Annotated in this window: 58 protein-coding genes and 1 riboswitch (2 of these 59 running past the window's edge); of the genes, 28 read left to right on the forward strand and 30 right to left on the reverse strand. The window is 39.5% G+C overall.

What is annotated here, in order from left to right; all coding sequences use genetic code 11:
* A protein-coding gene (locus tag H5161_RS00935) for a BON domain-containing protein (protein ID WP_010553266.1) crosses the window boundary here: on the forward strand, positions 1 to 146 show its end. The gene continues 175 nt to the left of window position 1, outside the view; only the last 146 of its 321 coding nucleotides appear in the window; its start codon lies beyond the left edge, outside the window; it ends in the stop codon at positions 144 to 146.
* Between the two features lie 573 nt (positions 147 to 719).
* Here H5161_RS00935 and H5161_RS00940 read toward each other — a convergent pair.
* Positions 720 to 1,676: a mechanosensitive ion channel family protein gene (locus H5161_RS00940; protein ID WP_024596180.1), complete on the reverse strand. Its 957-nt coding sequence runs from the start codon at positions 1,674 to 1,676 to the stop codon at positions 720 to 722.
* A 120-nt stretch (positions 1,677 to 1,796) separates the two neighbouring features.
* Positions 1,797 to 2,576: a peroxide stress protein YaaA gene (yaaA, locus tag H5161_RS00945; protein WP_002961399.1), complete on the reverse strand. Its 780-nt coding sequence runs from the start codon at positions 2,574 to 2,576 to the stop codon at positions 1,797 to 1,799.
* A 225-nt stretch (positions 2,577 to 2,801) separates the two neighbouring features.
* Between yaaA and tal the strand changes: the two genes are divergently transcribed.
* Together tal and H5161_RS00955 are read left to right on the forward strand one after the other, a co-directional pair.
* A complete protein-coding gene (tal, locus tag H5161_RS00950) occupies positions 2,802 to 3,752 on the forward strand; it encodes a transaldolase (protein WP_002961397.1) in 951 nt (316 codons plus the stop codon).
* Positions 3,753 to 3,965: 213 nt separating this feature from the next.
* Positions 3,966 to 4,154, forward strand: coding sequence for a DUF3545 family protein (locus tag H5161_RS00955; protein ID WP_002961395.1), 189 nt, complete (start codon positions 3,966 to 3,968; stop codon positions 4,152 to 4,154).
* Positions 4,155 to 4,241: 87 nt separating this feature from the next.
* On the opposite strand, the gene ung is transcribed toward H5161_RS00955, so the two are convergent.
* The 8 genes from ung to H5161_RS00995 form a co-directional block, all read right to left on the reverse strand.
* Positions 4,242 to 4,904, reverse strand: coding sequence for a uracil-DNA glycosylase (ung, locus tag H5161_RS00960; RefSeq protein WP_024604200.1), 663 nt, complete (start codon positions 4,902 to 4,904; stop codon positions 4,242 to 4,244).
* Positions 4,901 to 5,761: a cobalamin-binding protein gene (locus H5161_RS00965; protein ID WP_182732938.1), complete on the reverse strand. Its 861-nt coding sequence runs from the start codon at positions 5,759 to 5,761 to the stop codon at positions 4,901 to 4,903. The genes ung and H5161_RS00965 overlap by 4 nt, the downstream gene beginning before the upstream one ends.
* The gene (gene cobO / locus H5161_RS00970) at positions 5,761 to 6,360 is read right to left on the reverse strand and encodes a cob(I)yrinic acid a,c-diamide adenosyltransferase (RefSeq protein ID WP_007376484.1); all 600 of its coding nucleotides are present in this window, start codon (positions 6,358 to 6,360) and stop codon (positions 5,761 to 5,763) included. The genes H5161_RS00965 and cobO overlap by 1 nt, the downstream gene beginning before the upstream one ends.
* A complete protein-coding gene (locus tag H5161_RS00975) occupies positions 6,353 to 7,837 on the reverse strand; it encodes a cobyric acid synthase (RefSeq protein WP_182738336.1) in 1,485 nt (494 codons plus the stop codon). Before H5161_RS00975 ends, cobO begins: the two co-directional genes overlap by 8 nt.
* A 4-nt stretch (positions 7,838 to 7,841) precedes the next feature.
* Complete coding sequence (locus tag H5161_RS00980; RefSeq protein WP_182711809.1) at positions 7,842 to 8,846, reverse strand: iron ABC transporter permease; 1,005 nt, start codon at positions 8,844 to 8,846, stop codon at positions 7,842 to 7,844.
* Position 8,847: 1 nt separating this feature from the next.
* Entirely contained in the window at positions 8,848 to 9,660 is an 813-nt protein-coding gene (locus H5161_RS00985) for an ABC transporter ATP-binding protein (RefSeq protein ID WP_182738334.1), read from the reverse strand.
* A gap of 245 nt (positions 9,661 to 9,905) precedes the next feature.
* Positions 9,906 to 10,040: riboswitch (cobalamin riboswitch) on the reverse strand.
* Positions 10,041 to 10,101: 61 nt separating this feature from the next.
* A complete protein-coding gene (locus H5161_RS00990; RefSeq protein WP_002961381.1) occupies positions 10,102 to 11,034 on the reverse strand; it encodes a porin in 933 nt (310 codons plus the stop codon).
* A 166-nt stretch (positions 11,035 to 11,200) separates the two neighbouring features.
* A complete protein-coding gene (locus tag H5161_RS00995; RefSeq protein ID WP_024596245.1) occupies positions 11,201 to 12,073 on the reverse strand; it encodes a LysR family transcriptional regulator in 873 nt (290 codons plus the stop codon).
* A 91-nt stretch (positions 12,074 to 12,164) separates the two neighbouring features.
* On the opposite strand from H5161_RS00995, the gene H5161_RS01000 reads away from it, so the two are divergent.
* Together H5161_RS01000 and H5161_RS01005 are read left to right on the forward strand one after the other, a co-directional pair.
* Positions 12,165 to 12,539 (forward strand): DUF413 domain-containing protein, encoded by a 375-nt coding sequence (locus H5161_RS01000; RefSeq protein ID WP_182768521.1) that lies wholly within the window; start codon positions 12,165 to 12,167, stop codon positions 12,537 to 12,539.
* An 86-nt stretch (positions 12,540 to 12,625) separates the two neighbouring features.
* Positions 12,626 to 13,861: a response regulator gene (locus H5161_RS01005; protein ID WP_182768522.1), complete on the forward strand. Its 1,236-nt coding sequence runs from the start codon at positions 12,626 to 12,628 to the stop codon at positions 13,859 to 13,861.
* Between the two features lie 16 nt (positions 13,862 to 13,877).
* Here the strand turns inward: H5161_RS01005 and rarD are convergent, their stop codons facing one another.
* Both rarD and H5161_RS01015 read right to left on the reverse strand, forming a co-directional pair.
* The gene (gene rarD, locus H5161_RS01010) at positions 13,878 to 14,795 is read right to left on the reverse strand and encodes an EamA family transporter RarD (protein WP_039488332.1); all 918 of its coding nucleotides are present in this window, start codon (positions 14,793 to 14,795) and stop codon (positions 13,878 to 13,880) included.
* A gap of 51 nt (positions 14,796 to 14,846) precedes the next feature.
* Positions 14,847 to 15,302 (reverse strand): thioesterase family protein, encoded by a 456-nt coding sequence (locus tag H5161_RS01015; RefSeq protein WP_002961375.1) that lies wholly within the window; start codon positions 15,300 to 15,302, stop codon positions 14,847 to 14,849.
* Between the two features lie 133 nt (positions 15,303 to 15,435).
* Here H5161_RS01015 and recQ point away from each other — a divergent pair, with 133 nt between their 5' ends.
* The 4 genes from recQ to H5161_RS01035 all read left to right on the forward strand — a co-directional run bounded on the left by recQ (position 15,436) and on the right by H5161_RS01035 (position 20,067).
* Positions 15,436 to 17,259: a DNA helicase RecQ gene (recQ, locus tag H5161_RS01020; RefSeq protein WP_182768523.1), complete on the forward strand. Its 1,824-nt coding sequence runs from the start codon at positions 15,436 to 15,438 to the stop codon at positions 17,257 to 17,259.
* Positions 17,260 to 17,266: 7 nt separating this feature from the next.
* A complete protein-coding gene (locus H5161_RS01025) occupies positions 17,267 to 17,551 on the forward strand; it encodes a DUF3630 family protein (RefSeq protein WP_002961372.1) in 285 nt (94 codons plus the stop codon).
* A gap of 169 nt (positions 17,552 to 17,720) precedes the next feature.
* Positions 17,721 to 19,430 (forward strand): BamA/TamA family outer membrane protein, encoded by a 1,710-nt coding sequence (locus tag H5161_RS01030; protein WP_182768524.1) that lies wholly within the window; start codon positions 17,721 to 17,723, stop codon positions 19,428 to 19,430.
* Between the two features lie 64 nt (positions 19,431 to 19,494).
* Complete coding sequence (locus H5161_RS01035) at positions 19,495 to 20,067, forward strand: mechanosensitive ion channel domain-containing protein (RefSeq protein ID WP_138489650.1); 573 nt, start codon at positions 19,495 to 19,497, stop codon at positions 20,065 to 20,067.
* A gap of 357 nt (positions 20,068 to 20,424) precedes the next feature.
* Here the strand turns inward: H5161_RS01035 and H5161_RS01040 are convergent, their stop codons facing one another.
* The 3 genes from H5161_RS01040 to H5161_RS01050 are packed head-to-tail and all read right to left on the reverse strand — an operon-like array spanning position 20,425 to position 22,812.
* Positions 20,425 to 21,483: a succinylglutamate desuccinylase/aspartoacylase family protein gene (locus tag H5161_RS01040; protein ID WP_002961978.1), complete on the reverse strand. Its 1,059-nt coding sequence runs from the start codon at positions 21,481 to 21,483 to the stop codon at positions 20,425 to 20,427.
* Positions 21,470 to 22,375 carry a 30S ribosomal protein S6--L-glutamate ligase gene (gene rimK, locus H5161_RS01045; protein WP_002961977.1) on the reverse strand — a complete coding sequence of 302 codons (906 nt, stop codon included), beginning with the start codon at positions 22,373 to 22,375 and terminating at the stop codon, positions 21,470 to 21,472. The genes H5161_RS01040 and rimK overlap by 14 nt, the downstream gene beginning before the upstream one ends.
* Positions 22,376 to 22,377: 2 nt before the next feature.
* Entirely contained in the window at positions 22,378 to 22,812 is a 435-nt protein-coding gene (locus H5161_RS01050; RefSeq protein WP_002961974.1) for an ATP-dependent zinc protease, read from the reverse strand.
* A 287-nt stretch (positions 22,813 to 23,099) separates the two neighbouring features.
* On the opposite strand from H5161_RS01050, the gene H5161_RS01055 reads away from it, so the two are divergent.
* Positions 23,100 to 24,071 (forward strand): zinc transporter ZntB, encoded by a 972-nt coding sequence (locus H5161_RS01055; RefSeq protein WP_024605062.1) that lies wholly within the window; start codon positions 23,100 to 23,102, stop codon positions 24,069 to 24,071.
* Between the two features lie 57 nt (positions 24,072 to 24,128).
* Here the strand turns inward: H5161_RS01055 and H5161_RS01060 are convergent, their stop codons facing one another.
* From H5161_RS01060 to H5161_RS01105, 10 genes are all read right to left on the reverse strand, one after another.
* Positions 24,129 to 25,301 carry a polysaccharide lyase family 7 protein gene (locus tag H5161_RS01060; RefSeq protein ID WP_182768525.1) on the reverse strand — a complete coding sequence of 391 codons (1,173 nt, stop codon included), beginning with the start codon at positions 25,299 to 25,301 and terminating at the stop codon, positions 24,129 to 24,131.
* Between the two features lie 610 nt (positions 25,302 to 25,911).
* On the reverse strand, positions 25,912 to 26,247 hold the full coding sequence (rraB, locus tag H5161_RS01065) for a ribonuclease E inhibitor RraB (RefSeq protein WP_002961968.1): 336 nt from the start codon (positions 26,245 to 26,247) through the stop codon (positions 25,912 to 25,914).
* Positions 26,247 to 26,960, reverse strand: a complete 714-nt coding sequence (locus H5161_RS01070; RefSeq protein WP_182671483.1) for a 1-acylglycerol-3-phosphate O-acyltransferase — start codon at positions 26,958 to 26,960, stop codon at positions 26,247 to 26,249. Before H5161_RS01070 ends, rraB begins: the two co-directional genes overlap by 1 nt.
* A 162-nt stretch (positions 26,961 to 27,122) precedes the next feature.
* Positions 27,123 to 29,417: a DNA topoisomerase IV subunit A gene (gene parC / locus H5161_RS01075; RefSeq protein ID WP_002961963.1), complete on the reverse strand. Its 2,295-nt coding sequence runs from the start codon at positions 29,415 to 29,417 to the stop codon at positions 27,123 to 27,125.
* Between the two features lie 10 nt (positions 29,418 to 29,427).
* Complete coding sequence (locus tag H5161_RS01080; protein WP_024605067.1) at positions 29,428 to 30,522, reverse strand: sorbosone dehydrogenase family protein; 1,095 nt, start codon at positions 30,520 to 30,522, stop codon at positions 29,428 to 29,430.
* A 29-nt stretch (positions 30,523 to 30,551) separates the two neighbouring features.
* The gene (parE, locus tag H5161_RS01085; protein WP_182768526.1) at positions 30,552 to 32,441 is read right to left on the reverse strand and encodes a DNA topoisomerase IV subunit B; all 1,890 of its coding nucleotides are present in this window, start codon (positions 32,439 to 32,441) and stop codon (positions 30,552 to 30,554) included.
* Between the two features lie 107 nt (positions 32,442 to 32,548).
* A complete protein-coding gene (locus tag H5161_RS01090; RefSeq protein ID WP_002961960.1) occupies positions 32,549 to 33,109 on the reverse strand; it encodes a YqiA/YcfP family alpha/beta fold hydrolase in 561 nt (186 codons plus the stop codon).
* Entirely contained in the window at positions 33,094 to 33,879 is a 786-nt protein-coding gene (locus tag H5161_RS01095; protein WP_182768527.1) for a metallophosphoesterase, read from the reverse strand. The genes H5161_RS01090 and H5161_RS01095 overlap by 16 nt, the downstream gene beginning before the upstream one ends.
* Positions 33,866 to 34,324 carry a DUF1249 domain-containing protein gene (locus H5161_RS01100; RefSeq protein WP_002961958.1) on the reverse strand — a complete coding sequence of 153 codons (459 nt, stop codon included), beginning with the start codon at positions 34,322 to 34,324 and terminating at the stop codon, positions 33,866 to 33,868. The genes H5161_RS01095 and H5161_RS01100 overlap by 14 nt, the downstream gene beginning before the upstream one ends.
* A 26-nt stretch (positions 34,325 to 34,350) precedes the next feature.
* The gene (locus H5161_RS01105; RefSeq protein WP_002961957.1) at positions 34,351 to 34,977 is read right to left on the reverse strand and encodes an NUDIX domain-containing protein; all 627 of its coding nucleotides are present in this window, start codon (positions 34,975 to 34,977) and stop codon (positions 34,351 to 34,353) included.
* Between the two features lie 151 nt (positions 34,978 to 35,128).
* Between H5161_RS01105 and tolC the strand changes: the two genes are divergently transcribed.
* The 3 genes from tolC (at position 35,129) to H5161_RS01120 (ending at position 38,139) form a co-directional block, all read left to right on the forward strand.
* Positions 35,129 to 36,484, forward strand: a complete 1,356-nt coding sequence (tolC, locus tag H5161_RS01110) for an outer membrane channel protein TolC (protein WP_002961956.1) — start codon at positions 35,129 to 35,131, stop codon at positions 36,482 to 36,484.
* A 111-nt stretch (positions 36,485 to 36,595) separates the two neighbouring features.
* Entirely contained in the window at positions 36,596 to 37,525 is a 930-nt protein-coding gene (gene lpxL, locus H5161_RS01115) for an LpxL/LpxP family Kdo(2)-lipid IV(A) lauroyl/palmitoleoyl acyltransferase (protein WP_149603220.1), read from the forward strand.
* Between the two features lie 41 nt (positions 37,526 to 37,566).
* Positions 37,567 to 38,139, forward strand: a complete 573-nt coding sequence (locus H5161_RS01120; protein ID WP_165723828.1) for a toxin co-regulated pilus biosynthesis Q family protein — start codon at positions 37,567 to 37,569, stop codon at positions 38,137 to 38,139.
* Between the two features lie 50 nt (positions 38,140 to 38,189).
* Here H5161_RS01120 and glnE read toward each other — a convergent pair whose 3' ends face one another.
* Positions 38,190 to 40,985, reverse strand: coding sequence for a bifunctional [glutamate--ammonia ligase]-adenylyl-L-tyrosine phosphorylase/[glutamate--ammonia-ligase] adenylyltransferase (gene glnE / locus H5161_RS01125; RefSeq protein ID WP_182768528.1), 2,796 nt, complete (start codon positions 40,983 to 40,985; stop codon positions 38,190 to 38,192).
* A 77-nt stretch (positions 40,986 to 41,062) separates the two neighbouring features.
* Here glnE and H5161_RS01130 point away from each other — a divergent pair, with 77 nt between their 5' ends.
* The 6 genes from H5161_RS01130 to ruvX all read left to right on the forward strand — a co-directional run bounded on the left by H5161_RS01130 (position 41,063) and on the right by ruvX (position 45,490).
* Entirely contained in the window at positions 41,063 to 41,956 is an 894-nt protein-coding gene (locus tag H5161_RS01130) for a hypothetical protein (RefSeq protein ID WP_002961952.1), read from the forward strand.
* Between the two features lie 65 nt (positions 41,957 to 42,021).
* Positions 42,022 to 42,522, forward strand: coding sequence for a hypothetical protein (locus H5161_RS01135; RefSeq protein WP_082007357.1), 501 nt, complete (start codon positions 42,022 to 42,024; stop codon positions 42,520 to 42,522).
* 68 nt (positions 42,523 to 42,590) lie between these two features.
* Positions 42,591 to 43,325 (forward strand): 16S rRNA (uracil(1498)-N(3))-methyltransferase, encoded by a 735-nt coding sequence (gene rsmE, locus H5161_RS01140; protein WP_002961950.1) that lies wholly within the window; start codon positions 42,591 to 42,593, stop codon positions 43,323 to 43,325.
* A gap of 54 nt (positions 43,326 to 43,379) precedes the next feature.
* Positions 43,380 to 44,330 carry a glutathione synthase gene (gshB, locus tag H5161_RS01145; protein WP_154903711.1) on the forward strand — a complete coding sequence of 317 codons (951 nt, stop codon included), beginning with the start codon at positions 43,380 to 43,382 and terminating at the stop codon, positions 44,328 to 44,330.
* A gap of 115 nt (positions 44,331 to 44,445) precedes the next feature.
* Positions 44,446 to 45,003, forward strand: a complete 558-nt coding sequence (locus H5161_RS01150) for a YqgE/AlgH family protein (RefSeq protein ID WP_002961948.1) — start codon at positions 44,446 to 44,448, stop codon at positions 45,001 to 45,003.
* A 37-nt stretch (positions 45,004 to 45,040) separates the two neighbouring features.
* On the forward strand, positions 45,041 to 45,490 hold the full coding sequence (gene ruvX / locus H5161_RS01155; protein ID WP_002961947.1) for a Holliday junction resolvase RuvX: 450 nt from the start codon (positions 45,041 to 45,043) through the stop codon (positions 45,488 to 45,490).
* A 74-nt stretch (positions 45,491 to 45,564) separates the two neighbouring features.
* Here ruvX and H5161_RS01160 read toward each other — a convergent pair whose 3' ends face one another.
* Both H5161_RS01160 and H5161_RS01165 read right to left on the reverse strand, forming a co-directional pair.
* Complete coding sequence (locus H5161_RS01160; protein ID WP_002961946.1) at positions 45,565 to 46,701, reverse strand: PilT/PilU family type 4a pilus ATPase; 1,137 nt, start codon at positions 46,699 to 46,701, stop codon at positions 45,565 to 45,567.
* Between the two features lie 9 nt (positions 46,702 to 46,710).
* Positions 46,711 to 47,751, reverse strand: coding sequence for a type IV pilus twitching motility protein PilT (locus H5161_RS01165; protein WP_024596218.1), 1,041 nt, complete (start codon positions 47,749 to 47,751; stop codon positions 46,711 to 46,713).
* Positions 47,752 to 47,753: 2 nt separating this feature from the next.
* On the opposite strand from H5161_RS01165, the gene H5161_RS01170 reads away from it, so the two are divergent.
* The 8 genes from H5161_RS01170 (at position 47,754) to H5161_RS01205 (ending at position 54,781) form a co-directional block, all read left to right on the forward strand.
* Positions 47,754 to 48,467: a YggS family pyridoxal phosphate-dependent enzyme gene (locus H5161_RS01170; RefSeq protein WP_182768529.1), complete on the forward strand. Its 714-nt coding sequence runs from the start codon at positions 47,754 to 47,756 to the stop codon at positions 48,465 to 48,467.
* A 17-nt stretch (positions 48,468 to 48,484) separates the two neighbouring features.
* Positions 48,485 to 49,306: a pyrroline-5-carboxylate reductase gene (proC, locus tag H5161_RS01175; RefSeq protein ID WP_039488316.1), complete on the forward strand. Its 822-nt coding sequence runs from the start codon at positions 48,485 to 48,487 to the stop codon at positions 49,304 to 49,306.
* A gap of 26 nt (positions 49,307 to 49,332) precedes the next feature.
* Positions 49,333 to 49,866: a YggT family protein gene (locus H5161_RS01180; protein ID WP_002962568.1), complete on the forward strand. Its 534-nt coding sequence runs from the start codon at positions 49,333 to 49,335 to the stop codon at positions 49,864 to 49,866.
* 60 nt (positions 49,867 to 49,926) lie between these two features.
* Positions 49,927 to 50,370: a DUF4426 domain-containing protein gene (locus tag H5161_RS01185; protein ID WP_154903714.1), complete on the forward strand. Its 444-nt coding sequence runs from the start codon at positions 49,927 to 49,929 to the stop codon at positions 50,368 to 50,370.
* A gap of 4 nt (positions 50,371 to 50,374) precedes the next feature.
* Positions 50,375 to 50,974: an XTP/dITP diphosphatase gene (locus tag H5161_RS01190; protein WP_002962573.1), complete on the forward strand. Its 600-nt coding sequence runs from the start codon at positions 50,375 to 50,377 to the stop codon at positions 50,972 to 50,974.
* The gene (gene hemW / locus H5161_RS01195) at positions 50,971 to 52,107 is read left to right on the forward strand and encodes a radical SAM family heme chaperone HemW (protein ID WP_002962575.1); all 1,137 of its coding nucleotides are present in this window, start codon (positions 50,971 to 50,973) and stop codon (positions 52,105 to 52,107) included. The genes H5161_RS01190 and hemW overlap by 4 nt, the downstream gene beginning before the upstream one ends.
* A gap of 79 nt (positions 52,108 to 52,186) precedes the next feature.
* On the forward strand, positions 52,187 to 54,022 hold the full coding sequence (locus H5161_RS01200) for a DUF885 family protein (RefSeq protein WP_182724709.1): 1,836 nt from the start codon (positions 52,187 to 52,189) through the stop codon (positions 54,020 to 54,022).
* A gap of 90 nt (positions 54,023 to 54,112) precedes the next feature.
* A complete protein-coding gene (locus tag H5161_RS01205) occupies positions 54,113 to 54,781 on the forward strand; it encodes a hypothetical protein (RefSeq protein ID WP_002962577.1) in 669 nt (222 codons plus the stop codon).
* On the opposite strand, the gene H5161_RS01210 is transcribed toward H5161_RS01205, so the two are convergent.
* Both H5161_RS01210 and H5161_RS01215 read right to left on the reverse strand, forming a co-directional pair.
* Positions 54,764 to 55,207: a hypothetical protein gene (locus H5161_RS01210; protein ID WP_182768530.1), complete on the reverse strand. Its 444-nt coding sequence runs from the start codon at positions 55,205 to 55,207 to the stop codon at positions 54,764 to 54,766. The two genes, H5161_RS01205 and H5161_RS01210, sit on opposite strands and share 18 nt — an antisense overlap.
* A gap of 8 nt (positions 55,208 to 55,215) precedes the next feature.
* Positions 55,216 to 55,932, reverse strand: coding sequence for an SIMPL domain-containing protein (locus tag H5161_RS01215; RefSeq protein WP_182671393.1), 717 nt, complete (start codon positions 55,930 to 55,932; stop codon positions 55,216 to 55,218).
* A gap of 114 nt (positions 55,933 to 56,046) precedes the next feature.
* On the opposite strand from H5161_RS01215, the gene H5161_RS01220 reads away from it, so the two are divergent.
* Positions 56,047 to 57,671, forward strand: partial view of a bifunctional acetate--CoA ligase family protein/GNAT family N-acetyltransferase gene (locus tag H5161_RS01220; RefSeq protein ID WP_039488310.1) — the 5' portion only. It continues 1,045 nt past the right edge of the window; only the first 1,625 of its 2,670 coding nucleotides appear in the window; the start codon lies at positions 56,047 to 56,049; the stop codon falls past the right edge of the window.

Genomic DNA, 57,671 nt, shown 5'->3' on the forward strand with positions numbered 1-57,671 from the left:
TAAGTGATATTCGCGTGCAGGTAAAAAATGGTGAAGTAGATTTATACGGTGAAGCACAAACTGGTTTTCAGCGCGCACTAGCTCAAAAGTTTTTAGAAAATATGGATGGGGTTAAAATCATTCGTAACAAAATTAGCGTTATTTAATACGCACCACAAAAACCTATTTGTATAACTAATTCATAAGCGCGGCTTGTTACTCCAACACAAGCTGCGCTTTTTTATATTCAGTTTAAGGCAAGTTTTGCTGCTGTAAAAAAGATAAAATAAAGCCTAAGCAATACGATTATTCCTCCCCTTAAAACGATAGCTCACACTTATACTTAAGAAGATAGATTTAGAATTGACGCTAGCGTGTTTGTCTTTGCTCTTTTAACCCTTAAGTTAACCCAATTGATACTGAAAAAGCTTACACAGATTCTTAAGCCGACCTAACGGGCTTAAAAAGGATGATTTAGTTATTGAAATAGATGAGGGCGTTATTTCAGAGTGTGCAGCAAAGGCAGTAAAAAAATCGTTGGGTAAACACTACTTTTACTTGTTAATACTCCCATGACCAAACGCAACTAATTAGAATTGATATTCAATAAACACAAAACTAGGTATTTAAACTTTTAGCTAATAATCCGTTTATAAAAAAAGCGCAATTTTACTCTGTAAAAATGCGCTGCTGGTAAGTAACTATTTCCCAATGCTTTTGCCTAATGAGTTTTAACTAAATTACTCACTTTGGCTAGAGTCAGCACCGTCGCTACTGTCTTTATTGGATGACTGCTGGCTTATTTTATCGCTTATCATGGCATCGAGTTTCTCACCGCCTTTAATACCAAAATCTAAAGTACGAATTGGGAAAGGAATACTAATATCAGCTTCGTCTAATGCTTGCTTAACGGCAACAACACCTTTGTGGCGTACCGTCATAAAGTCAGGCTCGCCTGGGTATTTAATCCAAAACCACACCAGTAAGTTAATGCTGCTGTCGCCAAAACCTTCAGCGTATACAGCGGTTTCGTCTTTACGTATTACAAAGTCAAATTCGTTAATTTTATCGACTATAACGTCTTTTGCTTTTTCTATGTCGTCGCCATACGAAATACCTACGGGTACTTCTATACGTCTTATACCTAGCGTGGTGTAATTTTTTAGTACATTTCTAAATAAGACTTTGTTTGGTACAAGTATTAGTTGCCCGTAAAAGCTCTCTATTAGCGTGTTACGTAGGTTTATAGAATGCACCGAACCAAACACATCATCGGTTTCTATTACGTCACCTGTTTTAAATGGCTTACGTACACCCATTGCTATACCTGCAATTAGGTTTTCGGTCATGTCTTGAAACGCAAAACCAATGGCTAAACCCACAATACCCGCACCAGCAAGTAGCGAAGTAACAGTGCCTTTTAAGCCAACAAAATCGAGCGCTATAAATAAACCTATGCACAACACAATAACTTTAAATATTGACGCCATTAAGTCGGCAATTTGCGTTGAATCGAGAGAGCGGCGCAACACGTTTTTCATCAGCTTGCCAGCAAAGCGCGCCAATATTGAAAATACTATGGCAATTACAATTGCCACGATAAAATTAGGGATATGGCTGATAACAACATCAAACCACCCTCCGAGCTTTTCCTCTATTAGTTTTTCGGCTTCGCCAACTGACGGAATACTGATCATTTTGTTTGCACCTATTTAATTAATAATCTCATTAATATTAGATATAGTTGCAAATATAACGCCAGTATCAAAAAAGCCATGCAATGCATGGCTTTTCAATTGTTTATTTAAGCTTATGACCTAATTTTGTTCGTCGCGCATAAATACCGGCTCAAGCTCTTTAACTGTTGCCTCAGGGCTAAAGTAATAACCCGCCACAGTAAACTCTTTAAGCTGACTTAATTGCGTTACTTTATTTTCGATAATGTAGCGCGCCATCATGCCGCGTGCTTTTTTAGCGTAAAAGCTAATTACCTTGTATTGACCGTTTTTACAGTCTTTAAAGTGTGGGGTAATAATTTGTGCATTTAATGCTTTTTTATCTACCGCTTTAAAGTATTCGTTTGAAGCAAGGTTAACGAGGTATTGTGCGTCTTGTGCTTTTAATACGTCGTTTAGTTTGTTCGCTATTACGCTGCCCCAAAACTCGTATAAGTTTTTGCCACGCGAGTTTTCAAGCTTAGTGCCCATTTCAAGACGGTAAGCTTGCATTAAATCAAGTGGTTTTAATAAGCCGTATAAGCCAGAAAGGATACGTAAATGGTTTTGTGCGTAATCAAGCTCGCTAGCTTTAAGCGTGCTTGCATCTAAACCGCCGTATACATCGCCATTAAAGGCAAGCACTGCTTGTTTAGCATTACTTTGTGTAAACGGCTGCGCCCACTCGCTAAAGCGTGCTGCGTTAAGCCCAGATAGCTTATCGCTAATTTTCATTAAACTGCCAATTTGCGCTGGTGTTAGTTCACGGCATACTTTCATGAGCTCTTCGCTGTGCTCTAGTAATTCAGGCTGAGTGAACTTGTCTGTTGCGGGTGGCGTTTCGTAATCAAGATTTTTTGCAGGTGAAATAACAGTGATCATAGTTAGCTATTGACTTGTAATTTATTTAGTGTCAATTTCAACATTAAATGAAACGAAAAGCACGTTTTGTTTAAATAAATCCTCTCTTAATAACCCATGCATTGCCGTTTTTCTATTGATAAGGACATAAGACCTATCAAGCATTGTCACACTGTTGCAGTATGGATTGTATATATTAAGAGTGATTAGATTTTTCTTTTAACTTGCTTGGAATGAGGAAAGCAAATGACTTCAGCTCTACAAAGGCTAAAACAACATTCATCTATCGTAGCCGACACTGGTGATATTGAAGCTATTAAAAAGCATCAACCAGAAGATGCAACTACAAACCCGTCGCTTTTATTAAAAGCGAGCGAGATTGAAGCATATAAGCCTTACCTAGATAAAGCTTGGAGCTATGCAAAAGAAACCGAGCAAGAGCCAGCTAAACAACTTGAACTAGCATGTGATTACTTTGCCGTGTTACTTGGTAAAGAAATTAGTGAGATTGTACCTGGTTATATTTCTACTGAAGTAGATGCACGCCTTTCGTTTAATACGCAAGCGACTATTGATAAAGCACATACTCTACTTAGCCTTTACGAAAAAGAAGGTGTAAGCAAAGATAAAATTTTAATCAAAGTAGCGTCTACGTGGGAAGGCATTAAAGCCGCTGAGCAGCTAGAAAAAGAAGGTACTAAATGTAACCTTACTTTATTATTTAGCGATGCCCAAGCTCGCGCATGTGCCGATGCAAACGTATTTCTAATTTCGCCATTTGTTGGTCGTATTTTAGATTGGCATGTTGCTAACGGTATGGAAAAACCAACCGATCCGCTACAAGATCCAGGTGTTCAGTCTGTACGCAGCATTTTTGAATTTTACAAACGCCATGACTACAAAACAGTTGTGATGGGTGCAAGTTTCCGTAATACAGGCGAAATTATTGCACTTACAGGTTGTGACAAGCTAACTATTAGCCCTAATCTTTTAGAAGATTTAGGTAACCTTGAAGGCGCACAGGAATACTTGCTAGAAACAGATATTCCTAAAGAGCCAAAACCAGAACCACTTACAGAAGCGCAGTTCCGTTGGTTACATAACCAAGATGCTATGGCTACTGAAAAACTGGCTGAAGGTATTCGCTCTTTTGCTGATGCACAAGAACAACTAGAAGCGCGTTTTAAAGCAATGTAATTTGCTATAATCGTGTTTTAGAAAACGTCGCAATAGCGGCGTTTTTTTATGCCTAAAATTGGCTACTTCTCTATTTAACCTTCATATAATCTTCGTATAAACCTTCATCAATTAATCACACTTATGTAACATAACTGTCACTTTTTTATTCTATTTTAACTAGGCCTGTGGTATAGGTATTCTTGAGGTCAATAAAATCAATAGGAGAAGTTCATGGATAGCCTAAACGATATATTAGAGATATTAGAAGGACCAGATACAACAAGAAAAACCTCTCAAAAAAATAAAAAAAGAAAATGGCGTGAAATAGAAGCAATAAAAGACAAACAGCGCCTACGTAAAGAACTACAAGAACTAGACTACTTTACAGACAGTATTGCAATTGATGAGCTCGATTTTTAATTCAATACGCCCCAACTAAACAAAAAGGCTTCCAGAATCTGGAAGCCTTTTTTAATGGTTTAAACAATTTGAGTTCTTTAGAATAAATTAGATTTGCCAGTTAATTAGCTTATCTTTTTGGGCTTGCAATAACTCATTCGTTTGTGAGAAATGCTTACAACCAAAAAAGCCTCTATGCGCCGAAAGCGGCGATGGGTGCGGCCCTTTTAAAACATGATGGCGAGCGCTATCTATGCCTTTACCTTTTTTTTGTGCATGTGCCCCCCATAAAATAAATACCACACCTTCGCAGTGCTTATTAATATGGGCAATTACATTATCGGTAAATTGCTCCCATCCTAAATGCTTATGTGAATGCGCTTGCCCTTGCTCCACGGTCAATACTGTATTGAGTAAAAACACGCCCTGATCTGCCCAGCTTTGCAGGTAACCATGCTCAGGAATAATAAACCCGCTGATATCGACAGCTAACTCTTTGTACATATTTTTAAGCGACGGTGGCAGCTTTTTTACATCAGGCAATACCGAAAAACACAAGCCATGCGCTTGCCCTTCCCCGTGGTATGGGTCTTGTCCTAAAATTACAACGCGGATGTCATTAAGTGCGGTGGCATCAAAAGCACTAAATACTTGAGCTTCAGGCGGGTAAACAGCAACACCTTCATTGCGGCGATTAGCCACATACTCTAACGTTTGCTGCATGTAAGGTTGCTGTAATTCACTTTCTAAAAATGTAGCCCAATTGCTCATTGTGTACTCTTAATCTGTTTACGTGATGCGTCTATTTTAACACACATATCCGCGAGTCCATCTAGCATGCGCGGAGTAAAACGATGTAATAAATCGGCATTTACGCTAATAAATTGATCATTTTTAACTGCTGGTACTTCTGGCCACTTTTGCCAATTAACAACCGGCTGTGGTGTTTTTGATTTTTCATCAGGGATAATAATAACTTGCGGCTTAGTAACAATAACATTTTCGATACTAATTTGCGGATAATCTGTAACGCTATCGGCAAATACATTACTTACATGGCATGTTTCAATCAGCTGATTTATCCATGTGTTTTTACTTACTGTCATCATGGGCTCAGCCCATAACTGATAAAATCCGGTAATATCTTTTTTATCTTGCTGGCTTTTAACAATCGCGTTTAGTTTTTGTGTAAATGCGCTTGCCGCTTGTTGGCTTTGCTCAATATTCCCTGTAAATTCACCAAAAGTAAGTAACTCGTGGGCTACACCCGCGATTGTGACGGGGTTACTCAAATACACTTTTATACCTAAACGCTCTATTTGGGCTAAATCTTCGCTTTGGTTTCCGCTTTTCCACGCAATTACTAAATCAGGTTTAAGCGCTAATACTTTCTCAAGCGAGATACCGTAATAACCCCCTATGCGCTCAATACTTTGGGCTTCACTTGGGTAGTCGGCGTAATCAACTGTGCCCACAATATTATCGCCCGCCCCTATGGCAAATAGGTTTTCGACAATGTGCGGTGCAAGCGCGATTATTCGCAGTTTTTTAGAATCATTAGCCAGCTCTGCAAGTGCACTGCCCGATACACAAAAAAGCAGCACCCCAATAAAAAACGCTTTAAACATTAGTAATCAAACCCTTCGAGCGCTTTTATGCCTGAGTCGAATGCATGTTTTACATTACGCACTTCACTTACTGTGTCGGCAAGGTCGGTTAAAGTACGATGTGCTGCACGCCCTGTAATAATAACTGACTGCATGGGTGGGCGGTTATTAAGGGCTGTTACTACTTCATCTAAATCAACGTAGCCGTAAGTCACCATATACGTAAGCTCATCAAGTAATACTAAATCAATACTGCTATCAGCAAGCATACGTTTTGACTCTTGCCATGTTGCCTGCGCGGCTGCAGTATCGGCTTCTTTATTTTGCGTATCCCAAGTAAAACCGGTGTTCATTACAACAAACTCAACACCTGCACCTTGTAATAAATTACGCTCGCCACATTCCCACGTACCTTTAATATATTGGCAAACGGCTGCTTTTTTACCATGTCCAACGCAGCGTGCTACAACGCCAAAGCCTGAGGTTGATTTACCTTTACCATTACCGGTAATTACCTGAAAAATACCTTTTACATCTTGTGCGGCGGCAACACGTGCATCCACTTGTTCTTTTACTTTTTGTTGGCGCTGCTTATGCTTATCGTTGTTTTGTTCAGTCATTATTGTGCCCTTCATAAATCGAGATAATTTGCTGTATGTTTAAATGCGTTTCGCACATGGTTGCTAATCGTTCTAACTGCTGCTCGCGGTGAGCGGCAATACTAATTGGGTTAATTGAGGCGCTTGGTTTTACCCATTTTAAAATTTGCGATGTAGCATCGGCTTCATCAAATAAGCCATGTAAATAAGTGCCCGCAATGGCGTTATCATCGCTAATAAAGCCATCAAACGTAAAGCCATGTGGGTGGCTTTCATCAAAGGTTAAAAATGGCTTATTAAGCGCTGCACCTTGGCTAATCCCTACATGTATTTCGTAACCACTACAGGGTGTTGATTGGTTATTTAAAAGCAGTGTAGCGGTTATTTTAGTTAATACTTTTTGTGTTGTTAGCGTGGTTTCAAAATCGCACAGAGCAAGCCCATTTACTTGCTTTAATGATGACTCAATACCCTCGGGATCGTTGAGCGTATTGCCCAGCATTTGCATGCCGCCACAAATACCAAGTACTTTACCACCATAGCGTAAGTGGCGCTTAATTTGAGTGTCCCAGCCTTCATTTTTCAAAAAACTTAAATCACCCAGCACATTTTTACTGCCTGGGAGAATTATCAGATCAACGTCTGGGATCGTTTGCGTATGGCGCACATAATTTATATTAATGTTTGGGTGCAAACGCAGTGCATCAAAATCGGTGTGGTTACTAATGTGGGGTACAAGCAGCACTGCAATATTAATTGTGGCGTTAGTTACGTTATTATCAATTGCGACGGCGTCTTCAGCATCAAGCGCAAGGTCGTGTAAATAAGGTAATACGCCAAGTACGGGTTTGTTTGTGTATTCTTCAAGCCAATCAAGCCCGCCTTGCAGCAAACCTATATCGCCTCTAAAGCGGTTTATAACAAAACCCTTTACGCGCGCTTGTTCTGACTCGCTTAACAACGCAAGCGTACCTACCAAGTGTGCAAATACGCCGCCTTTATCAATATCAGCAATTATAATTACTGGGCAATCTACCTCTTCGGCGTAGCCCATGTTAGCAATATCGTTTTCACGCAGATTTATTTCAGCAGGGCTCCCAGCCCCTTCAACAAGGAGTAATTCAAAGCGTTTAGCTAAGCGGTTATGTGAAGTAATTACTGCATCCATCGCCACTTTTTTATAGTCGTGATATTTGCCCGCTTCCATATTACTAACGGCTTTTCCGTGAATAATCACTTGTGCGCCCGTGTCGCTATTAGGCTTAAGTAATATAGGGTTAAAGTCTATTTCTGGCTCTACTTTAGCTGCTATTGCTTGCAAAGCTTGCGCACGACCAATTTCGCCGCCATCTTTTGTTACTGCGCTATTAAGTGCCATATTTTGTGGTTTAAAAGGCGCAACCTTTACCCCTCGCTTAGCAAACACCCTGCAAAGGGCAGCAACTAAAGTGCTTTTACCAGCATCTGATGTAGTGCCTTGCACCATTAAGGTTTTCATGGAATTACACCCTTCGCTTTCTAAAAAACAATAAACTCAAAAAGAACACGCTACCAATAGCTGCAGTAATAACACCTACGGGCAGTTCTTGGTTTTTCAGCAATGAGCGCGAAAGTACATCAACCCACACCATAAATGTACCGCCCACCAAGCTGGTTACCAGTAAGCCAGCGATGGTGCCTTGGGATATAAAAAAGCGCACAATATGCGGCACCATTAATCCTACAAACCCAATACCACCACACATAGCCACCAGCACAGCGGTAATTAATGAGCTCAACACCAGCATAAGTATTCTAAAGCGCTGAACCCTAACACCTAATGTAATTGCGCTTTCATCGCCAAGTAACATAGCATTTAGCTGCCTTCTAAAGCTCAGCATTACAAACGTACACAATGTGATTACCAATAAAGGCAAACTAAGCGTAGCCCACTGTGCACGAGCAAAGCTGCCCAGTGTCCAAAATAAAATAGCGGCTACCGCCTGAGGATCGCTCCAATAAAGTAACAAGCTGGTAAATGCACTAAATAAAAACGACAGCGCAACACCAGCTAATAGCATTGATTCTACCTGTGCACTTTGCTGCCTACCTGCAATAAGTATTAATAAACTCATGGCAAGTAAGCTACCTAATAACGCTGCTGCCGATAACATAAAACCTGCGCTAATACCTGCTAATGCCATAAGTAACACCACGCCAAATGAGGCACCCGACGATATACCAAATAAGTAAGGATCGGCTAAAGGGTTACGCGTTACCGTTTGTAAAATAAGCCCCGCAATTGCTAAGCCAGAGCCGGCTAAAAAGGCGAGTAATGTGCGTGGCATTCTTAGTTCAAAAATAATACGCGAATTAAAAGACGCATCATTTGAGAGTAAAAAGCTATTAAATACATCTTGAAGTGAGGTCTCTGCTGCGCCAAAACTAAGTGCTGCAAATAAGCTAAATAAAGCAGCTGCAGCACTGATAAATAGCGCAAGTGATTGGCGAGTATTAACTGCGCTCATATTATTCGTAACCATAAAAGTAAGTGATATGAGGGATGCTATTTCCCGACTCCGATATTTGCGGGTGGTTATTTACTTGAGCGCAGACACCAAAAACGTCGCCTAGCATGTTTTCGGTTAATACCTCACTTGGCGTGCCTGTATGTGTAATTTCACCATTTTTAATAATCACTAGTTCATCGCACATTGCAGAAGCTAAGTTTAAATCGTGAAACGATGCAAACACCGTTACACCCAACGATTTAGCAAGCTCCATTACCTGTATTTGGTATTTAACATCTAAATGGCTAGTTGGTTCGTCCATTATTAACAACTGAGGTTGCTGAACTATGGCGCGGGCTATCAAGGCACGTTGCTTTTCACCACCCGAAAGTGACTCAAAGCTTTGATCGATATGATCTGCCAACCCTACAGTGTTGATAGCTTGGGTAATTTTTTGTTTATCAATGTTAGTTACTGAGCTAAATAGCGATTTATGAGGCGTTAGCCCAAGTGCAATAACATCAAATACGCTTAAGTTAAATTGCGACGGGGTTTCTTGTAAAACAACCGCTACTTTTTTTGCGTACTCATCGCTTTTTAGCTGCCAAATATCGGTGTTGTTAAACTCTACAACGCCATCACTGGGTTTATTAAAACGATATAAACAACGCAATAAGCTCGATTTACCTGCGCCATTAGGTCCAATTAAACCAACAAATTTACCTGTGGTTATTTTAAGGTTTATTTTTTTGAGGATCGTTTTATTGCCAATACCCCACGATACGTTTTTAACGTTTAGTAATGGTATATTTAATGGCGTTTGAGTGTGCAATAGTCAGTCCTAGACGGGATTAAACTCACTAAAATGCGATAAAAATACTAATGCACTACAAGAAAAAATGAGTAAACCCGCTCGTTAAAAGAATTTATACCAATTGCATTAAATTAGTGATTTATTATAGCGACAAAGAAATAGCTTAATAACAAAGCGGAAATTATGACATATACTTGTTCTATATGAATAATTTTTAACGAAGTTAGTAAGTTATTTAATTCGCTAGAAAGATCATGTTTTTAATAAAATTGGTATTATACCATTTGTATCTGACTTAAAGCTTTGCGCTAATTACAGTTGCGGGAACAGTCGAGGACTCGCACCTCATTCCAAATGAAGCTCTATTATGGGCGGCTAAGTAAATAATTTAAAGCAAAAAAAACCGCACTCAAAAGAGCGCGGTTAAAAAGGGAGTGTTTTAACTAATTTAGCGAATAGTTAAAACTTGTATTCCATACCTAAGCCTACGTAGTCTTGGTCAACGTTGTTGTCCATGTCGAAGCTTGAGTAAAAGCCAAATACTTTAATGTTTTTATTTAATTTGTGATCAAGACCAACTGATATTGCTGACTTATCGTCGCTGTCGTCAAAGTCCATGTCTTGGTATTGTACTTTAAATGTGTTGTTACCCATGCTGTAAGCTGCATTTAATAGATAACCATCCGCTTCTGCGCTGCCGTCAACTTTTTCTTGTGTTTGGTACATTGCACCTAACTTAAAGTTTTCAACTTTACCTTGGATTGACGCGCGTACTACATCGTAGCCATTTACTTCACTATCGGCTGCGATAGAGGCATATACTGCGCTCTTTTTAAGTGCCACGTCACCGTAAGTAACCGCCATTGAGTAACCGTTATCAGCGTCTACATCATCTTCAGCTACAAAAGTAGCAAGTACTTTAAAACCTTCGTATGAGTTTGATGAATAACTAACAGTATTCCCTAAACGGTTTTCACCTTTAAATACATTTTTAATATCGCCTTCAAGGTCGTTAAACAAGTCTAACTTACCTTGAGATTGTTTAAGCGCAGTATCGTTACGACCAATAACCACTTGGCCAAACGCACCTTTTAAACCAACGTATTGGTTACGCGCAGAAATATTGTCGTCGTTATCGCCTTTTGAATCAGCATCAGACACATCAACTTGAAACTCAAACTTATATACCGCTTCTAAACTATCATTTATTTTTTCAGAACCTTTAACACCAAGACGAGATGCATTACTTTTTATCTCAGTAAAAGATCCTTCGCCGTCATCAGATGATTGCACTGTTACATTCGCTTTACCGTAAATGTCTACATCGGCAAGTGCATTAAAAGATAAACCACTTAATAGTGCTAAGCATAAGCTCGATTTTACAAATTTCATGTTATTTCCTTGGATAATCACAAAAGACTAATTTTTAAAACTGCTGCATTTTGTCACCGCTAAATGACAGTAATATTACAATGGAAATATTAATGTCTTTTTTTATTAATAAAAATGCATTAAATTTGAAATCAAAATAACATGAAAGCCTAATAAACGGCCGAACTTACTTACTTTTCTTTAATGACAAGCTTGGGGTCATTTGCGATAGTAAATTAACTAAGGTTTCTATTAACTCTTTTTGCTCGTTGTCTCTGTGATACGCTATAAACACGTCTCGCGAGGTATTTTCTACATCTTTAACATGAAACAGTTCACCTTTTTCTAAATGCCCTTCTACCAATACTTGAGGTATAAATGCACTGCCGCCACATTGCAGTATTAAATCAAGTGCAATACGTCCTGTGCTGGTTCTAAAATAAGGCGGTGTTTTACCGGTAAACTGACGCGCATGCCAAAGTGAGAAAGTAGTTCCCCAATCAACATATACATACTGATTATCAAAAAAGTTTTCGTTCGTTGCAGTGTCGTATCCGCTTACGGGAATGATTGGCAACTCACAGATTCGCTCTACCACTAGCTCGTCTACTTTTGGTGGATCAAACAATATTGCCAAATCAAGCGTGCGTTCTAATAACAGCCGAGTGCTTTCTTGTTGTGCTTTAACTTCTGCGACTAATGACACGCCCGGCATCGCTGATACAATATTTGTTATACCAAACTGTAAAAAAGCATCCCAAATATTGGGCGTTCCTGCTAAGCTAATTTGCTTATGCATATTATCGGCAAGCGCAACATCCACTTTGGCGCGTTGCATGCCCGTAATAATCATTTGTGCATGGGGTAATAAACGCTCGCCAGGTGCTGTAAGTTGAATGTTATTACGCTGGCGAATAAACAAATTAACACCAAGTCCTTGCTCTAATTGGCGAATTCTAAAGCTCACTGCAGACTGCGTAATATAAAGGTTTTCGGCCGCTTTACCAAAGTGACGCGTACGCACTACCTCAACAAATGTTTTTAATAAATCGATATCCAATTTTTTATCCTCACGATAAAAATAATTTGTTTAATAAATTGCCAAACTTGCATCATACTCCAGCTAATTACTAAGGTATGAGGATAAAGCTATGAGCAATAACATTTCATTACTACGCCAAGCATTTGTTAGCCAACGTCAATTTTATGATGATCAAAACTTTCCACGAGGCTTTAGCCGCAGCGGAAACTTCACCTTATTAGAAGCCAGCATACTTGAACAACACGGAGTTGTTTTAAAAGGCTTATACAGTAAAACAATTGAGCCGCAAAACGAACACCAAGAACAGTTTGTAGCAGTCGTAACTGGCTCACAAGAACCTACCAACCCAATCGAACGAGCTTGGGTAAAATACTTAAAACTAACGACCTGCAAAACTAAGTTTCATACTTTATTTGGCCGTTCAAAAATGTCGAGCTCGGCGCCGATTAGCCAAGAGTATTATTCAGAAGCGGATAATCTGTAAGTATTTAAGTTATTTGCTTTTTTGCGTTTTAACAGTTACAACTTGTATAAGCAAATATTTTTGCAAAATATATATAGGGTTGTTCCGTGACGCGAAAAATACTAATAGTTGAAGATACACCTGCCATGGCGCGAGTGCAAAAGCACATCGCGCTTAAGGCTGGTTATGAAGTTGATATAGCTGAGTCATTAGCGCAAACAAAAGAGCTTATAAGTAAAAATAGCTATTTTTGCGCTGTAGTTGACTTTATATTACCTGATGCCCCATTAGGTGAGGCTGTACCTTGTACTATTAATGCAGACATTCCAACTATTGTAATGACGGGCAATATTGATAAAAAAACTCGCGACACTGTAGAAAAATACCCAATCATCGATTACATCATTAAAGAAAATAAACAAGCTTATCAGTACCTCGAAAAACAGTTACAGCGCCTGCCTCGCAACGAAAATGTAAAAGTACTCGTTGTTGACGACTCTAAATCGACCCGACGATACATTTGTAGTTTATTAGTGCGCCATAAGTATCAAATTATTGAAGCGCAAGACGGACAAGAAGCGTTAAACCTGCTTGAAGCTTCACCTGATATTTCAGTTATTATTACTGATAATGAAATGCCCAACATGAATGGCGATGAACTATGTAGCGAGATTCGCCGCTTATATAGCAATGATGAAAAAGCTATTATTGGTATTTCGGGTTCTGACTCTGTAGGGCTTTCTAGTTTATTTTTAAAAAATGGCGCAAACGATTATTTGCACAAACCTTTTAATAGCGAAGAGTTTTACTGCAGGCTTAGTCAAAACGTCGATATGTTAGACCTTATAGCCACCATAAGGCGACAAGCCAACACGGATTATTTAACTAATTTACCAAATCGTCGTTACTTTTTTGAAGAAGCTGAAAAATCATTAAAGCAAATAAAACATATTAAAGGTGACGGTACTTTAGCTATGCTTGATATTGATCACTTTAAATCAATTAACGATACATACGGACACGATGTTGGCGACGAAGTATTAAAAGGGCTCTCTATTTGCTTCAGTAAATACTTTAAAAAGCACTTAGTAGCGCGCTTAGGCGGTGAAGAGTTTGCAGTTTATTTTATAGATGCAGATAAACAAGAAGCCCTTAAACGCCTTGAAGGCTTTAGGTATTTTATAGAAATGAATAGCCAAGAGTTTAGTAAAGCTAAAATAAAATTCACCATTTCTATTGGCTTTGCAAACGGGCCTGTTTATCAAATTGATGAACTTTTAAAACAGGCCGACTTAAAGCTTTACGACGCTAAAGAATCTGGTCGTAATAAAGTAGTTAGTTAACCATTTTATTAGTTAATTATACTTCTGCGGCTGTAATAGCCGCTTTTTTACGTTTGCGTGATTGATGGTAAGAGTCCCAACTAAAAATAGCCAGAGCACTCCAAATACATGCAAATGTTACTACACGCTCTGCATCAAACACTTCACCATAAAACACCACAGCGAGTATAAACATTAAGCTTGGCCCAATGTATTGAAAAAAGCCAAGTGTAGTATATTGCAAACGCTTAGCTGCACCGGTAAAACACAGCAGTGGTAATGTAGTTACAATACCTGCACTAATCAGTAGTACATTAGTATGCCAATCATTAGCTGGCAGGCTTGATGTTGCTGTAGGCACCATTAACCACCAATAAATAAGTGCGACAGGCAGTAATATAAGTGCTTCGAGTAAAATGCCAGGCAAGGCTTCAACCGGTAACTTTTTACGTAATAAACCATAAAGTGCAAATGATATAGCCAGTGAAAAGGCAACTACCGGAAACGAGCCAAAACTAATTAGCTGCAGCACTACACCGCTAAAGGCAAGGGCTACTGCTACGCCTTGGAACTTACGCAGGCGTTCGCCTAAAAAAAGCATACCCAGTAATACATTTAAAAGAGGATTTATGTAATAGCCCAAGCTTGCATCAAGCATGTGGTTATTATTTATAGCCCATATAAATAAACCCCAATTAAACCCAAGCAGTGCAGAGGTGATAACAAGCATAAGCAAAAGCTTAGGTTGAACGATAATGCGTTTAATTTTACCCCAATACCGTAAAACACTTACTACCAATACTAAAAACACAACCGACCAAATAACCCGATGCATTAAAATTTCAAAAGCAGAAACATGCTGAATCAACTTAAAGTATATTGGCGCAAGGCCCCACATTAAAAAAGCAAGACAAGCAAAAATAGCACCTTTACGCTGCTCAGTATCAATCGACATAATACACACTTAGTGATTTAAAAGGCCGCTAGTTTACTTGCCATACGCGTTTTATCCAACTAAATACGTGCCGGTTCCAAAAGCAATTTGAACAGACTGTTCGTTATGTAATTCCATTCTGCATACACATACTTTATTACCTGAACGAATAAGTGTTGCGCTGGCAGTAAAGCTCTCTCCTTTACCAGGGCGCAAATAATCAGTACGTAAGTCGATAGTCCCAAGCGTGGCTAATTTTGTTTGCACGCTTGTAATATCTAAATCGGTGAGTTTATCAATTACACTTGCTGCAGCGAGCATACCGCCTACATTATCAAGTACGGCTGAAATAACACCACCATGGAGTATTTTTTGCGCAGGATTACCAATGAGTACATCCTGCCACGGGAACGTAATTTTAGCCTGTTCAGGACTTAACGACTCAACCGATATTTTTAAAAACTGGTTAAACGGCATGCCATTCACAAATAACGCACCTACTTGTTCAATTAACATTTCTTTATTCATTATTATTCTCTATGTCAAAACAGGTAAGATGAGTAAAACATACATAGTGTAAAACTACGAGACTCCACTTAAATAATTTATCAAGTAACTCAGCTAAAGACATCTCACTAAAAAACCACTAAAATACCCGCCAATGAATACATCAACTCTACCTTCTAGCACCCTTGTGCGTAAACCCGAAACTGTCCTCAAACAAGTGTTTGGCTACAGTGAATTTCGCGACGGTCAAAAAGCAGTTATTGATGCCGCTATTAACGGTCAAGACTCGCTTGTATTGCTTCCTACTGGCGGCGGAAAATCGGTGTGCTACCAAATCCCTGCTTTAGTACTCGAAGGCGTAACCATTGTTATATCTCCGCTTATATCGCTAATGCAAGATCAGGTAACGCAACTGCAAGCTCTTGGGGTAAAAGCCGCTTACGTTAATAACAGCTTAGCACGAGAAGAACAGCAATTGGTGTATCAACAGCTTCATCAGGGGCAAATTAAGCTCTTATATGTGGCGCCTGAAAAAGTATTACAACACGAATTTTTAGAGCGTTTATCGCATTTAAATGTGAGTTTATTTGCTATTGACGAAGCGCACTGTGTGTCGCATTGGGGTCATGACTTTAGACCTCATTACTTTCGCTTAAACGAATTAAAGCAACGTTTTGCACATGTCCCAATGATGGCATTAACCGCCACCGCCGATAAAGCCACACGGTTTGATATAGTTGAGCAATTAAAACTACAACAGCCTTATATTCATACTGGCAGCTTTGATCGCCCCAATATTCGTTACACCATAGAAGAAAAATTTAAACCTATGGTGCAATTGCTTCGCTACCTAAAGGAGCAAAAAAGCCAAAGCGGTATTATTTATTGCACCAGCCGTAAACGCGTAGACGACATTGCTGAAAAGCTTGCAGATGCAGGACTAAACGCTGCCGCTTATCATGCTGGTATGAGTAACGAGCAACGACAATTTGTACAAACCGGGTTTGCCCGTGACGATATACAAATAGTGGTCGCAACCGTTGCTTTTGGTATGGGCATAAACAAGCCTAATGTGCGTTTTGTACTGCATTACGATATTCCAAAAAGTATAGAGTCGTACTATCAAGAAACTGGTCGAGCTGGGCGAGATGGACTTGCCGCAGAAGCTATAATGTATTTTGACCCAGCTGATATAGGTCGCGTAAGGCGCTTTTTTGAAGACATAGACGACGAACAACGCCGCCGCGTAGAAGAACAACGCTTTAACGCAATGGCAAGCTTTGCCGAAGCGCAAACATGTCGTCGTCAAATATTACTTAACTATTTTAGTGAATATCAACGCGAACCTTGTGGCAACTGCGATATTTGCTTAAATCCGCCAAAAAGCTTTGATGGTACGTTAGTCGCTCAGCAAGCACTTTCGTGTGTGTACAGAGCGGGACAACGTTTTGGACTAGGTTATATTGTTGAATTACTTCGCGGTGCAAACACGAGCCGCATCCGCGATAATAATCATCATGAGTTAAGTACCTACGGCATAGGTAAAGATAAAAGCAGTGAGTTTTGGCTCAGTATTTTACGCCAACTTATTCATCAAGGCTTACTTAGCCAAGATATAACACAAGGTGCGTCACTTAGATTAACAGAAGCCGCGCGTGTAATTTTAAAAGGTGAATACGCACTGCAATTAGCCGAGCCACGCCTGCAAGCCAAACACGTTTATCAAGATAAGTTAGCGCAATTTAATTACGACAAAAAACTCTTTGCTCGCCTGCGCGCACTTCGTAAAGAACTTGCTGATGCCGACGATGTGCCACCTTATGTAGTATTTAATGATAAAACGTTAGCCGAAATGGCGCAGCTTATGCCAACAAACGACAGTGAATTTTTAAAGGTCTCAGGTGTTGGTTTTACTAAGTTAAATAAGTACGGCGGCGAATTTTTAACGGCAATTCGACATTACCTAGCTACTAATTAAGAGCATTATGACCCAAATAGAATATGACCATACACACAAATGTATTTTGATTAATCCCATTGAGCTACCAAACGATGAAGACTTTGAGCTGTGGAGTACATTATTTTTACACTCAGACGAAGTAACACTCAACGAATATTCTGCAGGCGCCGATCGCCATCAAGTTCGCTTTACCTATAATCATCAAACCTTTAATTTAAACTATGAGCATTACAGCCAAAGCATCTGGATTAATGCCGAAGGTCATGAAGCTGAACACTTACTCGCCGCTTTAGCATTTTATTTAAGCTAGCTTTTAATGCCTAGCGCATAGGTCGCTGCAAACCAGCTGGCTATTAACAAAAGTGAATATGGGTAACAATTAATTAATTTCAAAATCCATACCTTTTACTTACATTATAATAACAATGATGTAAGCTGATATTACGATAGTCATTTGCTACGTAGCAGTAAGAGGTTTAATGGTGAGCAAGAAATGGATAGCACAATGTTGTATTAGTTTAACGGTTTTAAGCTTTTATGTGCCTAAAACGTTCGCACAACAATCTTCAATGAAAACTGATAACTGCCTTGTAGAACAGACAGATTTAAGCACAAATAAAAACCTACGCCGAGAAGTTCAAGACAAAACAACCCTCACGCACAGTAATAGTAACGCTAAAATAGCCTCAATAAAGCTCAAGCAACTTAATGTATTTAATACTGAGCTTGAAGAGGAAAATAATGCTTTATTCCGTTTTGCTAATCGCGCTCACATTCAAACAGAGCCCGATGTCATTAATAACCTTTTATTATTCTCCCCAGGTGACAAGTACGACGCTAAAAAGCTCGCAGAATCTGAGCGTTTACTTCGTAAAGAAAGCTACTTATATGATGCACAAATTAGTGCTACCGAAAACTGCGACGGCGACGTTAATGTAGAAGTGGTTACCCGTGATTTATGGACACTTTTACCTGAAGTGAACTTTAGTCGAAGCGGTGGAGAAAACAAATCGAGTATAGGTTTTAGAGAATCTAACCTGCTTGGGTGGGGTAAGCGCCTTTCTTTTTCGCGCACCACTGACAGCGATCGCAGCGGTTACTTATTTGTTTACGACGATCCGAATATTTTATCTACTCGCTACCGAGGCCGTTTAGAGTACGCCGATAACAGCGACGGCAAGCGCCATTTGCTTGAGCTAACCTATCCATTTTACGCAATTGACACCCCCTTTAGTTACGGTATTTTAAGCTATTCTGAGCAGCGCGAAGAGTCACTATATAAACGCGGCGAAGAGTTTAGCGAATTTGATCAAACTACCGATTTAAACCGTGTATTTATAGGACACTCTAAAGCGCTTAATAATAATTGGACCCAGCGACTAACGTTAGGCTATACCGATGAGCAACATACCTTTGAAGCTGTAGACACTACACTTGCACCACTTGCCGATGACAGAAGCTTAAGTTATCCCTTTATAAGCGGCCATTGGTTTGAAGATAACTACATAAAAGTACGCAACTTCGACAGTATATCTCGCACTGAGGATTTAAATTTAGGTTGGAATATTAAAAGCTTAATTGGCTATTCAGATGAGTCCTTAAGTAATGACGACAGCCGCGCGGTGTATTCTTTTAACTTTAAAAAAGCCCACTTTACTAACGATAATACTTTATGGCGTTTTAGTGCTGATATTGATGGCTATTGGAATAAAGAACAGAAAAAACTCGAAAACTTTATGGCCACCAGCCAAGTACAATATTATTTAAATACCAGTGAAGACCAATCTTGGTATGTTAAAGCCCGCGTGCAATACGCCAAAAACCTGACTGCTGATCAACAGCTTACTTTAGGTGGCGAAACAGGCCTGCGTGGTTACCCGATGGATTATCAACATGGCGATCGCAGCTTTTTAGTTAATTTAGAAAAGCGCTATTACTGGGAGTACGATTTACTGCAACTATTTAAAGTGGGTGGCGCAGCTTTTGTAGATGTAGGCAGAGCATGGTTTAACGATGAAGATAACGGTGAAAATGCACATGTATTGAAAAATGTAGGCGTTGGTCTGCGTTTGGCACCGAGTCGCGCAAACTCAGGAACCATGATCCACATTGATATTGCCGCCCCTGTTGATAGCTACGACGATGTAGACTCAGTCCAGTGGCTAGTAAGCGTTAAAAACACTTTTTAAATAATACAAACACGTTAAACTAATACCAATTGCATTAAATTGTTATGAAAGTTCAGGACCTAATGTGGAAATAATAGAAGTTTTAGAATTGTTTGCATCACAATATAAGTTAGTTGTAACTATAATCGCTATTTTGGTTTTCCCTCTTCTATTAAAAATAACCAAAAAACTACTCGAAAAAGCGATTAAAGGCAAAGTAGATTTACACCGAAAATACCGTGCAGAGCTTTTACTAAAAATTATACTCGCCTTTGTAGTACTGTGTTTGGTTTTAGTATTTTGGGGTATAGAGCTGCGTGGTTTATTGGTTTTAGGCTCTTCTTTATTTGCCATGTTAGGGGTAGCGCTTTTTGCCGCTTGGTCATTATTGAGTAATCTCACCGCATTTTTACTGATGTTTATTCAAAACGATTGCCGCGTTGGTTATTGGGTACGAATTATTGATGGTGCGAATCATGTTGAAGGGCGCATTGTTGAAATGGGCTTAATGAATGTAGTACTTGAACATATTGATGGGCACCGTGTAATTTACCCTAACAATTTATTTGTGACCCGTCCTGTCATGGTTTTAAATAAAGAACCAAAGCCAACTAAAACCCCTGTTATAAAGCGTATTATTGGTCCTAAAAAAACATAGTTTAAAAAATTATATTCACAAAAAAGCCGCAGTAGTCAAAATACCTACTGCGGCTTTTTAATGCTTAACTAACCACAATTAAGACTAGGGCGTGTTGATCTTTGATGGTTGAATTTGCAGCAGTATGTTTGGTTTTTAGGCAAGGCAGAGCCTATGAAGTGTGGTTACTCCCCATAAATAGGCGATAACGCAGCATAAATGCCAAACATGCGCTGCCCTTCGGGTTCTGCCTAGGGGCGATAAACTCTTTGTTACTCGGTTTTTACTTAGCCCACTAGGTTACAAACCTCGCGCCGCGATTTAATCGCCCCTAGATTGAACAAATTTCAATCCGCAAAGTTAAACACGCCCTAGCTATTAGTTATTTAGTTCAGCTGTTTTAAGCTCGTCATCTAAATCATTTATCTCATCAATAAAGTTCTCTAGTTGCTGCTCTACTAAACTATTGTCGTTTGCAAAGTAAGCAAGGTGGAATACCGCATCACCTTCATTTACCAATGGCATCGTTTGCTGACCAATAACAATACCGCCTTTAGGCGCTAAAAGCTCAAGCTCAGAATCCCCTAGAGGGCTACTTATATATGCAAGCACTTGCCCTTTAGTTACATGCTCCCCTAGTGATACTTGTGCACGCACAATGCCATCAACCTCTGCACGTATCCAACTAGTAGAACCTGCAATAATAGGATCTGGTAACTTTTTAGGGCGCTTGCCACGGATCATTTTTAAATGACGCATAACATAATCAACGCCCTGCACACCTGCCGCAATAGCGATAGGGTCAAAGCGTAGCGCTTCGCCTGCTTCATAAGTAATAACAGGTATACCTAAGTTTGCGGCTTCACTGCGTAATGAACCATTACGAAGGGATGCATTTATAACCGCCGGCGTACCAAATGCTTTAGCCATTTCAGCGGTTGCTTCATCTTCTAAATTAGCGCGAATTTGCGGTAAATTAGTACGATGAATAGCGCCAGTATGCAAATCAATAATGTGAGTACAATGTACTGCCACTTGATTAAAAAACATATAAGCCATACGCCCAGCTAATGAACCACGTTCAGAACCTGGGAAACTGCGATTCATATCGCGTCTATCTGGTAAATAACGCGATTTGTGAATAAAGCCAAACACATTCACAATAGGCACAGCGATTATTGTTCCGCGCAGTTGGCTTGGATCTATTTTAGCAAGTAACTGACGCACAACTTCTACACCATTTAGCTCATCACCATGAATAGCCGCACACACCATAAGCACAGGGCCTTCCATTACACCATTAACCACTTCAATAGGAATATTAAGTGGTGAATGGGTGTAAAGCTTAGCTGCTTCTAAGGCAAGCGTTTTACGCTCGCCTACGCCTACATTTTCTCCTAATAAGGAAAAAGGACGGTTAATTTTAACCTTTGCCACGTGTTGCTGTTCCTTTACTTGAGGCATTTTTTTCGATGAAATCAATTACCATACCTGCAATATCTTTACCTGTTGCTATTTCAATGCCCTCTAAACCCGGTGATGAGTTAACTTCCATCACAAGTGGCCCACGAGATGAGCGAAGTAAATCAACTCCCGCTACATTTAAGCCCATTGATTTAGCCGCTGCTACTGCCGTTTTACGTTCCTCTGGAGTAATGCGAACTAATGTAGCGCTACCACCACGGTGAAGGTTAGAGCGGAACTCACCTTCTTGTGCTTGGCGCTTCATTGCTGCGATTACTTTGTCGCCTAGTACAAAACAACGTATGTCTGCACCACCCGCTTCTTTAATATATTCTTGAACCATAATATTGGCTTTTAAGCCCATAAACGCTTCAATAACACTTTCAGCTGCTTTGCGTGTTTCAGCAAGTACAACACCAATGCCTTGTGTGCCTTCAAGTAATTTAATTACAACAGGTGCACCGCCTACCATTTCTAGTAAGTCTTTTACGTCATCGGGTTTGCTGGCAAAACCTGTTACTGGCATACCAACGCCTTTGCGCGAAAGTAACTGAAGTGAACGTAATTTATCGCGCGAACGAGAAATAGCGACTGATTCGTTTACAGGATAAACACCCATCATTTCAAACTGACGAAGTACCGAACAGCCATAAAATGTAACCGATGCACCAATACGCGGAACAATTGCGTCAAATTCTTTTAAGTTTTCACCGCGATAGTGAATTTCTGGTTGCTCAGAGTTGATATTCATATAACAACGCAATGCATCAATCACTTTAACTTCGTGGCCGCGTGCTTCTGCTGCCTCAATTAAGCGACGTGTTGAATATAGCTTTCTGTTACGAGATAAAATACCGATTTTCATAGTTAAACCTTACGACCTAATAGTTGAGATAAAGCCGGGTCAACGACTATACGATTTTCCATGGCTGTACGCCCTAATAACATTCTAAACTTCATTGTTGCACGGCTTGTTAAAGTAAGCTCGATAGGCCAGCTATGCTCGCCTGCATGTAATGTAGTTTCTATAAAGTAGCGTAGCTCTTTTTGCCCACTTGAGCTGGTTACGTACTTCATTTTTTTAACTTTTGCATTGCAAGTAACTTGCGTTTGCTCATCATCTTGCAGTGGTTGGGCCGTAAATTTAACCCATTTTTCTGAGTCAACTTCGTATTCTTCAATGTTAATTGCATGAATACATGAAGTGCGAGCGCCAGTATCAATTTTTGCTTTTATCTCGTTAATACCAAGCTCAGGTAAACTTAACCACTCACGCCAACCAACTGTGATCTTTGCTGTCATAAATGTGCCCTTAATAAAAAAGTGACTTATACGCTACAGACCAAAAAACACCAACGAAATAAATTTATCTAGTCGATTAGTAAATTAAATTGATCTTTTTAAGCAACTGGTCACACAATGCACGCCTTGCTAAGCCGTACTTTAATGCCACTTTGCTCAACACAGAGGCTCTGCATATATTTTGCTATTTAAGCTTAACTTATTAAAAGTAAAGGTAAGCCTGTAAGCAACTAAGTAGATACACTATAGTTAACAGTATTAAAAATACACTATTATGAGAACTAATTATGATTAATGGTTTACTACATGCACTTGTACTTGATGGACAAGGCGGCGCTCGTCCTATTGGAAGCACTAATGAGCTAAATAGCTGGCAACCAAGCCAAGGTAAACTTTGGGTGCACATGGATTATAGCCAAAGTGAGGCAGTTGAATGGCTCAAGGCACAGCCTCATTTAAACGATTACGAACTAGAGTCTTTAATTGCTGACGAAACACGCCCACGTATTACGGCTACAACTAACGGGCACATGTTATTTTTACGTGGTGTAAATTTAAATCCAGCACAAAGCCCTGAAGACATGGTATCAATTCGTTTATTTATTAGCGAAGACATTCTTATTACTACCCGTAAGCGCCGTTTATTATCGGTGCAAGATACGCTCGCCTGTTTAAATGAAAATAAAGGCCCATGCAATATTTCTGAATTAGTGTGCTCTATTACACAAAAATTAACCTCACGTATGCAAAGCGTTATTGACTCACTAGATGAAACACTCGACGAGTTTGAAGAAGAAATAGATGAACCAAGTAAAAAGTTTGACAACCAAGGCTTATCACAATTGCGACGCCAAACTATTGCCTTAAAACGTTATTTAAAACCGCAAAAAGAAGCCCTTAGCTCAATGGTAAATAACCACTACCTATGGTTATTAGATGACGATAAAGCAAAACTTAATGAAACCACTAACTTATTAATTCGTTATCTTGAAGAGCTAGATAGTTCGATTGAGCGTGCGCAAATTATTCAGCAAACAATCACTAACCAAGTTTCTGAGCAGTTAAACCAGCGAATGTATGTTATGTCTGTAGTGGCAGCACTTTTTTTACCACTGGGCTTTTTAACGGGGCTTTTAGGTGTAAACGTAGGAGGCATTCCTGGTACAGAGAGCCCTTATGCGTTTAGTGCTTTTGTCATATTTTTAATTGTGCTTACTGGCGGTATTGGTGTGTATTTTAAAAATAAAAAATGGCTGTAAATTAAAACGCACATTTAATATGGCCACTCAATTGAGTGGACATAATTAAGTGACTACTTAGTTTGTTTGACGGGTATAAGTAACATTAGTCATTGTTACTTTTGATTGAGTAATGCCTAAATCTTCAAAGCAATTTTTGAATGAATTAGAGTTACCTGCTTCACCGCATTTATCTAGAGTATTTGGATCTTGAGACTGTAAGTAGTTACCAAACTTAAAGTAAGATTCAGAATCATCTTCTACTGGAATACCAAACGAATTACCTAGTGCACTTACATCTACATCGCCGTAATTATTTACCACTCGCAAGTTAAATGACTCACCGCTTGTGATAGTACCTAGCGCAAATTTTTCTTCATTGCCACTGGTATTACGCAAACGAACATACACATCAAAAATGCCATTACCCGCTACGCTGTCGTTAAAACCTGATTCATCAGTATCTGAAACATACACTTTAGAAATAGTCCCAGTATCGCTGGCGTGGTGCTGTGAAATAATTGTTTTACCGCCATCAGACATTTCAACTTTTACAGTTGCTTCAAATACTTCGTAAGACTGTGTCATGGCAACGCGCAAGCTTTCTTTTACCTTGTACTCATGACGCCAGCCATTCCCGTTAGGCGTAATATGCTGTGCCTCCAAAGGTACAAATACTAACGTACTATCGTTCACTAACGGGTTAGGGCTATCCCCTTCTAAATCAAAAACACTACCACTTGTAATGCTGCTTGGAATCGTTGTACCGTCTCCAGATCCTGCACCATCATCAGTGCCACCACCATTATCACTGCCCTCAACTAATGTAAAATTATCAAAGCGTACATCACTTGAGCTATTGTAATGCTTAGCAAATACTTGCAGTGAATTGGTATTCGCTGAAGTAAACGTTTTAGTTACCTTAGTCCAAGACGATACATCAAAGGTTTTGTTTTTAAATAAACCGTTTAAGTCGTTAACCCCAATCTGCCCTTTACCAAGTACATAAGCACTTAACGTATATTCAGTGTTTGGCTGAATATTTACTAATTGATAAACACGTGCAGGACTTCCCTGAATTTTTAACGATTTAGATCCGCTATATGCATCAGATGAAATAGCCGCTGGCTCAGTTTCGTTCCAACTACTAAAACCGCTTTCAAAGCCAAGGTTATTAATAGTTGCAGCGTGAGATAACGCTGAGGTTGCAGTAATTGCAGTGCAAATAAACAATTTCTTGTGGTTAATCATTATCTTTATTCCTTTAAACCTGAACATAAAAACAACCTAACTACTTAGGTTAGTGAAATTCACTAACACTTAGATCTTACCGCTATACAGGTTTTTAATTGTGTATGAATAGTAATGGTAATTTAAACGGCAAATAAAACTTACCAATTAACATTACCAAAAAGTATACCCGAAGGCGGGGTAAAGGTTATATTTATTGTTACCAATATGTCAACACAGTGTGGTACAGCAAATAAGTATTACTTACATCTTTATTACCACTTAAAAACAAATTTAATTTTCAATTTAATCAACACATTAAATTTTATTAAGTAACGAATTAATTTTTAAAAATAAATTTTAATTTCAGACATAAGTACTAAAAAATAAATAACACTGCTTACCAATAATTATGGACAATATTAATTTAGTATGAATAAAAAATAAAAATAGAGATAAATTAAAGACTAATTTAAAATTGGTAATAACCAGATTTAAATTGGTAATGTACATTTTTGATTTATATAGAGGCTAATGAGTGTATTTAAAGCTTAAACAGGGAGTAAAACTAAAAAAAGGCGAGCACTGTTAAATGCTCGCCTTTACTATTTTTCTAATGCTGGGTAATTAATTACTCTTGAAAGTAAGTGCCCCAACCGTCGTATTCAACATCGCACTCAACGGCTAGTTGCGCTAGCTTATCAACGTCTTCCATAATAACGTCTACGTCTAGCTCAGCTTCAACTACAATGTCAAAGCTCCAAATTTTACTGCCATCTTCAAGCTCAAGCTCTGCTGGCTCTTCAACATCGTAGCCTAATTTAAAAGCAGCCAATGCAGCTTGCTCTAGTTTAGGGAAGTCTTCACACACAAAATGGTGTTCTACTTCATAAAGTATTTCAGGATCTGATCCATCTTCTAGTAGTGAACTTACGATGTCTTCACTTATTTCACGCCAGTTTTCCATTATTTTTCTCTCACTTGAGCATCTAATTCAGTTATTTTAGCAGCCATAATGCTATGCACGCTTTTAGCATGCTCACGCGCGCTAATTTCTTTATCAAGCGGTATAGGCGCTAACATTTCGATGTAAATTGTACCATTATCCCAACGATTTAGCTTAATGGTTTTATGTGTTGTATTCATACATACCGGAATTATGGGTACATCTGCGCTCATTGCGGTGTGAAAAGCACCTGTTTTGAACGGTAGCAACCCTCTTCCATAGCTTCGTGTGCCTTCTGGAAACATCCATACAGATAAGCCATTATTTTTAATTTTTTCGGCTGCTTTGGAGATAGTTCCCGCTGCTTTGGAGCGATTCGATCTGTCTATTAATATATTACCCGACAACCAATAAAGCTGACCGAAAAATGGGATCCACTTTAAGCTCTTTTTCCCCAAACTTACGCAGTTTTTAGGCACCATTGCAGGCACTGTAAATAAGTCGTAGCTATTTTGATGATTAGCAACATAAACTGCAGGGCCTGCATCAATTGCATCTTCATGACGTGTTAAAACTAATTTAACGCCAATCATTTTAGCCATTGAGCCAAACCAGCCCGCTATAATATGTACATTATTGGGATGAAATGGTCTTACAATCGAAAGTAATAAACCAAAAATACAACTGAATAATATAAACATCAGCATAATAAAAACGCGTATAACAGCTAGCAAATGAGTTTCTCCAAAGATCAATTATGATTATTATAGCGTTATTTTGTGACACAGACGAGTCAATAGCGCACAAGTGTACGCTGAAATATGCAAGCTCTTTACTTTAAAACAAAAACGGCCTGCAAATGCAGACCGTTTTTATTTATACAAAAAAGTAATTGGTTACTCTTCGTTAATGGCTTCTATTGGTTCATCATCTTGTGGGGTTAGCTCAACAACGGCTTCGTCAACACGCTGTAAGCCGCGCGGTAGTTTATTACCCCTACGCCCTCGCTCACCATGATAATGCTCTAAATCAGATGGTTTAAGCGTTAGTTTACGCTTACCAGCATGAAGCGTAACACTGCTTCCTTGTGGCACAACAGCAAGCACTTTTACAAACTCTTCACGGGCTTGTACTTTAGCTCCAGGAATAGAAATAATCTTATTCCCTTTACCTTTGCTAAGTTTTGGTAAGTCACGTAGCGGGAATAAAAGCATGCGACCTTCGTTAGAAATAGCCATACAGTAATCACTAGCAACATCGTTCACCCTAATAGGAGAAAGTAATATTCCACCCTTAGGGACACTTACCAGCGCTTTACCATTTTTATTTTTACTCACTAAGTCTTTAAAGTCGGTAATAAAGCCGTAACCTGCATCTGACGCCATAAGCAATACTTGCTCGTCTTCACTCATTACCACGTGCTCAAAATTAGCACCTGGTGTTAAGTTAAAACGACCTGTCATTGGCTCCCCTTGGCTACGCGCCGAAGGTAGACTGTGCGCATCAGTTGCAAACGCCCGCCCTGCTGAATCTAAAAATACCGCAGGTTGATTACTCTTACCACGAGCAGAGGCTCTAAAGCCATCACCTGAACGGTAATTTAAGCCTTGTACATCTAAATCATGGCCTTTACCAACGCGTGCCCAGCCTTTGTCTGATAGCACAACAGTGACTGACTCTGATGGAATTAAATCTTTTTCGTTAAGTGCTTTCGCTTCTGAGCGCTCAATCACTGGCGAGCGACGATCGTCACCGTACATTTCAGCGGCTTCTTGAATTTCTTTTTTAAGCAGTGTCGACATACGACGTTCTGAGCCCAAAATTTGCGCTAATTTATCACGCTCTTTGGCTAGTTCATCTTGCTCACCGCGAATTTTAAACTCTTCAAGTTTTGCTAAATGACGAAGTTTTAATTCTAAAATAGCTTCTGCTTGCGTATCAGTTAAATCAAAGCGCTCCATTAATACAGGCTTTGGTTTGTCTTCGCTGCGGATGATTTCAATCACTTCATCGATATTTAAAAAGGCTGCTAATAAACCTTCTAAAATATGCAAACGTGCTAATACTTTATCTAAACGATACTGCAAACGACGACGCACTGTTTCGCGTCTAAATGTTAGCCACTCACTTAAAATACAGCGCAAGTCTTTAACTTGCGGGCGACCATCTAGGCCTAGCATGTTTAAGTTTACGCGGTAATTTTTTTCAAGATCGGTGGTTGCAAATAAGTGCGCCATTAATGGCTCAGCTTTAATGCGGTTTGAGCGCGGAATAATTACAATACGCGTTGGATTTTCGTGATCTGACTCGTCACGTAAATCAGCAATCATAGGTAATTTTTTAGCGTTCATTTGCGCTGCAATTTGCTCAAGTACTTTACCACCTGAACATTGATGCGGCAGCGCTGTAATAACAATATCGCCATGCTCTTCGGTGTAAACCGCACGCATTTTGATAGACCCACGACCGGTTTTATATATTTTATGAATATCGGCTTTTGGGGTAATTATTTCAGCATCTGTTGGGTAATCTGGTGCATGTACAAGCTCAAGTAATTCTTCAAGCTCTGTTTTTGGTTTATCAAGTAATAAACAACATGCGCTAGCCACTTCACGTACGTTATGTGGCGGAATATCTGTTGCCATACCTACGGCGATACCCGTTATACCATTGAGTAAAATATGCGGTAAACGAGAAGGCAATACTACAGGTTCATCCATGGTGCCATCAAAGTTTGGCGTCCAATCAACAGTGCCTTGGCCAAGCTCTTTAAGCAGAACTTCAGAAAACTTAGATAAACGCGCTTCGGTATAACGCATTGCTGCAAACGATTTAGGGTCATCTGCCGCACCCCAGTTTCCTTGTCCATCTACCAAAGGATAGCGATAAGAAAACGGCTGCGCCATTAATACCATAGCTTCGTAACAGGCACTGTCGCCGTGTGGATGGTACTTACCAAGTACGTCACCCACTGTACGGGCTGATTTTTTGTACTTAGCGTTAGCTGACAAGCCCAGTTCGCTCATTGCATAAATAATACGACGCTGTACTGGTTTTAAACCATCACCTACATGCGGTAGGGCACGATCCATGATTACGTACATGGAATAATTTAAATAGGCGTCTTCGGTAAAACGCCCCATTGTTTGTTGCTCAATTCCTTGCATTAGCAAGGTATCTGTATCACTCATTAAAGCTTACCTAGTTTTTCTTATAGCTTACACGGTAGATTACATTGGCGTAATCATCGCTTACTAACAGACTGCCGTCACCTAATTCTGCAAATGCAACAGGGCGTCCAAATGTTGTTTCGTCTTTCATAAAGCCAGTAATAAATGGCGTATATTTAGTTACGCGACCTACTTCGATTGTTGCTAGCCCTACTTTATAACCTGACTTTTTAGAACGGTTCCATGAGCCATGTTCAGCAACAAATAATTGTTGCTTATAGCTTGCTGGAAATTGCTTACCGTTATAAAAATGAATACCTAATGGCGCTACATGCGCAGGAAGTGCAAGTGCTGGTGACGTATAATCGGCAATGTTTTTACCTTCACCAAACTCAGGGTCAATAATTGCACCGGCATGAACATACGGAAAACCAAAATGCTCCCCTTCTTGTGTGGCACGATTTAGCTCATCAGGTGGAATATCATCGCCCATCATGTCGCGACCGTTATCACTAAACCATAGAGCTTGAGTAGCTGGATGAAAATCAAAACCCACTGTATTTCTCACGCCTTTGGCTATTGTTTTTATTTGTTTTGTTTCTACATTAAGCGCAAAAATACGGCCAAAACGTTCATCTTCAGCACAAATATTACACGGTACACCCACCGGAATGATTAGCTCACCCGTTGGTGCAAAACGCAGAAATTTCCAACCATGATGACGCTCGCTCGGTAGCTTGTTATAGACCACATCAAACTTTGGGTCTTTTAATTGGGTATCAATGTTTTTAAAGCGAATAATACGATGTACTTCGCCTACATATAAATCGCCATCTTTAATTGCTATGCCAGAGGGCATATTAAGGCCTTTAGCCACAACAATTTTTTTATCTGCTACACCATCGCTATTATGATCAATAAGTGCATATACGTTGCCCGCTTTACGAGAGCCAACATACACAATACCTTTTTTTGAAACGGCTATTTGACGTGCATTTTCTACATCATTTGCAAATAAACTAATTTCAAACCCAGGTGCTACGGTGAGCTTATCAAGTATATTTTTAGCCATTGCAGGAGCGCTAGTCAGCCCAAGTAACAGCAAACTTCCTAGTAATTTTTTCATTCGTCTCTCCTAGTGTTAGGCACAAGCAATTAAACGAGCGCCTTGTTACCATGATCTTCTAACCATTGACGACGATCAGGCGATCGTTTTTTAGCAAGTAGCATATCCATCATTTCCATGGTTTCTACTTCTTCATCAAGCGTAAGCTGCACTAAGCGTCGTGTATTAGGATCCATAGTGGTTTCACGAAGCTGTAACGGATTCATTTCACCCAGACCTTTGAATCGTTGTACGTTTACTTTTCCGCGTTTTTTCTCGGCTTCTATGCGCGCCAAAATAGCGGTTTTCTCTTCTTCATCTAGGGCGTAATAAACTTCTTTGCCAATATCTATTCTAAATAATGGCGGCATTGCAACATACACATGCCCTGTTTTTACTAACTCTGGAAAATGACGAACAAACAGTGCACATAACAATGTTGCAATGTGTAATCCATCCGAGTCAGCATCGGCCAATATACAAATTTTATTGTAGCGCAGTCCCGACATATCTGTTGATTCTGGGTCAATACCCAGTGCCACTGAAATATCATGTACTTCTTGTGATGCTAGTATTTGCCCCGACTCTACTTCCCAAGTATTTAAAATTTTACCACGTAGCGGCATAATTGCCTGAAATTCACGGTCTCGCGCTTGTTTAGCAGAACCACCAGCAGAATCACCTTCCACTAAAAACAGCTCGGTTCGGTCATTATCGGCAGCACTACAATCGGTCAATTTACCTGGTAATGCAGGCCCTGCAGTAACTCGTTTACGTACAACTTTTTTAGCTGCACGCAAACGGCTTTGCGCGTTTGAAATACATAACTCAGCTAATAATTCTGCGGTATCGGTATGTTCATTTAGCCATAAACTAAACGAATCTTTTACAACACCCGATACAAATGCGGCACATGAACGTGATGAAAGTTTTTCTTTAGTTTGCCCTGCAAATTGTGGATCTTGCATTTTAACCGACAATACGTAACTACAGCGTTCCCAAATATCATCCGGTGTTAGCTTTACGCCACGAGGTAGTAAATTTCTAAACTCACAAAACTCTCGCATTGCTTCAAGTAAGCCTTGGCGCAGACCATTTACATGTGTACCACCTTGCGCGGTAGGAATTAAATTTACGTAGCTTTCCGCTATTGATTCGCCACCTTCAGGTAGCCATACAACAGCCCAATCAGCGCCTTCAATTGAGCTTTTAAATTCACCAACAAATGGGTCTTGCGGTAATGTTTCAAACCCTTTAACGGCTTCAATTAGGTAGTCTTTTAAGCCAGTTTCGTAAAACCATTCTTTGGTTTCTTTCGTTTGCTTATTAATAAACTTAATACGCAGTCCTGGGCATAAGACCGCTTTGGCTTTTAATAAATGATTAAGTTTGGTAATTGAGTAGTTTGGTGAATCAAAGTAGCTAACATCAGCCCAAAAACGAACGGTGGTACCTGTATTGCGCTTACCAACAGTACCAATTACGCTCAAATCTTCTACTTTATCGCCATTTTCAAATGCCATTCTGTATTGTTGAGCGTCGCGCCTTACGGTTACTTCTACACGTGTAGATAACGCATTTACTACAGAAATACCTACACCGTGTAAACCACCCGAAAATTGATAGTTTTTATTAGAAAACTTACCACCGGCGTGTAACTTAGTGAAAATTAGTTCAACCCCAGGGATACCTTCCTCAGGGTGAATATCAATAGGCATACCACGTCCGTCATCGCTCACTTCGAGCGAGTTATCTTCGTGGAGAATTACGTCGATACGAGTAGCGTGGCCCGCCATAGCTTCATCGACACTGTTATCGATAACCTCTTGGCCTAAATGGTTTGGGCGTACGGTATCGGTGTACATCCCTGGGCGTCGTTTTACCGGATCTAATCCATTAAGTACTTCAATGGCTTCGGCGTTATAATTTTGATCACTCATAGTTTTTGTCTTTATATCCGCTAAGGCTCTAATACGTTTACTAGTTTTATTGTTATATGCGCTAAAGCGTTAATATAGTAACTAACCTCAGTTCAGGCTAACTAGTTTTACGTGATTTTAAGAAAATCTACAATACTTGCAAAGGTGCGTTCAAATTCAACGTAGCTATGATCGCCACCAAACTCTATCAATTGCTTGCATTGCGAATAATATTTTACTGCGTGTTGAAAGTTCAACACTTCATCGCCTGTTTGCTGTAATAAATACAGTAACTCAGGATGTGCTAATTTATCTACAGCGAGTAATTTCAGCGCCTCAATATGACTGTTATTTAAATCGTAATGATAATCTTGATACGGATTATAATTAGGCCCAAGTAACGACTGTAATAAATTATAAGGTGCGACCGCGGGATTAATGACCACTGCAGGAATTTGATAACGCTGCGATAAATACGTGGCAAAAAAACCACCTAACGAGCTACCTAATAAAACGGTATCTGGCGTTAGTAATTGTTCAAGCTCAATTATAGCTTGTAGGGGCTCGTGGTTTAAGTTCGGTACACAATAATCAACGTCATAGTTTGCCATAAGCTCACCAAAGCGCACAGCTTTATATGATTTTTGTGAACTATTAAAGCCATGAATATAAATTACGCGCTTAGCCATACCACTTCCGTTTTTACTTCAACTTTATCTTTTTTACTCTTTATATTTAGCATTCTGTAAGCAGGCCCTGCATTTTTTTGCTCCCACTTTGGAGTGTATTTTACAAACTGGACTGAACTGGCAGGACTTGCATATATAGGCAAGCCTCTAAAATTTTGTTCATAATCGTTGTGTACATGACCATGAAAAAGCGCAGATACATTATTACTATTAACTAAAATATTTAAAAGCTGTGGACCATTTTCTAATAAGTGCTTATCAAGATAGCCATTTATTGGCAGCGGATTATGATGGCAAAAGATAACTTTACTATTATTCGAGTTGACTAAAGTATCAGTTATTTCATCTAAATGCGCGCCAGTAACCCATCCTGCGGGCGTGGGCCCTTTAGAATTAATAAGAAGCAGCTCAACCCCGTTAGCAATAATATGTTTAGCCGAATTTATTTTTCCGCCACTTATGCGATTAAGCATTACTAGTTCATCATGATTACCTGGTACCCAAAATACAGGGCAAGTGATGTCACTGGCATTTATAAGTTCACTAAATAATAAGTACGATTCGAAACTATGGTCTTGTGTTAAATCACCACCAAAAATTACGCAATCTACTGGCTGCTCAGCGATGCGTGCCAAAGCTTGTTCAAAATGAGCTGCAGTATTTACATTAAAATATTCACCATTTTTATCTGCAAATAAATGGCTGTCGGTAATATGCGCAATGCACAAAGATGATTTATCAAATGTATATGTATCATCAAACCAAGCCATTATTTACATCCCAATTTAATGTTGCTTGCCCGTGCTCTACACAGGCCACTAACCAGTCGTATAAAAAAGCATTAAGTTGATACTTTTCATCTTTTTGATGCATTTTAGGGTTGGGGTATCCGTACGATGGTTTTATGCGTTGATGGTAATCGTGATGAATAATTTCAGCTACTTTCGCATCATGATACAAGCGAGCCGTTAAATACAGCGGCGCTATCCCTTTAACCATTCCTGTTAGCTGCTTAATTGAAATATCCATAGTGTATTTTGCGCTGCCATCAATTTTTGTAGCAAATTCACTGTTGCCAAGTTTTACTTCACGAATGCTTCCTATATTGCGCTCGCTCGGTAACAACTTTAATAGTCGCACATAGTTATGCTCACAAAGTGTTAAATACTTTGGGAGGCTTTGAATATATCGATTTGTTGCTAATTGTGCTGTCAAAGTTCCGCCATAATATTAGTAAGAGTTTATGCCCATTTGCTTGCCATTTTTTCGCGATTTAGCGCAAGCCACTGCATACAAATAACCGTTGCCGCATTATCCATTTCACCGTTATTGAGGCGCATTAGCGCATCATCAACCGATAAAATATGAGTTTTTATATCCTCGCCTTCAGTTTCAAGACCATATACACCTGATTTCACTTGGCTTAAATCAGCACGCGCTAAATATAAATGTAAGCGCTCAGTTGTACCGCCAGGGCTTGATAGGTATGAAAGCATAAATTCAAGTTCAGTTAATTCAAGCCCTGCTTCTTCATACGCTTCTTTTTTTACAACTGATTCGTAATCCGTACTGCCGTCAGTCATTCCGGCTATACATTCTAGTAGCCACGGCGAATGCTTACTTTTAATAGCGCCAATACGTATTTGCTCAATTAAAAGAACAGTATCTGATATTGGGTCATAAGGGAGTACTGCAATTGCATCGCCACGTTCTAATATTTCTCGGCTAATTAGCTCTGATTTTCCACCCGCAAAAAGAGCATGTTCAAACTGGTATAAATCAACCTGAAAAAAACCTTTATAAAGGTTTTTTATTGGCTTTAAATTTACATCTTTATGTGTAAATTGAACGAGCTTTTTATCAACCACGTGCCTACCTCCTACTTATCTAAAGCTTTAAAATGCGTTAATATATTCTGTTACACTTGAACATACTGTTTTACTAATTATTTTTTTTGTTATGCAGTAAAACAGGTTAACATGCTTTTAGTACAAAAATTGTCTAAGGACCGAACCCCACATGAAAAAGAACATTCTTGCGGCGCTAGTTAGTTTATCATGCGCACTAGGTGCAACAGCAGTGAAAGCTGAAGATTTACTACAAGTTTTTGAAATAGCAACAGCTAACGATCCTACTGTTTTAAAAGCAAAAGCCCAAGCCGATGCGCAGTCTTACCAAAGCGATTTGGCGATGAGTGCACTATTACCTCAAATTGGTTTAACTATGGGTTATACGAAAAGCGATGCAACGTCGTACCAAAGCGTTGGCGACTTATCTAACCAAGTTAAAGTTGAAAGTGACACAGACCAATTCTCTCGTGGTGTAAGTTTAAGCCAAACATTATTTGATTTAGGTGCTTGGAACACTTTAGACATTGCCGATAAGCAAGCTCTACAAGCAAGCGGCCTATATGATGCAGCTAAACAAAATTTAATTGTACGCGTTGCTGAAGGTTATTTTAACGTATTAAGTGCCAGTGATAACCTTGAATTTGTCGAAGCTGAAAAACGTGCCATTGCACGTCAACTTGAGCAAACAAAACAACGTTATGCAGTAGGTTTAACAGCTATAACAGACGTACACGAAGCACAAGCTCAGTTTGATAACTCAGTAGCCCAAGAAATTATTGCCAGTAATGCTGTAGAAACTGCACGCGAGCAACTTCGTGAGATAACTGGTAAATATCACGAAAAATTAGACTTTTTAAATACAGATACTTTCTCAACAACTAAGCCAACGAAGCGCTCAAGCGACTTTGTTAAAGTAGCTGAAGATAAAAATATCAACTTACAAGTCTCTAAGGTAACGGTTGATATTGCAAAAGATCAAATTGAATTAGCAAAAGCAGGTCATTATCCAAAACTAACTCTAAGTGCAAGTTATGGTGACTCTCTTACAGACACTCAAATAAATGGCGCTAATTTTGATGACCAACCGCGTTCAGACTCAAGTTCTGTTGGGCTTAACTTTAGCGTACCTTTATATTCAGGTGGCGCAACGGTTGCTGCAACAAACCAAGCGCGTGCGTTTTACGTATCAGCGAGCCAAGATTATGAAACGAATTACCGCGCAGTCACTCGCACAGTAATTACATCTTATAATCAAGTTGTTTCAGATATTGCGACTTACAAAGCGCTAGAGCAAGCGGTTGTTTCAGCTCAAAGTGCCCTTAAAGCAACTGAAGCCGGTTTTGAAGTAGGTACTCGTACCATTGTTGACGTACTAGTGAGTACGCAAAATTTATACGATGCAAAACGTAACCTTGCTGATGTGCGTTACCGTTATGTGTTATCTACCCTTCGCTTAAAACAAGCTGCGGGTACACTAACAAGTGAAGATTTAGTTGCTATAAACCAAGGTTTAAAATCAGCTTAACTTTTGCAGCTAAATATAATATAGATTTATTCAAAGCCAGCATGTAGCTGGCTTTTTGTATTTTATAGCGCTTAGCGTTAAACTATCGTTTTTATTCTCAGAGAGATTTTTGTGGTCACCTCATCTCCTTTTAAAGCATCTTTTTTAGGCCCTCGATACTGGCTAACGTGGGTTGGCGTTTTATTTTTATATTTAATTTCTTGGCTACCACAAAAGCTACAGCTGGCAATGGGTAAGCAACTTGGCCGCTTAGTCCATAAATTTATGAAGCGCCGTCGCCATATTGCAGAAGTAAATATTAAGCTGTGCTTTCCTGATATGAGCGAAGCAGATCAAAAAGAACTTGTACTCAAAAATATGGAAAACACCGGCATTGCAATGGTTGAAACCGGCATGGCTTGGTGGTGGCCGCAGTGGCGAGTAAAAAGTGTATATGGCTCAATCAAAGGTTTGGAGCATTTTGAGCGCGTACAGGCATCTGGTAAAGGTGTTTTATTGCTTGTCCCTCATATTCTGCATCTTGAAATGGCGAGTCGTGTAATGGGATTAAAATGCCAAGGTTTAGGCTTTTACCGCCCTCACAACAACGCTCTAATGGAATACTTTACAACTAATGGCCGCCTTCGTTCTAACGAATACCTAATTGGCCGAAAAGATGTAAAAGGTTTACTAAAATCATTAAAAAACAAAAAGGTATGCTATTACTTACCTGACCAAGATTACGGCCGTAACCGCTGTGAGTTTGTGCCATTTTACGCAGTCCCTGACACAGCAACGACAACAGGTACTCTTATGTTTGCTGGCAGTAAAAACTGCGAAACTATGAGCTTAATCTCGCGTCGTGACGAAAATGGTAAGTATCATTTAGAGGTAGTACCTGAGCTTGAAAACTTCCCCAGTGGTGATGATAAGGCTGATGTAACACGTGTAAATCAACGCATGGAACAATCTGTTAATGCAGCACCAGAGCAATACATGTGGCTTCACCGTCGCTTTAAAACTCGACCGGATAAAAATACGCCTTCTTTTTACAAAAAGTAATGGTATAACAATAATAGGAACAAATAAGGTGGGTAATAATCATGTGGTTTTGGATTAGACATATATCATTTGCAGCCGTGCTAATAGCACTCGCCGTATACTTTTTAGTGGGTGATGGTTCTGTATTTGATATTAAAAAATCTAAAAATGCAGCCGCCGAAGGATTATCACGCTTTTACTCCTCCATTCGTAACCAAGTAAAAAGTAATAAAGAACGAGATCAATTTGTTTTAAAACTTAAAACACCAGAACAAACCTTGGATAGAGTATTGGCTGAACGTGCGCGAACAGTAGATCCAATGCCTACAAATTGGACTGGAGAGGTTGAACCTAGGCGCTTTGAAAATGGCACAACTCTTAAAGATGTACTTAATCAATATGCTAAAAACGAGGGGATTGAGCTTTACTGGTACTTAAGTAAAGATTACGTAGTTAAAGATCATTTTAGAGTAGACAGTAACTTTACTTCAGCACTGTACCAAATTGGACGCGCTATAAATGATGATTTTGAGCATGAGGTTTATACTTACTTTTGCCATAAACAAAGAGCAGCGGTTATTACCGAGTTACCATCAGAATTTGTACGTACAAACTGTTTAAAACTAAAGGTTTAAGGGTTTACACGTACATAGACCCAAGCAAGCGCTTGGGTTTTCAATTCAATTCAATTCAATTCAAAAATACTATTCCAAATATTAGTTACGTTAGTAATATCTTGTAAAAACGTTTCTCGCGGGATCAATTTGCCTTTTTGCTCCAAGCTCAACACGTGATAACACGAGCGATAATCAATATACGCTTTTATCAACTGCTGCTTTTGCTCTTTAGTAATACAACCTATATTTGCCGCATCCGTTAATATCCTTACGTTATCTGAGTAAACTGTAAGCTGTTCAAACTCGTTTGCGTGTTTAAGTACTAAATATTGCGTAATAAACTCAATATCAGCCATGCCACCAACATCTTGTTTTAAATCAAATTTCTCAGCATTTCCCTTCGCTAGATGGTCGCGCATTTTTTCGCGCATTTTTATTACATCAGCTTTTAGCACGGTATCATCGCGTTGCTGGCAAAGTATATTTTTACGAATTTGTGAAAAACGATCTATCAGATCGTTTTGACCTAAAATTAATCGAGCCCGAACAAGTGCTTGATGCTCCCACGTCCATGCTTGAGTTTGCTGATAGTGATTAAAGCTCTCTAAATTGATAGCCAATAAACCAGAGGCTCCTTCAGGACGTAATCGTGTATCAAGCTCGTATAAAATGCCCGATGCAGTACGGGTATTAAATAAATGCATTAGGCGCTGAGCGAGCTTTAAATAAAACTGGCGAGAATCTATCGGTTTTTCACCATTAGTTAAGCTTGAGCCATCATGATTATGCACAAACACCAAATCTAGATCTGAGTCGTACCCGACTTCTAAGCCACCTGTTTTACCATATGCAATAACAGCAAAACCTTTATTTTCATCATCTGTGCCAGGGGGCATACCAAAGCGCTTAACAGTGTTATGCCATGCAATATTAACAGCTTGGTCAACAATCGCCTCTGCCAGTACGGTTAAATGATCGCTTACTTTCATGACGTCAAGAACACCGGTTGCATCGGCGGCAGCAATTCGTAGTTGATGCGTTTGCTTAAATTGCCTAAGCGACTCCATTTGCAGTTCTAAATCGTCATGCTCTATTCGTAAAAAATACTGTCTTATTTCATCTTTATACGCTGTGAGCGGGGTTGGCTTATAAAGAACTGCGGGGTCTATTAGTTCATCAAGTAATATGGGGTAGCGAGAAATATGCTCCCCTATCCATTTGCTATGACAACACAGTAAAACAAGTTGCTTTAATGCTCCTTGGTTTTCGTAAAGCAATTCTAAATAGGCAGTACGCGAAATTATCTTATTAAAAATTTGGCAAACCATTGTGAAAGCTGCTGCACTGGCATTAAAGTCATTTAATTGATTTAGTAAAACAGGCATTAACTTATCAAGAGTGTCACGCCCTCGGTTACCTATATTTACCTTAGACAGCCTTAATTTAAAATCGTTAAGGGGTGCTTGCCATTCATCTCTGGCCTCTTTTAAAAAGCTCACATCACCATGATCCCAAGCACTAATAAATGCGCCTTCACAGGTATCAAGTGGCACGGTTTCCTCGCCAATCACAAGTGCAAACTCACCGTTAACTTGTTTCATCACCTTTTCTATAGTGTTTAAAGTGGCAGAAAAATCAGCTTGTTCTAATAATAAATTTAAGCGCTGCAGATTCAATTCATCATCGGGGAGTGTTTGCGTTTGCTGATCGTCAAATATTTGAAGGTACTGCTCAACTTTACGTAAATAAAGGTAATTGCGCCTCAGCTCGCTTGCTTCTTGCTCATCTATAACTTGGTTAAGTGCCAACTCATTTAATGCTTTGAGTAAAGATTGGGTTTGTAAATTAGCCTCTCGCCCACCTCTTACCATTTGCAGGGCTTGCACTATAAATTCAACTTCACGAATACCACCAGCGCCTAGTTTTATATTATTAGTTAAGCGTTTACGGCGAACCTCTTGTGCAATCATTAACTTCATTTTACGCAAGGATTCAATCACCGAAAAATCAATATACCGGCGGTAAACAAACGGCTTTAAAAGCTTAATAAATTCATCCCAATACTTATTAGGAGTGCCAATTAAGCGCCCTTTTAACATGGCGTAGCGTTCCCAGTCGCGCCCTTGTTCTTGGTAGTAATCTTCAATGGCATTAAAGCTCATAACCAAAGGGCCGCTTTCGCCAAACGGGCGAAGGCGCATATCAACTCTAAATACTTGCCCATCACCGGTGGTTTGGTTAAGTGCTGCAATCAGTTTTTGTGCAACTTTGGTATAAAATACTTGGGCCTCAAGGCTTCTGCGGCCACCTTGGGTTTTTGTGCTGCGTGGATACGCAAAAATAAGATCAATATCAGAGGAATAATTTAGCTCCTGTCCGCCAAGCTTCCCCATCCCCAATACCATTAGCGGCATTGCTTGGTTTTGCTCATCAAGCGGCTCACCATTTACTTTTGCCACCTGTGCATGCGCCCATTGGTTGGCGCTATTAATTAACATGTCAGCCAGTTGGCTTATGTAATTAATACTATCGGCAATGGGGTTATTACAGCATAAATCTAAAAAGGCGACTTTAAGCCAGTACTTTTCACGATATTGACGAAGTACTTTATGACACTGTGCTTCATCAAGGTCAGCTAAATTGAGGTTTTTAAAAGGAGAATCTATTACTCTATTTTGTATTTCGTCTTTGCATAATAGCCAGGTATTTAAATCAGGTTGTGACTCTAAACTGCGCCAAGCAAAGTCGCTTAATGCTAATAACCTTACAACTTCACTTTGTTTACTTTGCTGCGGGTATAACTGTTCAAAGCGCATCAAGCCAAGTTTTTGTAATTGAATAGGAAGTTGCTTTACGTTACTCATCAATCCTCTCTTTTATATCATCAATAACCGTACTAGAATGATTAAAACCTAGAAAGGTTAACTTAATTAGGATCACCATGTCATATTTGTCTTTATCTAACACTAGTTTTATTGCGATTGCCATTAGTTTTGCGGTTATTTGCATAACTATTTTTTGTTTACGAGTTGTCACTCAAATCAAAGCAAAACAAGCGCTTAAAGATGAGTTAGCGCAACACGACAACTTTGCCATGGGTATTAGTTTTGCATCTGAAATATCGGTTGTTATAGCCACTATAGCCTTTTTATTTGACGAAATAAGCGTAAGCACTGCACAGTCAAACCCGTTAAAAGTATTAATTATTATTGTTCTCTTATTCACTTTTATAAAAGTGGGCCATTTAATTCACAGAAAATGGATACTCCACAGATTTAATGAAGAAGCTGCCATACTAAAACAAAATGTATGTGCTGCATTGGTAGACTCAGGAATGTTAATCGCTAACTGTATTATTGCACTGGGCTTGTACACGTGGACGCACACGCAAGGGTTTAGCAACTTACTTATTGCTTGCGTTAGCTTTTTTACACTTCAGGGGATGTTTGCACTTGATAGCAAAATACGAGAACACCGTTTTGCAAAAGCAAACCAAGGTGCGTCACTACAAAGTAACTTTAACCTAGAAAATACATCTATTGGTATAAGATATGCTGGAAAATCAATTGGCTTAGCGTTGGCTGTATATGCTGGTTTATCTAGCGCAGCATTTCAAAACGGTAAAATGGTTGAAAACATATTTACACTTGTAATGCATTGCGGTGTAATGTGGATACTACTTTACGGCTTAACGTATGTGATAAAAGTTATCTCTTTACCAAATATTGATACGGCTCTTGAAATAGACCATCAAGATAATATTGGGGTAGCATGCATAGAATTTGCTGTTTTTTGTGCTATAGGTTATTTACTTATTAGTATGTTTTCTCTTTAGACCTTTTTTACTGAAAATACAGCAATTAAAACGTCTGCATTTAAGTAATAATGGTAATTACTTAGATGCAACAAGGTCCTAGCTCTATGCCGCCTGAAATAACGAACTATTTGTTAATTGACATAGACAACGAATTTAGCCGCGCATTTGCCGAATACTATGTAAATAGTAATGGCATAACAAAAGCGAGTACACTTATTGCTGCAGGCAGTAATACCCGCCAATTAGTAAAAATGATGTTTGACGAGCTTATTAAAGACTACAGTTATTGCGATCTTGAAAACGAAATAAGCGTTTCTGAGTTAATTAATTATTTAAAAGATCATCACGATTTACACGGAGTCCTTTTCAATAGCACCGATTATTTACTCGCAAGTGATAAGCAGCGCTTTATTTATAACTCCTTACATGAAGAACGCTTTTTAATAAATCTTGATGATACAGGCTATACACTCAGCCGGGTTACCGACGAGACGTTAACGGAACCTTCGCAAAATCATCACGATATAGCACACACCCCACAAGATTTAATAGATCTCGCCGAACAACTTAATAAAAATAAATAATTGCGCACAGCCCCCAGCTTACTTACCATAGCAATATATATTTTACGCTATGTAGTAAGTGACGCCCTATGCGAGTTCCTCATATTTATCAAACATCGAGTATTGCCCTAAACACCCCTGTAACTTTAGATGACGATGCTGCAGGGCATATTGGCAGAGTGCTGCGCATGAAAGTAGGCGAGCATGTATCTATTTTTAATGGCGAAGGTGGCGAATACCTTAGTGAAATAATTGAGGTAACAAAAAAAACAGTCGTCGTAATGCCATTAGAACTTAACCCTCACGATGTAGAATCTCCACTTAAAATTCATTTAGGTCAATGTGTATCTCGTGGTGATAAGATGGATTTTACAATTCAAAAGTCAGTTGAACTAGGTATTACCGAAATCACCCCTATTTTTAGTCAGCGCTGTGGTGTGAAACTAATGGGCGATCGTCTTGAGAAAAAACACCAACAATGGCAAAAAATTGCAATTGCTGCGGCTGAGCAGTCAGGGCGTAATTTTGTGCCAATTATTCACCCACCTATAGATTTAAAACAATGGCTTGCACAACAAACCGATGCAATTAAGCTCACTCTTCACCCTCGTGCTGAGCACAGCATTAAAACCATTACGGTACCTAAAGATGGCGTACGCTTTTTAGTAGGCCCAGAAGGTGGCTTTACCGACGATGAAATGGCACTAACCAAACAACTAGAGTTTGTAGATATTCGCTTAGGCCCGCGCGTTTTACGAACGGAAACAGCCGCTTTAACGGTCTTAAGTGCATTACAACTTCAATTTGGCGATTTAGCTAATTGAAATAACTAAAAGCACCCTCATATAAACAGTAACATTTATAGTAAGGCACAGCGCATGGCAATTAAGTTAGGTATTATTTCAGATCCTATTAGTGGATTTAACATCAAAAAAGACACCGGTTTTGCAATGATGATGCAAGCGCAAGAACGTGGCTACGAAATTTATTATATGGAGATGGACGATTTATCTCTTCGTAAAGGCAAGTCGTACGCTACAGCGTCTAAAGCGCAAGTGTTTAATAATGCAGAAAAATGGTATGAGCTTGAAGAAAAAGCCACTATAGCCCTTGCCGATCTTGACGTAATTTTAATGCGTAAAGACCCTCCTTTTGATACTGAATACATTTACGCGACGTATATTTTAGAACGTGCTGAACAAGAAGGTACGTTAATAATTAACAAGCCACAAAGCCTTCGCGATGCTAATGAAAAGCTGTTTACAGCATGGTTTAGCGAGCATACGCCAGACACACTTGTTACACGTAGCCAAAAACAAATTCGTGAATTTTTAGCACAGCATAAAGACATTATTTTAAAGCCGCTTGATGGCATGGGTGGCGCATCGATTTTTCGCATCAGAGAAGACGATGCCAACATTGGTGTAATTTGTGAAACGTTAACCGAGCACGGCAGCCGCTTCGCAATGGTGCAAAATTACATTCCAGAGATCAAACAAGGCGATAAGCGCGTACTAGTAGTTGATGGCGAAGTTATTCCATATTGTTTAGCGCGTATACCACAAAATGGTGAAACACGCGGTAATTTGGCTGCAGGCGGTCGAGGTGAAGCCCGTCCACTTAGTGAATCAGATTTAAAAATAGCGCAAGCTGTTGCACCAACGCTCAAAGAAAAAGGCTTAATATTTGTAGGTTTAGATATTATTGGCGATAAATTAACTGAAATTAACGTAACTGCACCAACGTGCGTACGCGAAATTGAAGCTGCTTATGATATTTCTATCACAGGTATTTTATTTGATGCGATTGAGCGTAAATTAGGTAAGTAATTACCACAATAAAAAGCCCATTAGTTTAAGCCTTTCATGCAATTAATGGGCTTTTTATGTCAATTTAAATAACTATGCCATACTCAAAGTTCATTAACTAAAAAGGGTGAAATCTATGCAGTCATTAGAAAATCATTTTTTAATCGCGATGCCGTCAATGCAAGACCCTTTTTTTAAACGTGCTGTTACCTATATTTGTGAGCACAATGAAGATGGGGCTATGGGCTTGGTAATAAACCAACCTATTGATGTTACTGTTGGCGAACTTTTAGATAAAATAGAAATTGATAACGACAAAACGCAAAACGCAGCAAAAGTAAGTGTGTTTGCAGGTGGGCCCGTTAAAACTGACCGTGGTTTTGTACTGCACTCTCCCCAATCGGGTTATTCAGCAAGTCAAAAACTCAGTAGCGATATTATGATCACTACCTCAAAAGACGTTCTAGCAAACTTAACCACTGCACAAGCACCAGAGCAGTTTATTATTACACTTGGTTATTCAGGGTGGGAGCAAGGACAACTCGAACAAGAGTTACTTGATAACAGCTGGTTGATCATAGAAGCCGATCCGAAGATCATTTTTGATACCCCCGTTGAAAAACGATGGGAAAAAGCAGTTTCAATGTTGGGCTTTGATATTAGCCAACTCAGCCCTGAAGCTGGTCACGCATAATAGTAACTAACCCTTAGCAAACTTAAACAAGATACACATGACAAAAAAATCGCTTAAGCCGCAAGGCGAACGCACTGTAATGGGCTTTGACTTTGGCACCAAAAGTATTGGTATTGCTATTGGGCAAGAGTTAACCGGCAGTGCGTCTAGCCTTAAGGCTGTAAAAGCACAAGATGGCATTCCTAACTGGGACCATATCGCCGTACAAGTAGCCGAGTGGCAGCCTGACTTAATGGTTGTTGGTTTACCACTAAATATGGATGGAACATCACAAGAGGTTACCTTTAAAGCAAAAAAGTTTGCCAACAGATTGCATAATCATTATGGCATTCCTGTGCAAACACAGGATGAGCGCTTAACGACAGCGGATGCTAAAGCGCGACTTTTTGAAAGTGGCGGCTATAAAAACTTAGGTAAAGGTAACGTAGATAATATGTCTGCGGTTATTATTTTAGAAAGTTTTTTTGAATCTAGTTACGGTGAATAAACTGGCTATATAAACAACCCTTTATACAAATAAAAAAAGCGCCAATTGGCGCTTTTTTATTAATTACTTTTAAATTATTGATCGCTATTTTTATCATCAAGGCCATCAATAGTAACGCCCTGTAAAAAGCCCGCACCTTGTTGTTCGTTATTGCGCAGTTTTATCATTAAGCGTAAATCATTTGGTGAGTCAGCATGGTGCAGTGCATCAGCGTAGTTAATTCGCTGCTGTCTGTACAACTCAAATAACGCTTGGTCAAAGGTTTGCATGCCCATCTCTTTCGACTTAGCCATTGCCTCTTTAATTCCGCCAATATCACCATTTTTAATCAGTTCAGCGACCATTGGTGAGTTAAGCAATATTTCAATAGCTGCAACACGGCTTTCACCATCGGCAGTCGGCACTAGTTGCTGAGCAACAATGGCACGTAAGTTAAGTGCTAAGTCATACTTAAGCTTATCGTGTTTTTCTTTTGGTACTAAATGCATAATACGGTCAATCGCTTGGTTCGCATTATTAGCATGTAGTGTTGCAACACACAGGTGCCCGGTTTCAGCAAAGCTTAGGGCGTATTCCATGGTTTCTTGCGATCGAATTTCACCAATCAAAATAACATCTGGAGCTTGGCGTAATGAGCTTTTAAGTGCCGACTCAAAGCTTTCTGTATCAAGCCCTACTTCGCGCTGAGTAATAATACTTTTACGATGCTCATGAACAAACTCAATCGGATCTTCAATGGTCAGTATATGACCTCGTTGATTACGGTTTCGATAACCAATAAGTGCAGCTAGTGAGGTCGATTTACCCGTACCTGTACCACCTACAAATAAGACTAGACCGCGTTTAGACATAATTACATCTGTCAGCGTAGACGGCAGACCTAAATCACTCACATCAGGAATTTGCGTCACAATACGGCGAATAACCATACCTGCTCTATCGCGCTGCCAAAAAGCAGAAATACGAAAACGCCCTTCGTCGGTAGCAATCGCAAAGTTACACTCTTTCGTTGTATGAAACTCTGCTTTTTGCTTCTCGCTCATTGCAGATTCTACTAACTCAAGCGATTGCTCATCAGTCAGTCTATCGTCACTAAGAGCTATTAGCTCGCCGTTTATTTTTGCACTTACAGGTAACTGACTCGATACAAATAGGTCAGAACCCTTTTTCTCAATCATTATGAGTAAAAAGTCGTTTAAAGATAAAGCCATAATAATTTCTTACCCACCAAATTGTGTTTTGTCTTGCGCTTTTTCTTTCGCTGCCGTATTTGTAACAATACCGTGATTAACTAAATTAGTTAAACACTGATCCATTGTTTGCATGCCCACAGACGCACCGGTTTGAATAGACGAATACATTTGTGCAATTTTATCTTCACGAATTAAGTTACGAATCGCAGGGACTGCAATCATAATTTCGTGTGCTGCAACTCGCCCACCACCAATTTTTTTAAGCAGTGTTTGTGAAATTACCGCACGTAAAGATTCAGATAACATTGAGCGTACCATAGCTTTTTCTTCACCTGGGAATACATCAATAATACGGTCAATAGTTTTTGGTGCAGATGTTGTATGTAGCGTGCCAAACACTAAGTGACCCGTTTCAGCAGCGGTCATTGCAAGACGAATTGTTTCTAAATCACGTAACTCACCCACAAGTATTACATCAGGGTCTTCACGCAATGCACTACGTAGCGCGTTTGAAAAGCTATGTGTATCGCGGTGAACTTCACGTTGGTTAATTAAACTTAATTTATTATCGTGAACAAACTCGATTGGATCTTCTATTGTTAGAATATGGTGATGTTTATTTTGATTTATATAATCGACCATAGCGGCAAGTGTTGTTGATTTACCTGAACCCGTTGGCCCTGTTACTAACACGAGTCCACGTGGGGTATCAGAGATTGTTTTAAAAATATCTGGCGCACCTAAATCATCAAGCGTTAACACTTCACTTGGTATGGTACGAAATACCGCAGCAGGCCCGCGATTAGAGTTAAACGCATTCACACGAAAACGTGCTAAATTAGGCACTTCAAACGAAAAATCCACTTCGAGGTTTTGTTCGTAGTCCTTGCGTTGATTATCGTTCATAATATCGTAAACCAGACTGTTTACGTCTTTGTCTGCAAGGGCTGGTATATTAATGCGGCGAACATCACCGTCTACGCGTATCATAGGTGAAACACCCGACGATAAATGTAAATCGGATGCTTTGTGTTGCACACTAAACGCTAATAATTCGGTAATATCCATTTATGACTCCACAACTAACTGATAAATATATGGTTACAATAGCAGAACGACTCACATCCGCCTACGCTAGAATTGCAGACGCGGCAAAAAAAACACAGCGAAACACTAACGAAGTTACTCTACTAGCAGTGTCTAAAACTAAACCAAGCGAAGATATTATTGCAGCTTATGAGCATGGTCAGCGCGAATTTGGTGAATCTTATGTTCAAGAGGCTATAGATAAAATAGCTCAACTACAGTCATATAGCGACATCATTTGGCATTTCATTGGCCCTATTCAATCAAATAAAAGTGCATTAGTAGCTGCTAACTTTGATTGGGTGCAAAGTGTTGATCGCATAAAAATAGCAAAGCGATTAGATTCCCAGCGCCCAAACGATAAACCACCTCTTAATATACTTATTCAAGTAAATATAAGTAATGAGGAAGCAAAGTCAGGTTGCCGCCGCGATGAAATAGATGAACTTGCAAATTTTATTAACCAATGTGAGCACTTAACACTTCGAGGTTTAATGGCAATTCCCGCTAAAAGCGACAAACTGGATACGCAAATTCAATCTTTTGAGCAATTACAAACTTGCTTTGATAAACTAAAGACCCAATATCCTCAAGTAGATACTTTGTCGATGGGTATGAGTAACGATGTTGAAGCTGCCATTAGCGCAGGCTCAACCATGGTAAGGATCGGCACAGACATTTTTGGAACACGAACTTAAAAGGTGATAACAGATTTATGTCAGATAAAAAAATCGCATTTATAGGCACAGGTAATATGAGCTACGCCATTATTGGTGGCATGGTAAAAAACGGCTTTAACGCAAGTAACATAATTGCGACTAACCGCAACCAAGAAAAGCTTGAAAAGGTAGCATTTGATTTCAAGGTGCAAACCACCAGTGACAATAACGAAGCCCTGCGCGATGCTGATGTAATTGTTTTGTCTGTTAAACCACAAATGATGGGCGATTTATGTAAATCGTTTCAAGAGTCGGGCGTAGATTTTAGCGATAAACTGTTTATTTCTGTTGCTGCGGGCTTAACTGTAAAACGTTTACGTGAAATGCTAGGCCAAGACGTTAAAATGGTACGTTGCATGCCAAACACGCCATCTTTATTAGGTCGCGGAGTATCAGGTTTATATGGTGCGGGCGAAACACCAAGCGAACACGAATTTGTACAACAAGTTTTTGAATGCACGGGCATTGTTGTATGGGTGGAAAAAGAGTCACAAATTAACGATATTATTGCTGTAACCGGCTCATCACCTGCTTACTTTTTCTTATTTATGGAAGCCATAGAAGAAAAAGCAAAAGCGCTGGGCTTTAACGATGAAGACGCTCGTCGCCTGGTACAACAAACAGCCCTTGGCGCTGCCGAAATGGCACTTAGCCAGCCTGATATTAGTATTTCGCAACTACGTTCAAACGTAACATCTAAAGGCGGCACTACTCACGCAGCTGTTGAGCACTTAAAAGACGAAGGCTTAACTAAAACCGTTGGCGATGCAATGGATGCGTGTATTGCGCGTGCAGAGCAAATGGAAAAAGAACTTTAAAACCACTTTTTATTGAAGGTTACACTATGAATGCCATGCAATTTTTAATCAGTACCCTGTTTGATTTGTTTTTAATGGTGGTATTACTGCGCTTTTGGCTGCAGTGGGCAAAAGCCGACTTTTATAATCCAATGAGCCAGTTTGTGGTTAAAGCCACTTCGTTTGCGGTAAAGCCACTGCGTAAAATCATTCCGGGGTTTGGCGGACTTGATTTAGCATCTCTGTTGCTGGCATTTATAGTGGCTGTAGCCAAAATTAGTACTTTAATGCTTGTTATATATAATGCGTGGGCAATACAGCCTGTACTTATTCAAGCACTTATAACGGTACTAAAAGAAGGCCTTAATTTAGTATTTTGGGTACTTATTATTCGCGCTATTTTAAGTTGGGTTAGCCAAGGCTATAACCCTATAGAAGCGGTTTTCCACCAGCTTACTGAACCAATGCTAAAACCAATTCGTAAAATATTACCATCAATGGGTGGCTTAGATTTATCAGTTTTAGTGCTTATTATTGGTATTCAGTTTTTGCAAATGCTGCTTATGGATTTTTTAGTCTAATATGGATTTTTTAATTAGAGGCCCAAAGGCCTCTTTTTTATATGTTTTGAGGAATACATAATGAACCGTTTAATTAAGTTTTGTTTTATTGCTTGTTTAGCATTTGCATTTAACGCGCAAAGCGAAGAAATGCAGGGCGCACAATACAAAGAGCTTGGCCCTTGGCAAGTGCATTACATCGCCTTTCCTTCTACTTTTATTCAGCCAAAAATAGCAAAAGCGTACAACCTTGAGCGCAGTGGCTACAAAGGGGTTGTAAACATTTCTATATTAAAAAATGATGCCGATAAAACAGCACAAACGGCAAAGCTTACAGGCACAGCTAAAAACCTACTTGGCAACAAACAAACGCTTACTTTTAAAGAAGTAAAAGAAGGTGAGTCAATTTATTACCTTGCCCAAGTTGATTACACCAACGAAGAGATTTTACGCTTTGAGATTGAAATACAACAAAGTAATCAATTTCAAAAATTACAGTTTCAGCAAAAATTTTACGTAGATTAATAACATGACCAAAACTTTAGTACTTGCTACAGGTAACCCTGGCAAAGTAAAAGAGCTAGCTAACATGCTAAGCTCTCTGAATATTAATGTAGTTCCACAGAGCGATTTTAACGTAGGTGAAGTTGCCGAAACCGGCACTACCTTTGTTGAAAATGCCATTATTAAAGCGCGCCATGCCGCTAAAATTACTGGTATGCCTGCTATTGCCGATGACTCAGGTTTAGAAGTTGATGGCTTAAATGGCGCGCCCGGTGTTTACTCAGCTCGTTTTGCAGGCCCAGGTGCCAGCGATCAAGATAACATTGATAAGTTACTTGTAGATTTAGGTGATAATCCTATTCGCAGTGCACGCTTTTGGTGTGTACTGGTGTTAATGCGCCACGCAGACGACCCTACTCCGCTTATTTGTAGTGCTAGTTGGGAGGGCGAAATTACGCTCACTCAAAATGGCAATGGTGGATTTGGTTACGATCCTGTGTTTTTTGTAGCAGAGAAAAATTGTACGAGTGCTGAGCTTACAAAAGAGCAAAAAAATGCAGTGAGTCATCGCGGACAAGCGCTGCAAAAATTATTACTAGAACTACAGCAAAAAGGCGGCCTGTGAACCTTCCACCACTGAGCTTATATGTGCATGTGCCTTGGTGCGTGCAAAAATGCCCGTACTGCGATTTTAATAGCCACGGACAAAAAGGTGAAATACCTGAAGCTGAATATGTTCAACACTTAATTGATGACTTAAAAGCAGATTTGCACTTAGTGCAAGGACGTAAAATTCACAGCATTTTTATTGGTGGCGGCACACCAAGCTTATTAACTGGTGCAGCTTATACCCGTTTATTAAATGAAGTCGACAACCTAATTGGGCTTGAAGAACACTGCGAAATCACCCTTGAAGCCAACCCTGGTACAGTAGAAACAGGTCGCTTTAAAGATTACGTAAAAGCAGGCATTAACCGTATTTCTATCGGTGTGCAAAGCATGCAAAACGACAAGTTAAAAGCACTTGGTCGGATTCATGGCAGCGACGAGGCAAACTATGCCGCGCAACAAGCTAAAGAAGCCGGTTTAAATAGCTTTAACCTTGATTTAATGCATGGCTTACCTGGGCAAACACTTGATGATGCTCTGAGTGATTTAAAACAAATAATAGCGCTCGATCCACCGCATATATCTTGGTATCAACTAACTATTGAACCCAATACTCAGTTTGCTTCAAAGCCCCCTACCTTGCCACAAGATGAAACACTGTGGGACATTCAAGAACAAGGGGTTGAGTTACTCGCGCAAGCAGGTTACGTGCAATACGAAATATCGGGCTATGCAAAACCGGGCTATCAATGCCAACATAACTTAAATTATTGGCGTTTTGGCGATTATCTCGGTATTGGCTGCGGCGCACATGGTAAGGTTACTGATGCAAATACAGGGCTTATAACGCGTACCGAAAAGGTTAAACATCCACGCGGCTATATGGATTTAATTAAACCATATATGTATAAAAGCTGGCATGTAGAGCAGGACGATTTAGCGTTTGAATTTTTTATGAATCGCTTTCGCCTTGTTGAGCCTTGCCCAATTAATGATTTTAATAAACTAACAACACTGCCGCTGCAAAGTCAGCAAAGTGCATTAAACCAAGCAATAAATAAAGGTTTATTGACTCAAACAGACAGCCATTGGCAGGTAACCTTAAAAGGTCATCGCTTTTTAAATGACCTGCTAGAATTGTTTGTGTAGCGCTAAGGCACTGCACAACAATATAAAACTAATAAATATAAATCACCCTAATGGGTTTCTAACAACAAAAGGGAAAACAATGCGTAAACTCACTTTTATTGCGGCCGCAGTAAGCGTTGCACTACTTGCTGGCTGCCAGCAAACAACACAACAATCTACTTCAGCCCCTATTGCACAAGCAGTTCAATCACAACAAAGTGAAATAGACAAAGCCAATGCATTTTTTGAAGATACATTTAACCGCGATGTAATGAGCAGCCCTGTATATCAAACATACATGGGGATTAAGCAAGATTACGATAAATGGGACGATGGCAGCGAAGAAAGAAAGCTTAAAGATTTAGCACAAACAAAAGCTGACCTAGTTGCATTAAAAGCAATTAATCGTGATCTATTAGATGATGCAACAAAAGTTAGCTACGACTTAAAAAAACAGGATCTTGAAAGCTCAATTGCTGACTTTAAATGGCGCTACCATAATTACCCTGTGAACCAAATGTTTGGTACGCATTCTATGATCCCTGCGTTTTTAATTAATCAGCACTCAATTAGTAATGTAAAAGAAGCTAAAGACTACATTTCACGCCTAAATGGTGTAACTGGTGTTATTGATCAGCTTATCGTTGATTTAACTGTACGTGCAGAAAAAGGCATCATAGCCCCTAAATTTGTATTCCCGCATGTTATTGATTCAAGCAAAAACATTATTCACGGTGCACCGTTTGAAAAAGGCGATGATTCTACATTGCTTGCTGACTTTAAACGCAAAGTAACAGCGCTTGAAATTAGCCAAGACGAAAAAGACTCGTTAATCAGCGATGCATCAGATGCATTAAAATCGGCTGTTAAACCATCTTACTCTAAGCTAATTAATTACCTAGCGCAGCTTGAGAAACGTGCTGATGATCGCGATGGCGCATGGAAATTACCAGATGGCAAAGCGTTTTATAACAACGCACTTAAGCGCACTACAACAACAGATTTAACGGCTAAAGAAATTCATGCAATTGGTTTATCTGAAGTGACACGTATTCATGATGAAATGCGTGAAATTAAAGATAAAGTAGGCTTTAAAGGCGACTTAAAAGCGTTTATGCAGTTTATGAAAACTGACAAACAATTTTACTACCCTAATGATGCACAAGGTAAGCAACGCTACCTTGATGAAGCCACTGGACTTATTGATACAATGAAAACACGCTTAGATGAGTTATTCATTGTTAAACCAAAAGCTGATTTAAAAGTAAAAGCAGTTGAAGCATTCCGTGAAAAAGCAGCGGGCAAGGCATTTTACCAACAGCCAGCTCCAGATGGTTCACGCCCAGGTATTTACTACGCTAACCTTTATGACATGGAAGCTATGCCAACATATCAAATGGAAGCACTTGCTTACCACGAAGGTATTCCGGGTCACCACATGCAAATCGCTATTTCGCAAGAACTAGAAGGCGTTCCTAAGTTCCGTAAATTTGGTGGTTACACAGCGTATATTGAAGGTTGGGGTTTATACTCAGAGTTCATTCCTAAAGAAATGGGCATGTACTCAGACCCTTACTCAGATTTTGGTCGTCTTTCAATGGAGCTATGGCGCGCATGTCGTCTAGTGGTTGATACGGGTATTCACGCGATGAAGTGGACTCGCCAAGAAGGTATTGATTACTACGTAAATAACACGCCTAATGCAACATCTGACGGTGTTAAAATGGTTGAGCGTCACATTGTAATGCCTTCACAAGCAACGGCTTATAAAGTGGGTATGCTTAAGATTTTAGAACTTCGTGAAGACGCTAAAAAGCAACTTGGTGATAAGTTTGATATTCGCCAGTTCCACGACGTAGTGCTTAAAAATGGTCCTGTACCACTAAATGTACTAGAGAACTTTGTTAATGAATGGGTAGCAAGCAAAAAAGCTTAAAACCAATTTAAACAATTGCTTTAAATATGAAAGGTCGCATTTGCGGCCTTTTTTGTTTTATAGTAGTAAAAAAGATTTTTGGAAATAATAATGGATTTAAGCATACAACTACTTAATGCGCGTATTTCAAAGCAGCAGTTAAATGAGCTCGATAACGACTTTAAGCAGTTAAGCCCTGCTCAGCAAACTTTGCAGCTTAACCATTTATATGACAGCGCCCAACGGTTAAGTGTTAAGTATGACTTTATGCAAAACATAGCAACGCGGATATTAAGCTCTAACACAGCGCCTTCTCCATTTATTAATCAACTCACTAATATTGACGCATTGAGCTTTTTTACCCCTGCGCTGAAAGTAAATAAAGGCTTTTTAGTACAAGATACACAAGGAAATAACGTACTGCACAATGTGTTTAAGCATGCCGATGCTACAAAGCTGCCATTTAACTATGTGCGCTCTTTGATGTTGTTTGAATCAAATGATGAGTTAGCTAAAGCGCTGGCGCAGCCCAACTCTCATGGCTTAACACCGGTTGCCTGCTACATAGCCTATGCAAATAAACCTAGCACACCGGTAAAGCATGAATTTTCAGCTTTGTTAGCATTAATGGAAATAGAGCAAAAACAAAATCCTAACGCTAAACAACAGCTTGCCAACGTAATAAAAGGGCAAAAAGTTAACGAGACCACAATTTTACTGAGCGCCGCTTACTTGCAACGCTCAACGGCGCAAGTTGCTCACTTAATCAAGGCGCTTTAATTCACTCACAACTTCTGTACGCACACTGTCTATGGCATGTGTAATAGATTGCGCAGCACTTTGGTGATCAACCATATTTGGCCAATTTGTTTGCCAGACCTTTTGTAAGTCTTTTGTTTTTAAATGTACTTTATCAACGGCTAAGTAGCTTAAGTCATGAATTAAGTTAACTTTAACCCAGCCTTTTCTGGGGCTGCCATCTATTTTGTTATTATCGTAATGTGCTGCAAATACAATAAGCTCAAGCTCGGCTAGTACTTGTAAGATTTGAAAGCTAGCAATGCGTGTATTGTTGTTATCTTCACTTGCCTCCATCTGCCATGCATTATAACTAAAGCCTATAAACGCAAATACTACGCTCGCTATAGCAGTGAAAAAATACGAACGGGGCGCCAGTACAAACTGACCATATTTAGACTCTGACATATTATTTCCTAGTCATTTAAGTAATATTCAACACTGGTTACCACTCTTATATTTTTTATTTGCGGTGTGTTTGAATCTCGATTACTGATACTAAATTGCCCTTGGCGAGCTGTTTTTATTTTGCCTAATTTTGAATTAGAGTCTTTAGCAAATTTATTAGCGACTTCACGCGCTTTTTCAGTTGCTTCTTGCACCATCGCAGGCTTTACATCATTGAGGCCTGTAAAAATGTATTCAACTTTTGTTTCGTAGCTATCTTGCACTATTGCGATATCTTGTTTAGCAAGTTGGCTTACTTTACTCAGCGCGTTTTGCACTTTATCTGGCGCAGCAGAATAAACAATAATATTTGAGCGCACTATGTATCTAAATTGTTGATTTTCATTACTGTATTCACGTGCTTGCTTATCAATAACTGACTGGCTACCTATTGTTATTTCATCGTCGTCAAAACCATGGAGTTTTAAAAAAGCAGTTACCGCATCATTTTTTTTCTCAACTCGGCTTACTAATTTTTCAAGGTTATTGTCGGCATCACTAAATTGCAGAGGCCAAATTACCGTATCGGCTATTACTTCTCGCTCGGCCAATCCCTTAACCTGCACAGTACGTTCCATCCCTTTCACACTCAAAGCGGTACTTTTTAAAATAAACCCTAAGCTAATTAAGCCTATACTTAAACAAATAGCCGCTATAACAATGTAAAAACCGGGGTTTTTATTCACAATAATCTCCTTGATTGATATCAATAATAAGCATCGAGACGCTCGAAATAACACAGTAAACAGGGTACATTGAGACTATAAATAACGCAAAATTTAATCAGCCTAGGAAAAACCATGAGCCTTAAGCGTATAACCCAATTTTTTAACCCAAGCTCAGTGGCCGTTATTGGCGCCTCTAACATATCAACTCGGGCTGGTTTTGTGGTTATGCGCAACTTACTTCAAGGTGGCTTTAAAGGGCCGATAATGCCTGTTACTCCAAGCCATAGCGCAGTACATGGCGTACTTGCTTACCCCTCTATTGCTGACTTACCAAAAGTACCTGACCTTGCTGTTATTTGTACTAACAAAAACACCTTAATTGATATTATTGAGCAGCTTGGAGAGCTTGGCTGTAAAACCGCTATTGTTATTGCCGATGGGCTGTCTGGGGAGCAAAAAAGCGCGCTTAAAGCATGCGCTCAAGCCAAGCAAGTTACTTTGCTTGGACCCAACTGTTTAGGCTTGCTGATCCCTCATATTGGGTTAAATGCGAGCTTTTCACATACCGTGGCAAGCCCAGGTAAAATAGCATTTGTATCGCAATCAGCAGCAGTATGCTCAACCATTTTAGATTGGGCTAAAAACAAAGAAATTGGCTTTTCATATTTTGTATCAGTAGGCGATTGCCTTGATATAAACTTTAATGAACTACTCGACTTTTTAGGTCGTGATGCTAAAACCAAAGCTATTTTACTCTACATAGATAACATTGAAGATATTCGTGGTTTTATATCAGCAGCAAGAGCCGCGGCCTTTAGTAAGCCTGTAATTGCGATTAAAACAGGTAAAACAACTGCAGGCGCACTTGCAGCCGAAATTCACACCGGCGGAAAGCAAAGCTCTGACGCTGTTTACGATGCGTTATTTCAACGAGCGGGTATGCTGCGTGTAAATGATTTACGAGAGCTATTTGCAGCGACACAAACACTCGCCATGCATCCAAAATTATTAAAAGTAGAACAACTGACAATTTTAACTAATGGTGGCGGCCCAGGTGTTATGGCCGTTGATGAGCTAATTCAAAGCTCCGGTAAATTAGCAGAACTAAGCATTGAAACCCGAAATGCGCTAAATAAAGTCATTCCGCAATCAGAAACCACCTCAAACCCTGTGGATATTTTTGGCGACTCAGCACCTGCGCGTTATAAGCAAGCATTAGAAATTTTACTGCACGCAAAAGAAGTTAAAAACTTACTGATTATCCATACTCCCTCAGCGCTTGCGCCCAGCGAAGACTACGCCAACATTATTGTAGAAACCTTACAAACATTACCCAAAATGGCGCGCCCTTACGTTATAACTAACTTTATGGGTGAAGACGCATCTTACGCCGCCAGAAAAGTGTGCTCAAACAACGCAATACCCACTTATCGTACGCCCGAAGGGGCTGTAGGCGCATTTATGCACTTGGTAACGTATCGTCGTAACCAAAAGCATTTAACGCAAACACCTGAGTCGAACACTGATGACGCTAAAATAAATAAGGTGGCAGCTAGAACCCTTATTAATGAGTTTTTAGATGATGGACAAAGCTACTTACCTACTCATCAGGCAAGCCAAGTATTGAACCACTATGGTATTAAATGCATTCAAACTGAGGTCGCTTACACCCCAACAGAAGCCAAAGAGCAAGCCATAGAGCTTGGTTTTCCAGTCGCATTAAAACTGATTAGTCCAAGTATTGCCTCAAAGTCTGA

The sequence above is a fragment of the Pseudoalteromonas sp. SG43-5 genome (assembly GCF_014164345.1).
Taxonomy (GTDB): domain Bacteria; phylum Pseudomonadota; class Gammaproteobacteria; order Enterobacterales; family Alteromonadaceae; genus Pseudoalteromonas; species Pseudoalteromonas distincta.

Bases quoted from the DNA above. Each gene is read 5' to 3' on its own strand.
- H5161_RS00940 (WP_024596180.1), bottom strand. From the start codon at position 1,676: ATGATCAGTATTCCGTCAGTTGGCGAAGCCGAAAAACTAATAGAGGAA.
- yaaA (WP_002961399.1), bottom strand. From the start codon at position 2,576: ATGATCACTGTTATTTCACCTGCAAAAAATCTTGATTACGAAACGCCA.
- tal (WP_002961397.1), top strand. From the start codon at position 2,802: ATGACTTCAGCTCTACAAAGGCTAAAACAACATTCATCTATCGTAGCC.
- H5161_RS00955 (WP_002961395.1), top strand. From the start codon at position 3,966: ATGGATAGCCTAAACGATATATTAGAGATATTAGAAGGACCAGATACA.
- ung (WP_024604200.1), bottom strand. From the start codon at position 4,904: ATGAGCAATTGGGCTACATTTTTAGAAAGTGAATTACAGCAACCTTAC.
- H5161_RS00965 (WP_182732938.1), bottom strand. From the start codon at position 5,761: ATGTTTAAAGCGTTTTTTATTGGGGTGCTGCTTTTTTGTGTATCGGGC.
- cobO (WP_007376484.1), bottom strand. From the start codon at position 6,360: ATGACTGAACAAAACAACGATAAGCATAAGCAGCGCCAACAAAAAGTA.
- H5161_RS00975 (WP_182738336.1), bottom strand. From the start codon at position 7,837: ATGAAAACCTTAATGGTGCAAGGCACTACATCAGATGCTGGTAAAAGC.
- H5161_RS00980 (WP_182711809.1), bottom strand. From the start codon at position 8,846: ATGAGCGCAGTTAATACTCGCCAATCACTTGCGCTATTTATCAGTGCT.
- H5161_RS00990 (WP_002961381.1), bottom strand. From the start codon at position 11,034: ATGAAATTTGTAAAATCGAGCTTATGCTTAGCACTATTAAGTGGTTTA.
- H5161_RS01000 (WP_182768521.1), top strand. From the start codon at position 12,165: ATGAGCAATAACATTTCATTACTACGCCAAGCATTTGTTAGCCAACGT.
- rarD (WP_039488332.1), bottom strand. From the start codon at position 14,795: ATGTCGATTGATACTGAGCAGCGTAAAGGTGCTATTTTTGCTTGTCTT.
- H5161_RS01015 (WP_002961375.1), bottom strand. From the start codon at position 15,302: ATGAATAAAGAAATGTTAATTGAACAAGTAGGTGCGTTATTTGTGAAT.
- recQ (WP_182768523.1), top strand. From the start codon at position 15,436: ATGAATACATCAACTCTACCTTCTAGCACCCTTGTGCGTAAACCCGAA.
- H5161_RS01025 (WP_002961372.1), top strand. From the start codon at position 17,267: ATGACCCAAATAGAATATGACCATACACACAAATGTATTTTGATTAAT.
- H5161_RS01030 (WP_182768524.1), top strand. From the start codon at position 17,721: ATGGTGAGCAAGAAATGGATAGCACAATGTTGTATTAGTTTAACGGTT.
- rimK (WP_002961977.1), bottom strand. From the start codon at position 22,375: ATGAAAATCGGTATTTTATCTCGTAACAGAAAGCTATATTCAACACGT.
- H5161_RS01050 (WP_002961974.1), bottom strand. From the start codon at position 22,812: ATGACAGCAAAGATCACAGTTGGTTGGCGTGAGTGGTTAAGTTTACCT.
- H5161_RS01055 (WP_024605062.1), top strand. From the start codon at position 23,100: ATGATTAATGGTTTACTACATGCACTTGTACTTGATGGACAAGGCGGC.
- H5161_RS01060 (WP_182768525.1), bottom strand. From the start codon at position 25,301: ATGATTAACCACAAGAAATTGTTTATTTGCACTGCAATTACTGCAACC.
- rraB (WP_002961968.1), bottom strand. From the start codon at position 26,247: ATGGAAAACTGGCGTGAAATAAGTGAAGACATCGTAAGTTCACTACTA.
- parC (WP_002961963.1), bottom strand. From the start codon at position 29,417: ATGAGTGATACAGATACCTTGCTAATGCAAGGAATTGAGCAACAAACA.
- H5161_RS01080 (WP_024605067.1), bottom strand. From the start codon at position 30,522: ATGAAAAAATTACTAGGAAGTTTGCTGTTACTTGGGCTGACTAGCGCT.
- parE (WP_182768526.1), bottom strand. From the start codon at position 32,441: ATGAGTGATCAAAATTATAACGCCGAAGCCATTGAAGTACTTAATGGA.
- H5161_RS01090 (WP_002961960.1), bottom strand. From the start codon at position 33,109: ATGGCTAAGCGCGTAATTTATATTCATGGCTTTAATAGTTCACAAAAA.
- H5161_RS01095 (WP_182768527.1), bottom strand. From the start codon at position 33,879: ATGGCTTGGTTTGATGATACATATACATTTGATAAATCATCTTTGTGC.
- tolC (WP_002961956.1), top strand. From the start codon at position 35,129: ATGAAAAAGAACATTCTTGCGGCGCTAGTTAGTTTATCATGCGCACTA.
- H5161_RS01120 (WP_165723828.1), top strand. From the start codon at position 37,567: ATGTGGTTTTGGATTAGACATATATCATTTGCAGCCGTGCTAATAGCA.
- glnE (WP_182768528.1), bottom strand. From the start codon at position 40,985: ATGAGTAACGTAAAGCAACTTCCTATTCAATTACAAAAACTTGGCTTG.
- H5161_RS01130 (WP_002961952.1), top strand. From the start codon at position 41,063: ATGTCATATTTGTCTTTATCTAACACTAGTTTTATTGCGATTGCCATT.
- H5161_RS01135 (WP_082007357.1), top strand. From the start codon at position 42,022: ATGCAACAAGGTCCTAGCTCTATGCCGCCTGAAATAACGAACTATTTG.
- rsmE (WP_002961950.1), top strand. From the start codon at position 42,591: ATGCGAGTTCCTCATATTTATCAAACATCGAGTATTGCCCTAAACACC.
- gshB (WP_154903711.1), top strand. From the start codon at position 43,380: ATGGCAATTAAGTTAGGTATTATTTCAGATCCTATTAGTGGATTTAAC.
- H5161_RS01150 (WP_002961948.1), top strand. From the start codon at position 44,446: ATGCAGTCATTAGAAAATCATTTTTTAATCGCGATGCCGTCAATGCAA.
- ruvX (WP_002961947.1), top strand. From the start codon at position 45,041: ATGACAAAAAAATCGCTTAAGCCGCAAGGCGAACGCACTGTAATGGGC.
- H5161_RS01160 (WP_002961946.1), bottom strand. From the start codon at position 46,701: ATGGCTTTATCTTTAAACGACTTTTTACTCATAATGATTGAGAAAAAG.
- H5161_RS01165 (WP_024596218.1), bottom strand. From the start codon at position 47,751: ATGGATATTACCGAATTATTAGCGTTTAGTGTGCAACACAAAGCATCC.
- H5161_RS01170 (WP_182768529.1), top strand. From the start codon at position 47,754: ATGACTCCACAACTAACTGATAAATATATGGTTACAATAGCAGAACGA.
- proC (WP_039488316.1), top strand. From the start codon at position 48,485: ATGTCAGATAAAAAAATCGCATTTATAGGCACAGGTAATATGAGCTAC.
- H5161_RS01180 (WP_002962568.1), top strand. From the start codon at position 49,333: ATGAATGCCATGCAATTTTTAATCAGTACCCTGTTTGATTTGTTTTTA.
- H5161_RS01185 (WP_154903714.1), top strand. From the start codon at position 49,927: ATGAACCGTTTAATTAAGTTTTGTTTTATTGCTTGTTTAGCATTTGCA.
- H5161_RS01190 (WP_002962573.1), top strand. From the start codon at position 50,375: ATGACCAAAACTTTAGTACTTGCTACAGGTAACCCTGGCAAAGTAAAA.
- H5161_RS01200 (WP_182724709.1), top strand. From the start codon at position 52,187: ATGCGTAAACTCACTTTTATTGCGGCCGCAGTAAGCGTTGCACTACTT.
- H5161_RS01205 (WP_002962577.1), top strand. From the start codon at position 54,113: ATGGATTTAAGCATACAACTACTTAATGCGCGTATTTCAAAGCAGCAG.
- H5161_RS01210 (WP_182768530.1), bottom strand. From the start codon at position 55,207: ATGTCAGAGTCTAAATATGGTCAGTTTGTACTGGCGCCCCGTTCGTAT.